This is a genomic window from Pseudomonas sp. IT-P294, assembly GCF_949767865.1.
GTDB lineage: Bacteria > Pseudomonadota > Gammaproteobacteria > Pseudomonadales > Pseudomonadaceae > Aquipseudomonas.
Window position 1 is genome coordinate 229,921 of record NZ_CATKQW010000059.1, and the last position, 49,145, is coordinate 279,065.

Annotated in this window: 41 protein-coding genes and 3 pseudogenes (1 of these 44 running past the window's edge); 18 read left to right on the top strand and 26 right to left on the bottom strand. The window is 59.2% G+C overall.

The features are described 5' to 3' along the window. From ACM6I0_RS31260 to ACM6I0_RS31270, 3 genes are all read right to left on the bottom strand, one after another. A protein-coding gene (locus ACM6I0_RS31260) for a tetratricopeptide repeat protein (RefSeq protein WP_414924075.1) crosses the window boundary here: on the bottom strand, positions 1-3,344 show its 5' portion. The gene continues 250 nt to the left of window position 1, outside the view; the window shows 3,344 of its 3,594 coding nt (coding positions 1-3,344); the start codon lies at positions 3,342-3,344; the stop codon falls past the left edge of the window. Next, the gene (locus ACM6I0_RS31265) at positions 3,322-6,135 is read right to left on the bottom strand and encodes an endo alpha-1,4 polygalactosaminidase (RefSeq protein ID WP_414924076.1); all 2,814 of its coding nucleotides are present in this window, start codon (positions 6,133-6,135) and stop codon (positions 3,322-3,324) included. The genes ACM6I0_RS31260 and ACM6I0_RS31265 overlap by 23 nt, the downstream gene beginning before the upstream one ends. 62 nt (positions 6,136-6,197) lie before the next feature. Further along, positions 6,198-7,130 carry an NAD-dependent epimerase/dehydratase family protein gene (locus ACM6I0_RS31270; RefSeq protein ID WP_090175770.1) on the bottom strand — a complete coding sequence of 311 codons (933 nt, stop codon included), beginning with the start codon at positions 7,128-7,130 and terminating at the stop codon, positions 6,198-6,200. Positions 7,131-7,377: 247 nt separating this feature from the next. Here ACM6I0_RS31270 and ACM6I0_RS31275 point away from each other — a divergent pair. The 6 genes and pseudogenes from ACM6I0_RS31275 to ACM6I0_RS31300 all read left to right on the top strand — a co-directional run bounded on the left by ACM6I0_RS31275 (position 7,378) and on the right by ACM6I0_RS31300 (position 10,322). After that, positions 7,378-7,845 (top strand): annotated as a pseudogene (locus ACM6I0_RS31275) (hydrolase). Positions 7,846-8,033: 188 nt separating this feature from the next. Then, positions 8,034-8,477 (top strand): Panacea domain-containing protein, encoded by a 444-nt coding sequence (locus ACM6I0_RS31280; protein ID WP_285430716.1) that lies wholly within the window; start codon positions 8,034-8,036, stop codon positions 8,475-8,477. A gap of 12 nt (positions 8,478-8,489) precedes the next feature. Continuing rightward, positions 8,490-8,900 carry a hypothetical protein gene (locus ACM6I0_RS31285; RefSeq protein ID WP_414924077.1) on the top strand — a complete coding sequence of 137 codons (411 nt, stop codon included), beginning with the start codon at positions 8,490-8,492 and terminating at the stop codon, positions 8,898-8,900. Positions 8,901-9,100: 200 nt separating this feature from the next. Further along, entirely contained in the window at positions 9,101-9,268 is a 168-nt protein-coding gene (locus ACM6I0_RS31290; protein ID WP_259155493.1) for a hypothetical protein, read from the top strand. Between the two features lie 392 nt (positions 9,269-9,660). Continuing rightward, complete coding sequence (locus tag ACM6I0_RS31295) at positions 9,661-10,032, top strand: DUF6124 family protein (RefSeq protein WP_414924078.1); 372 nt, start codon at positions 9,661-9,663, stop codon at positions 10,030-10,032. 35 nt (positions 10,033-10,067) lie between these two features. Then, entirely contained in the window at positions 10,068-10,322 is a 255-nt protein-coding gene (locus tag ACM6I0_RS31300) for a hypothetical protein (protein WP_090175784.1), read from the top strand. A gap of 50 nt (positions 10,323-10,372) precedes the next feature. On the opposite strand, the gene ACM6I0_RS31305 is transcribed toward ACM6I0_RS31300, so the two are convergent. Continuing rightward, positions 10,373-11,275 (bottom strand): nucleotidyl transferase AbiEii/AbiGii toxin family protein, encoded by a 903-nt coding sequence (locus tag ACM6I0_RS31305; protein ID WP_414924079.1) that lies wholly within the window; start codon positions 11,273-11,275, stop codon positions 10,373-10,375. Further along, positions 11,262-11,831 carry a type IV toxin-antitoxin system AbiEi family antitoxin gene (abiEi, locus tag ACM6I0_RS31310; protein ID WP_414924080.1) on the bottom strand — a complete coding sequence of 190 codons (570 nt, stop codon included), beginning with the start codon at positions 11,829-11,831 and terminating at the stop codon, positions 11,262-11,264. The genes ACM6I0_RS31305 and abiEi overlap by 14 nt, the downstream gene beginning before the upstream one ends. A 170-nt stretch (positions 11,832-12,001) precedes the next feature. Between abiEi and ACM6I0_RS31315 the strand changes: the two genes are divergently transcribed. The 4 genes from ACM6I0_RS31315 (at position 12,002) to ACM6I0_RS31330 (ending at position 16,579) form a co-directional block, all read left to right on the top strand. Continuing rightward, positions 12,002-13,408, top strand: coding sequence for a DUF2252 domain-containing protein (locus tag ACM6I0_RS31315; protein WP_285430706.1), 1,407 nt, complete (start codon positions 12,002-12,004; stop codon positions 13,406-13,408). A 247-nt stretch (positions 13,409-13,655) separates the two neighbouring features. After that, the gene (locus tag ACM6I0_RS31320; RefSeq protein WP_414924081.1) at positions 13,656-14,090 is read left to right on the top strand and encodes a hypothetical protein; all 435 of its coding nucleotides are present in this window, start codon (positions 13,656-13,658) and stop codon (positions 14,088-14,090) included. After that, positions 14,087-15,547 carry an RAD55 family ATPase gene (locus ACM6I0_RS31325; RefSeq protein WP_414924082.1) on the top strand — a complete coding sequence of 487 codons (1,461 nt, stop codon included), beginning with the start codon at positions 14,087-14,089 and terminating at the stop codon, positions 15,545-15,547. Before ACM6I0_RS31320 ends, ACM6I0_RS31325 begins: the two co-directional genes overlap by 4 nt. A gap of 9 nt (positions 15,548-15,556) precedes the next feature. Further along, positions 15,557-16,579 (top strand): sensor histidine kinase, encoded by a 1,023-nt coding sequence (locus ACM6I0_RS31330; RefSeq protein ID WP_414924083.1) that lies wholly within the window; start codon positions 15,557-15,559, stop codon positions 16,577-16,579. A gap of 108 nt (positions 16,580-16,687) precedes the next feature. On the opposite strand, the gene ACM6I0_RS31335 is transcribed toward ACM6I0_RS31330, so the two are convergent. Both ACM6I0_RS31335 and ACM6I0_RS31340 read right to left on the bottom strand, forming a co-directional pair. Continuing rightward, on the bottom strand, positions 16,688-17,521 hold the full coding sequence (locus ACM6I0_RS31335; RefSeq protein WP_414924084.1) for a phosphatase PAP2 family protein: 834 nt from the start codon (positions 17,519-17,521) through the stop codon (positions 16,688-16,690). A 27-nt stretch (positions 17,522-17,548) separates the two neighbouring features. Then, positions 17,549-18,220 (bottom strand): histidine phosphatase family protein, encoded by a 672-nt coding sequence (locus ACM6I0_RS31340; protein ID WP_285430702.1) that lies wholly within the window; start codon positions 18,218-18,220, stop codon positions 17,549-17,551. A gap of 289 nt (positions 18,221-18,509) precedes the next feature. Between ACM6I0_RS31340 and ACM6I0_RS31345 the strand changes: the two are divergent. Together ACM6I0_RS31345 and ACM6I0_RS31350 are read left to right on the top strand one after the other, a co-directional pair. Further along, a pseudogene (locus ACM6I0_RS31345) lies at positions 18,510-19,490 on the top strand (methyl-accepting chemotaxis protein); the annotation flags it as partial. A gap of 309 nt (positions 19,491-19,799) precedes the next feature. Continuing rightward, positions 19,800-20,396, top strand: a pseudogene (locus ACM6I0_RS31350) (methyl-accepting chemotaxis protein); the annotation flags it as partial. Between the two features lie 119 nt (positions 20,397-20,515). Here the strand turns inward: ACM6I0_RS31350 and ACM6I0_RS31355 are convergent. The 10 genes from ACM6I0_RS31355 to ACM6I0_RS31400 form a co-directional block, all read right to left on the bottom strand. Next, a complete protein-coding gene (locus tag ACM6I0_RS31355; protein WP_414924085.1) occupies positions 20,516-20,935 on the bottom strand; it encodes a type II toxin-antitoxin system VapC family toxin in 420 nt (139 codons plus the stop codon). Beyond that, the gene (locus tag ACM6I0_RS31360; protein ID WP_414924086.1) at positions 20,932-21,177 is read right to left on the bottom strand and encodes a FitA-like ribbon-helix-helix domain-containing protein; all 246 of its coding nucleotides are present in this window, start codon (positions 21,175-21,177) and stop codon (positions 20,932-20,934) included. Before ACM6I0_RS31360 ends, ACM6I0_RS31355 begins: the two co-directional genes overlap by 4 nt. Positions 21,178-21,258: 81 nt before the next feature. After that, a complete protein-coding gene (locus ACM6I0_RS31365) occupies positions 21,259-21,627 on the bottom strand; it encodes a glyoxalase superfamily protein (RefSeq protein WP_414924087.1) in 369 nt (122 codons plus the stop codon). 108 nt (positions 21,628-21,735) lie between these two features. Further along, complete coding sequence (locus ACM6I0_RS31370) at positions 21,736-23,193, bottom strand: N-acyl-D-amino-acid deacylase family protein (protein ID WP_414924088.1); 1,458 nt, start codon at positions 23,191-23,193, stop codon at positions 21,736-21,738. 1 nt (position 23,194) lies between these two features. After that, positions 23,195-24,055, bottom strand: coding sequence for a MurR/RpiR family transcriptional regulator (locus tag ACM6I0_RS31375; protein ID WP_414924089.1), 861 nt, complete (start codon positions 24,053-24,055; stop codon positions 23,195-23,197). Between the two features lie 15 nt (positions 24,056-24,070). Further along, positions 24,071-25,420: a gluconate:H+ symporter gene (locus tag ACM6I0_RS31380; protein WP_285429394.1), complete on the bottom strand. Its 1,350-nt coding sequence runs from the start codon at positions 25,418-25,420 to the stop codon at positions 24,071-24,073. A gap of 298 nt (positions 25,421-25,718) precedes the next feature. Then, the gene (locus ACM6I0_RS31385) at positions 25,719-27,164 is read right to left on the bottom strand and encodes a SulP family inorganic anion transporter (protein WP_414924090.1); all 1,446 of its coding nucleotides are present in this window, start codon (positions 27,162-27,164) and stop codon (positions 25,719-25,721) included. A 222-nt stretch (positions 27,165-27,386) separates the two neighbouring features. Beyond that, positions 27,387-28,280 (bottom strand): NAD-dependent epimerase/dehydratase family protein, encoded by an 894-nt coding sequence (locus ACM6I0_RS31390; protein WP_414924091.1) that lies wholly within the window; start codon positions 28,278-28,280, stop codon positions 27,387-27,389. A gap of 103 nt (positions 28,281-28,383) precedes the next feature. Next, on the bottom strand, positions 28,384-29,295 hold the full coding sequence (locus ACM6I0_RS31395) for a LysR family transcriptional regulator (RefSeq protein ID WP_222589669.1): 912 nt from the start codon (positions 29,293-29,295) through the stop codon (positions 28,384-28,386). 58 nt (positions 29,296-29,353) lie between these two features. Then, on the bottom strand, positions 29,354-29,944 hold the full coding sequence (locus tag ACM6I0_RS31400) for an NAD(P)H-dependent oxidoreductase (RefSeq protein ID WP_090175823.1): 591 nt from the start codon (positions 29,942-29,944) through the stop codon (positions 29,354-29,356). A gap of 163 nt (positions 29,945-30,107) precedes the next feature. Here ACM6I0_RS31400 and ACM6I0_RS31405 point away from each other — a divergent pair, with 163 nt between their 5' ends. After that, a complete protein-coding gene (locus ACM6I0_RS31405) occupies positions 30,108-30,422 on the top strand; it encodes a putative quinol monooxygenase (RefSeq protein ID WP_285430689.1) in 315 nt (104 codons plus the stop codon). Here the strand turns inward: ACM6I0_RS31405 and ACM6I0_RS31410 are convergent. Then, the gene (locus tag ACM6I0_RS31410; protein WP_414924092.1) at positions 30,412-31,176 is read right to left on the bottom strand and encodes a sulfite exporter TauE/SafE family protein; all 765 of its coding nucleotides are present in this window, start codon (positions 31,174-31,176) and stop codon (positions 30,412-30,414) included. The genes ACM6I0_RS31405 and ACM6I0_RS31410 overlap by 11 nt on opposite strands. Before the next feature lie 162 nt (positions 31,177-31,338). Here ACM6I0_RS31410 and ACM6I0_RS31415 point away from each other — a divergent pair, with 162 nt between their 5' ends. From ACM6I0_RS31415 to ACM6I0_RS31430, 4 genes are all read left to right on the top strand, one after another. Beyond that, positions 31,339-32,223: a LysR substrate-binding domain-containing protein gene (locus ACM6I0_RS31415; RefSeq protein WP_285430687.1), complete on the top strand. Its 885-nt coding sequence runs from the start codon at positions 31,339-31,341 to the stop codon at positions 32,221-32,223. Between the two features lie 45 nt (positions 32,224-32,268). Continuing rightward, on the top strand, positions 32,269-32,844 hold the full coding sequence (locus ACM6I0_RS31420; protein ID WP_285430686.1) for an NAD(P)H-dependent oxidoreductase: 576 nt from the start codon (positions 32,269-32,271) through the stop codon (positions 32,842-32,844). Between the two features lie 48 nt (positions 32,845-32,892). Beyond that, positions 32,893-33,264 (top strand): MerR family transcriptional regulator, encoded by a 372-nt coding sequence (locus tag ACM6I0_RS31425; protein WP_285430685.1) that lies wholly within the window; start codon positions 32,893-32,895, stop codon positions 33,262-33,264. A gap of 109 nt (positions 33,265-33,373) precedes the next feature. Next, a complete protein-coding gene (locus tag ACM6I0_RS31430) occupies positions 33,374-33,718 on the top strand; it encodes a cupin domain-containing protein (RefSeq protein WP_007946320.1) in 345 nt (114 codons plus the stop codon). A 95-nt stretch (positions 33,719-33,813) separates the two neighbouring features. Here the strand turns inward: ACM6I0_RS31430 and mmsB are convergent, their stop codons facing one another. Continuing rightward, the gene (gene mmsB / locus ACM6I0_RS31435; protein ID WP_285430682.1) at positions 33,814-34,701 is read right to left on the bottom strand and encodes a 3-hydroxyisobutyrate dehydrogenase; all 888 of its coding nucleotides are present in this window, start codon (positions 34,699-34,701) and stop codon (positions 33,814-33,816) included. Between the two features lie 10 nt (positions 34,702-34,711). Then, positions 34,712-36,238, bottom strand: a complete 1,527-nt coding sequence (locus tag ACM6I0_RS31440; RefSeq protein WP_285430680.1) for a CoA-acylating methylmalonate-semialdehyde dehydrogenase — start codon at positions 36,236-36,238, stop codon at positions 34,712-34,714. Positions 36,239-36,398: 160 nt separating this feature from the next. Here ACM6I0_RS31440 and ACM6I0_RS31445 point away from each other — a divergent pair, with 160 nt between their 5' ends. Continuing rightward, positions 36,399-37,346: a LysR family transcriptional regulator gene (locus ACM6I0_RS31445; protein ID WP_414924093.1), complete on the top strand. Its 948-nt coding sequence runs from the start codon at positions 36,399-36,401 to the stop codon at positions 37,344-37,346. Here ACM6I0_RS31445 and ACM6I0_RS31450 read toward each other — a convergent pair. The 6 genes from ACM6I0_RS31450 to recC form a co-directional block, all read right to left on the bottom strand. After that, the gene (locus ACM6I0_RS31450) at positions 37,343-37,795 is read right to left on the bottom strand and encodes an OmpA family protein (protein ID WP_285430974.1); all 453 of its coding nucleotides are present in this window, start codon (positions 37,793-37,795) and stop codon (positions 37,343-37,345) included. The genes ACM6I0_RS31445 and ACM6I0_RS31450 overlap by 4 nt on opposite strands. Before the next feature lie 56 nt (positions 37,796-37,851). Then, entirely contained in the window at positions 37,852-39,120 is a 1,269-nt protein-coding gene (locus ACM6I0_RS31455) for a diguanylate cyclase domain-containing protein (protein ID WP_285430676.1), read from the bottom strand. Beyond that, the gene (locus tag ACM6I0_RS31460; RefSeq protein ID WP_285430674.1) at positions 39,117-39,692 is read right to left on the bottom strand and encodes a YfiR family protein; all 576 of its coding nucleotides are present in this window, start codon (positions 39,690-39,692) and stop codon (positions 39,117-39,119) included. Before ACM6I0_RS31460 ends, ACM6I0_RS31455 begins: the two co-directional genes overlap by 4 nt. A 118-nt stretch (positions 39,693-39,810) precedes the next feature. Next, complete coding sequence (gene recD, locus ACM6I0_RS31465) at positions 39,811-41,919, bottom strand: exodeoxyribonuclease V subunit alpha (protein WP_414924094.1); 2,109 nt, start codon at positions 41,917-41,919, stop codon at positions 39,811-39,813. Then, on the bottom strand, positions 41,916-45,605 hold the full coding sequence (recB, locus tag ACM6I0_RS31470) for an exodeoxyribonuclease V subunit beta (protein WP_414924095.1): 3,690 nt from the start codon (positions 45,603-45,605) through the stop codon (positions 41,916-41,918). The genes recD and recB overlap by 4 nt, the downstream gene beginning before the upstream one ends. Next, positions 45,602-49,051 carry an exodeoxyribonuclease V subunit gamma gene (gene recC, locus ACM6I0_RS31475; RefSeq protein WP_414924096.1) on the bottom strand — a complete coding sequence of 1,150 codons (3,450 nt, stop codon included), beginning with the start codon at positions 49,049-49,051 and terminating at the stop codon, positions 45,602-45,604. The genes recB and recC overlap by 4 nt, the downstream gene beginning before the upstream one ends. Positions 49,052-49,145 lie beyond the last annotated feature (94 nt).

Consider the following 49,145-nt stretch of genomic DNA (forward strand, 5'->3'; position numbering starts at 1 on the left):
GAGCTGCCGACGTACAGTTGGCCATAACGGCTTTGCAGCAGATCGTCAGCCGTCACGACGGTAGGATCGTCCGAGTTATCAACACTTTTCACCGGGCCGCCGTTGGCGCTGGACAGGTAATCCAGGGTGCGGTCCTTGACGTTGTTGTGCTGATAATCGATACCGCTGCGCACGGTCCAGTTGGGCCCGGCGAATTCCAGCGTGTGGTTGTATTCCATCTTCAGTTCCTGGCCGTTGCCCAGGGAATCGCCCGCACGGGTGGAGAACGATTTCTGTGCCACTTCCCAACTGATCTGATCCCGCGCCGAGAGCCCGTGACGACCGCCGACCCACACGCTGTCGTGCTGGCCGAAAGCGCGCATCAGGCCGCTGTCTTCGCTTTTGCGATGCCAGTCCAGACCGGTTTCGAGCTGGTCACTGGCGCTCAACTGCCAGGTCCGGGACAGGCCCAGGCCATTGCGGTCGTCGTCCTTGCGCTGACTGGTATCGGCGAACAGTTTGTAGCTGCCATCCTCGACCGAACGTTGCAGGGTCAGCGCAGCGTTGTGCTCATCGCCCATGCGCGATTCGATCAACTGGTTGCTGTTGTAAGTGCCGTTCTCCAGCTCAAGATTGGCGTACCACTGAGCACCCAGGTTGTGCGCAATCTGCAGACCCGGTGCGCTGTATTCCAGGCCACCGAAATCCTGTTGATGCCAGGACAGTTGCGCACCTTGCGGCGTCAGTTCCTGAAGTTCAACAGCCTGACGGCGCAGTTGGTCACGCACGGCCGCCGGCTGATCGTCACCCAGCGCGGACTGGCTGAGGTCCAGAGCTTCGTCGAACCGACCGAGGCGACTCAATGCCTGAGCGCGTTGCGCCGGGTTCAGGTCGCTGCTGGCCAGCAGTGTTTCGACCTGCTCCTTGTTGCGGCTGCGTAGGGCTTGCTGAATCTCTTCGTAACGCTGGACTTTCAAGCCCTGGCTACGCGCCCAATCCAGCCATTGGTCTTTCTGCGATTCCTGGTTGGTCGCGTCGAGACGCGCCAGCAAACGCTCGAACCACAATTGCAGCATCGCCGGCGAGCCGTCTTTCCACTTCGCCACTTCCTGCTGCGCCTTGCCCGGCGAATAACTGCTGGCCATCAAGCGCAACCAGATCGCATAGCGTTGGGACGAAGGCTGAATGTTTTCGCCCTCGGGACTGCGCAGCAGCTTGAGGCGCAACCGTTGTGCGGCATCCTGATAGCCGGCGTTTTCCAGCGCATCGGCATAAGCCGCGCGGACCAGCCAATCCTGCGGGCTGGTTTTGAGGTACATGCGATACCAGGCCAAGGCTTCGGTATCGCGACCCAGCATTTGACTGGCACTGGCGAACGGCAGCCAGAGGATTCGATCCTGTCGTGCCTGCGGCTTCCATTCAGTCAGCAATGGCTTGAGCGCGGTGGTGTTGCCCTGATCGATGTACAGCCACATCAGGCGTTCGCGGAACAGGTTGTCATCCGGAAAACGTGACAAGCCCGAGAGGTACAAACGCTGCGCCTCATCGACGTTGCCCTGCTGCACCGCCAATGCACCGCGGACCGCCAGCACTTGCGCTTGCTCGTTGGCTTCCGGGTATTGCTCGGCGTCTTTGAGCAAGGCGACCACTTGCGGCCAGTCCTGCATTTCTTGCGCTTGCTGCAAGGCTTCGACCAGACGCAGCGGATCATGCGCACGGTTCCAGCTGCCGACCATCATGGTCAGGGCGCGTTTCGGATCGCTGGTGCGATACCGCGTGATCAGCTGACTCTCGTCGCCACTGTTGAGTGAACCCTTGACCGCGAGCAGTCTTTCCAGGGAGTCCTGCAGCTCATTGTCGAGTTCCAGGTCCCAGGCGAGGGCTGCGCGCAAGCGCCAGTAACTTTCATCGGTGATCTTGCTGTTATCGACCTGCAACACTTCCCACGCTGCCTGGTTATCAAACAGCTTCAGGTCGGTGTTGGCCCAATCGACACGCTCGGTCGTGGTCAGTGCAAAACGTTTCGAGTAGCTCTTGTAGACCTCGACCTTTGCGGCGAACTGCCCGGTGTTTTCGAGGTTTTGCAGCAACCGCGTCCAGGCCAGGCGATGGGCCGGGTACTTGCGCAGGTAAGCGTGCAACCAGGCTTCGGCCTGGGCCGGTGTGCCACGCGATTCGTGGCCGTAGATCAGCGCATCGAGCTCGACGTCAGTCAGTGCACGCTGCTCCATGATCTCGGCGAGCAATGGAATCGACCGGTCGAAATCGTACTGTTGGCTCGCCAGTCGCCAGGCGTGCTCGCGGGTTTGCGGGTCTTCGTGCAGTTTCAGCAACCGAATCCAGTAGGCCAGGGCAGCTTGGGTGTCACCGCGCCATTCGCCCAGGTGCGCCATTTGCTCAAGCAACGCCTGGTCATCCGGATGTTCAGCTACGAGCTGCTGACCACTTTCCCAGGCACCGGGCAAATCGCCGAGGGCCAGGCGCATGCTGAATTCCTTGCGCAGGATTTGCGGATTATCCGGTTGCAAAACGCGCCACTGATCGAGAAAGCGCTGGGCCAGATCGAAGCGCTTGCTGCCGACGGCAACGTCGACGCCCTGCTCCAGCCAAGCCGAATCAGTTTGCGGATCCTTGAGCTGGTCCAGCTCCTCAGCCAGCACGCGCGCGGCCTGGTCGCCACGACCCGCCGCCAACAGGCTGTTGAACGCCAGTTGCGCGTATTCACGACGTTCGGACGGCGCCTGGCTGTCTTGCTTGAGCAGCAGGTAAATGTCGGCGGCGCGACCCGGTTGCTCACCGGCCAGGTACCACTGCGCGGCAGACTTGAGCGAATCAATGCGCTGGGCCGGATCTCGATCGGCAATTTCTTCGTAGACGCTGGCAGCGAACGCCGGAGCCTGCAGTGTCAGGGCCAACTTGGCCAGACTCTGCAATTGCGGCAGTGCCAACATCCGATGATCAAAGCTTTGCAGGCGTTCGACCAAGGCTTTCTGTGCAACCGGATCATTGGCTTTCGCCGCTTCCAGCGCATCCAGTTCCAGCCGGTAATAGGCCTGCAACTCGGTCGCCGGTTTCGGCCAGCTCTCAAGGTGCTGACGCGCCTTGGCGTAGTCGCCAAGACGAATCAACAGATCGACCAGTTGCAAGCGCAGGTGATCGTCATCCGGGTGCGCCGCCAGCAGCAGTTCGGCGTAATTGGCCGAGACCGCATCCGGCTCGCGGCCGTCCGGCTGGAACACTTCCTCGCGCTGGAACGTCAGCCACAGCAAGCCGCCCACGGCCACCGCCACCACCGCCAATGCCCAAGGATTGAGCAGGCGGCTGCTTTTGGTTACTGAGGAGTTAGATGCAGAAGAGTTGACCATGACTCACCTGCTTCATTGGTAATTGAAAAGTCCACAGACCGGCGGATGCCTTGCCTGCAAAATGCTGCCCATCCACTTCAACCCGGCAGGTGCTCGACGAACGCACGGAGAAGGCCAGATCGACCTGCCCGGCGAACGAGAAGTTCACTTGCTTTGCATCCACATACGTCCAGTCCAGCAACGGCAAATTGGCGTCCTCCAGCGCCGGTCTGTCATCCCGGTCGGGACGCAACACCAGCAATGCGTGGTCGCTGCTCAACGCCACATAGCGGCCTTGCGGCAAGTCACGAACACCCGCGACGCCTTGCGAACGCAGCAGGTCCGGCCAGCCCATTTGCGGGTCGAGGCGCAAGGTGCGCAGCGCATCCATGCCGCGAACCTGCCAGTCGCCATCGGCGGTACGGGCCAGACTGGATTGATACAAACCGTGCAGACGATCGAGGTAGTCGCTCATCCACAGCGACATCGGTTGCTGGGTTTTCATGTAGCCGTAGATATCGCCCATGGCCTTGATCGAGGCCTGCTTGGTGCTCGAATAAAAGTGGTAATACAGGTGCAAGCCGCGCAAGCGCCGTGGGCTGTCAGTGAGTTCGAAGGTGTCGATCACATCGCGAAAGCCGTAGTACGGACCTTTCCACAAGTTGGTGTAGAGGTTCTCGTTGATGATCGGCGCGTAGTACTGCAAGCCACCTTCAGTGGGGCGCAGCAGCGGGTTCAAACCGGTCAGCGACGGGTTGGCCTTGGTCAACATGGTTTCGGCGCCGTTGACGTTTTTCAGTCCCGCGTCGTAAGCCAGCTTGATAGTGGCCGCCGACGGCAATGCATCACCCGGCCAGAACACCATCTTCACCGGTTTTTCCGGGGTGGTGAGCTGCTGGTTGATGTAGTCGCGCGAGCCAAAAATCTCGCGGCGAAAATCGATTTTGTCGTAGCCCGGAATCGCCATTTTCAAACCGTATTCCGGGTTGAAGTTTTCGCGTTTCTTGGCCTGTTCCGGCTGCATGAAAAATGGATGGCTGAAGGTGTGCGTCGCGACCTCGACTTTCGGGTCAGCGAACAGTTCGCGGGCAATTGGCTCGAGCTCGCGGGCGAGGAACGGGAACATCCCGCGCGGCGAAATCTCGCCTTCGATCACCGACACCGACGTCAGAAACGGATTGGGCCGGATGAAATCGTCCAGCACCTGTTTGCCGGCATAGGGCGTGCCGCGCACTTCGGCGCGCGACGGGAAGCCATCGCCATCGATGTGCACGGTAGCGATGCGACGACCGTTTTCGGTGGTGGTGTCCGGACGCGGCTGCACCGGCAAACGCAAGCTGGCCTGGAGGAAAGCGAACGGGTCGAGAATCCAGCGGCTGCGTTCGTTGTTGGTTTCCAGAATGTACGGCGCAAGGGCGACACCGCCCCAATCGGCGACCGCCACCGGGGCGAATGTCTGGCCGTCTGCCGCGGTCAGTAACAACGCGGCTTTCGGACCTTTGGGCAGCAGGGAGATCGCGGTCAGGTCACGGGATCTGGGCTGCACCGGTGCTTCGAAGGCGCCGATCAGCGCCTTGTCTTGATAAGTAATGCTCAACGCTTGGGTGCCAATCGGCGCCGCGCGATTCAGGCCAAGTCGCTTGAGCAGCAACGAGTCTTGAATCGGCAAGCCGGAAAAGAACACCACAGGCACCTGTTCGTCCAGACGTTTTCCGATCCAGCTGTTAAAGGCCGATGCGTCCTGCGGCGGGCCGCTGGTCATCCAGGTGATGACACCGGCGTACAAACCACTGAAGCGATACGCTGGCAGCGTGTTGTCCACCGGCAGGTAATCGACCCGGTAGCCGAGGTATTCGAGCAGACCGCCGAGCAACGTGTGCCCGGCGTTGCGGATCAGGTCGCCTTCGCGCGGATCGTAAAGCAGCGCGATCCGGCGCGGCTGCACTTCGATGCTGCTGATGCCCATCGAGTCCAGCTCAGGCGTGCCGATGTAGGGAATGAAGCCCTCTTCGCGCAGACGCTTGGCCAGCTTGCGTGCTTCGTCACGACGCTCTGGTGGCAAGTAGTCGATGGCGACCAGCGGAATGCCTTTGGCGCGCAACGGTTGGATCTGGGTTTCCAGCCATTGGCGATCGGCTTCAGGCACTGGGCGATAGCGCTTGGCGCCAGCGTCCCAACCGGCATGAATGGACTCGATTGCCACCGCAGACGCCACACCGTCCAGGTCCGGCAATACTTCAAATCCACGGTTGAAAAACAGCTTCAGGCTCGGCTGACGCTGGTGCAGTTCGCGCAGGAAACTGGCGAGTGCCACACGCTGTTTTTCTCGCGACGACTCGGGCATCAACTGGAAGCTGTCGAGGGTGTCGAGGAACAACCCGGCGTAGCCCTCAGCCTGCAAAGACTTGGCGCGAGCGAACAAATGCTCCCGCCAGGCCGCCGCTGACAAGTCCATGACCTGACTGTCCCACGCGCCGTTGCGCACAGGACCGACTGCGCCACCCAGGTGCGCTTTTTCGATGTCAGCCTTGCTGCCATTGAACTCGCCCACCGACAGATAGGCGAATGGCTGGCTGCCCAGTTTTCGCAGGGTTTTGACGTCGCCCACGGTCATATGACCAGGCTCAACCACGGACCAGTCGAACTGAGCCAGCTCGGAAATCGGCGGTTGATCGGCGTACCAAAAAGCCACGCTGGCGGGAGGCGGTAATGCGGCGGCCTGCACGGCGGGTCCGCTCACGAACAATGCTAATGCGGCTAGCAGCCGTTTAGCGGCCGCGCGGACACGCGTCCTGCGAAAAACGATTTCCATAACTCACTCTTGAATGGACTGAACCGATACTGCTTGGATGTCGGACAGCGAAACCGACCGGCTTACAGGCTGCGGATAAGCTGAACCAGCCCTTTGCCGATGGTGGTCGGTTCCGGGAGCTTGAAACGCTCGAGCAGGCGGCTGTTGTTGGCGCGCGAATGGCGAATGTCGCCTTGACGTGGCGCGTGATGAATCACCTTCAACGGGTTGCCGGTGGCGGCACCCAATTCAGTGATCAGGTCGTTGAGGCTGGTGGAACGGCTGAGGCCGACATTGACTGGGCCTGGGCTTGGTTCGCTGACTTCCAGCGATTGCACGAGAATGCTCACCAGGTCCTGGACATAGACGAAATCGCGGGTTTGGCCTCCGTCGCCGAAAATCGCTACCGACTGCTCTGCCAAGGCCAGCTTGGTAAAAATGCTGATGACCCCGGAGTACGGCGATGACGGATCCTGGCGTGGGCCGAAGATGTTGAAGAACCGAAAAATCATTGGTTCCAGGCCATGCTCGCGACGATAGAAATCCAGGTAGTACTCACTCGCCAGTTTGTCGCTGGCATACGGCGTGAGTGGGGATTTTGGCGTGTCTTCGTGAATCGCCGTGCCTTCGCCATTGTTGCCGTAGATGGCAGCGCTGGAAGCGAATACCACGCGCTTGATCCCGGCCTTCACCATGCTTTCGCACACGTTGAGGGTGCCGACGAAGTTGCTTTGATGGGTGCTGACTGGATCATCCACCGACGCTTGCACCGAGGCGACCGCCGCCAGGTGAACCACAGCGCCGCAATCGCGCATGGCTTGTGCCACTACAGCACCGTCGGCGACATCACCGATAACCAGGTTCAGATTGGCATTGTCCATCGGCAGATTGCTGACCTTGCCGGTCGACAAGTTATCCAGCACGCGAACCTTGTAACCCTTGCCCAGCAACGCTTCTACGAGGTGCGATCCAATAAATCCAGCACCGCCAGTCACCAGTATTCGCTCAACAAACATGAAATCTCTCCCTGAACATTAGAGCGGATACGAGTGCTTGAATTCCGCTGACTTTATGGCGCAAGGCCATCAAAACGCCGCCGATAATGGGAGATCAGAAACAGGGTGTCAATACTTTGTCTGACTTGTCGCCGAACGGTAAGTACTGTCAATTTTCAGTCATTTATTTGGCGGCATTTATTAGCTACATCGTGTCATACAATTGCCACGCGAGTTCAACAGACTTGTCTGGCACGGAGCCTACGCCGTGCATCTCTCCCTTTTTATTATCGATAGCCAGCTGCGCTTCGACCCACCGCAATGGCTCGTCGATGGCATTGAGAGAACTATCGGTTGCATGATGAACGTCGTCTCCGACGAACGGCACGACAAATCCATGACGCTTTTTGAAAAGCTGCTCGGATGCCCTGCCCTTCGGACGATCACGGCCTGATCCCGACAGATCGCGTCTTGATTGAACATGGATACGGGTCGACCTTTGAGATCCTCGACTATTTGAAAAGCCTGAACGTTGATCGCATGTTGGTGTGCGCCTTAAAGGCGGAGAAATGCGGTCTGCAGCCGGGTTTGCGCTGTTTTATGCGGAATTGCAGCCGACATTGATTACGGATCTGACGGAGGTTCATCGCTGGAAAGAGCCGGGGCGTTGGGTATGCGGGTGTGGAAGCATCATTCCAAGCACACGGAGAGGTTGAGTGAGGTGTTCCGCTTTTAGGTTTGGCGCTGCCTGCTTCTCCCTCGCACAGAAAGCAGAATACTGTATTTACATACAGTATTCGAAGGATTAAGGTTACCGTCATGTCCGGCCAATTGACTTCACCCAAGTCAAGCGGATAATCAGCGACCGCATAGTTTTCACTATGCTATACCCGTTCATTCACGGGACTTTGACCAGGAGGTCATATGGCCAGCTCTATCGACGCAGCGAAATTTTTTCTCGCCCAAGCGAATGAAGATGCAGGCGATCTTGTGTCGAACCTGAAGCTTCAAAAACTTGTGTATTACGCACAAGGGTTTCATCTTGCGGTCTTCGACAAACCTCTTTTTGACGAACAAATCGAGGCATGGACTCATGGCCCGGTAGTTCCATCTGTTTATCATCACTACAAACAGCATGGCAGTGGCAGCATCCCCTTCCCGACCGACTTCGATGCAAACGTTTTCTCTGCGCAACAAACGGACCTGCTAAACGAAGTCCAGCAAATTTATGGTCAGTATTCTGCATGGCGTCTGCGAGAGTTGACACATGAAGAAGCACCATGGAAGAACAACTTCAAGCCTGGCGCTGTGAGCCTTGAGATTCCGGTGGAAGAGATGCGCACATTCTTCAAGGGATTAGTCAAATAAGGAGGTGGGCTGATGGGGCATCTCAAGGATAGAGCGCTAAAGCAAAGTCAGGTTTTGAAAAGTCGCTCAGAGCCTGCCGACAATCCAGACTTGAAGCCACCGGTTTTCTCGTTTGAGTATTTGCAGCAAGGCTATTGCGTCAGTGACTGCTCTGCTGAAGAGCGCGGCGGCGTGCTTGGCAAAATTCGCGTCCTAAGCCAGCTCACTTGGCAGCAGCTCAGACAAGCGCCAAGACATGGTCTAGGCTACGAAATCATCGATCGATCATCCCTCAAGCCTGCCATTCCACTCGTCGTTACAGAGGATGTGCATCTGATAGCCTTCCGGGCAATTGGAATGGCGCCGATGGTGGGGTTTAGATTTGGTCGAATCTTCCATGTTCTTTGGGTAGATCGGGCATTTACGCTATACGATCACGGCTGATTAGCCTTTCACCGGCTCAAGTATTACGCGAAGGTCACTCGCTCCTATCTTTTGGGAGGACTCAATGAACGTCGGGATCGTAGCCGTCTTGATGGCCATATTTTTTACGCCTGCACGGCTGCCACCGAGGTCGCGCCTCGAGTCGTGCAAGTCCCGTTCGGCAAGGAAGCCGATACCGCCGGGTTGCCAGGAGCGCACTCATGATGTCGATCAAGCTAGGTTTTACTAAGGGCACCAAGAGCTCATTTGCTGACTTTATTCGTAATGCCAAATCAGAGCGGAAAAAGCGTATCTACAGCGAAGTGCTGGCGGAAGCTACCAAGCAGCAAAACCTCGTGATGATGGAAGTGGAAGCTAAACGAGGTTAATTGACGGTTCTGATAAGGAAGCCCGCCCAAGTGCCGGGCTTTTTTAATTCTCCCTCGAACAAAAGCCAAGGAAGCGTGTAGTCCGTCCTAGGACATTTCCTGCAACTCGTATCGACTTTCATGAACTGGCGGGCGCTACCCATCGACGATAGCCTTCAGGAGTCGCTGCAAATCAGCGAACGGCTTTGACAGGCTGACAACCAGAAACTTTCACTCTTCCCGATTAAACGGCATGCTTGCCCGCGTGCAGTTCTTTTCATGGCGGCTGTGCGTGGGGCATCTTCGGGTGCACCGGTTTCTGGTTTGCCGGTCTGTCAACCCGCGTACGGCTGCCACCCTTCCCTGTTTGACAGCAGGGCATGGCAGCTCCTTTATCAAACCGGAGATGCACCATGAAAAAACACAGCCCCAATCCACCGGACTCGGCAACAGAATCTCCCGATTTATCGGATCTCTCCAGAGACATCGAACGCACCATCAGCGCCCGCCTCCGCAACCCAAATCACCCCAGCCCCATCAGCCACATCTTCACCATCCTCCCCGACGTCGACACACCTACCCTGCTCGCCCACGCTTGCGAAACCCTCGCCTCGCTCAACGTCATGTCCACCGACCTGGCTTGTGATCTCGAAGGTTCACATCGCAACGTGGCATTGGCGATTCAGCAGTTGGCGGTGCTGGGCGAACTGTTGGTAAACCGAGCGCTGGACAACCTCGACCCGCCTGAAGGCGTGTCCGAAGCTCCGTCCGCCAGCCACCTCTAAGTGGTCGCACTCTTTTACCCAATGGAGGTTTTGTCATGGATCGATACATGCCCGTCACCGGCATCGACTGCACCATCGCGTCGCTGCTGATCGACACCGAAGCACCGCTGGACGTATTGCACGAAACCGCGGCGTACCGCATCCGCACCGCGACGCAATTGCTGGAAAGCTTCGCCGTCAGCGAGGGCGTTCACAGTGAACTGGCGCGGGTGCTGGTGACTTCACTGCGCGATGGCTGCGATTTGATGGATGTCGTCGGGCGACGATTGCAGGCGCAGGTTTCAGCATAGAAAAAAATGGGCGACCTCAGAGGCCGCCCATTTCTCATGCCTACTGGGCTTTACATCTTGAAGCCCACGCTCTGAACGCTCTCAGCTCCAGTTAATGCTTTCTCTGTTGTCACATACAACTCACGTATATGCCCGACTAGAAACGTCCAAAAAGCGGGTTCATTGACGGTTTGTGCGACTAACTCACCCGGCAGGAACCGACTCATTTCCTTGCGAAACTCGAGCACTATTTTCGGATCAGTATCGAGCAGTTCCGAGCGCGATTTGAACAGCGTCAAGAACTCATCCTGCTTACAGTGATGATCACTCAGTTTCTTCCCGATCAAATCCAGTTGCGGCGTTACACCTTGTTGACGCAGCCAAACCATATCCCAGAGATCCCGGTTCTTGATTCGGTTAGGACGCAGCGCAAAAGCCACAATTTTGTCGGCGTAAATTTCTTCACGCGTTTCTGCCTGTAAAATCAGGCCACTGGTCCCCATATCGACGCCATACGGGTTCAGCAACAACATGGGTTGTGGCTGATAACTCGGGATGGAACACACATCGATGTTGATGCGCTGTGCAGGCAGATCCTTGCGCCCTGGTCGGGTTTGAACTTTCAACTTCCACGTATCGACATTTCCTTCCTCGCGGACGGGCTCTGCGACTTCAACCTCAAGGCCATACTTGGCTTTTAGCGTTGATACAAGAACGCGAGCGAGTTCGGTCAGGCTCTCACGATTGAAGTCAGCGCCACCCGTGAAATCCAGATCTTCACTCAATCGGTTTGAGCCGTAGCAAGCACGCAAGCACGTACCGCCGATGAATGTCAGCTTGGTGAGCATGCCGGCAGAACTCAGCGCGAGCATGATGTCGTGGTGCAGCAATTCCTTTTCCACCACGACCCGCAACGGCGCCAGATCCTGTTTGTTTTTAAGTGCCTCATCTACCAGTTCATCAAACAAACTCATTGGCGACGCTCCAGTCGATCAAGTCCATGTTTCGTTTAGCGGCCTTCATGTCCCGCAAAGCCTGTTGCGGTGTTGCCCGCCATAGGCGGCAACGTGCGTCGTAGTGAACCTGGTCGACCAGGTCCTGAGGTTTCTGGCGGGTATGCACGAACTCTATGGTGCCCCAGCGTCCGCATGAAATAGTGCTGCTGCGACCTGAAGACATCAGACTGATCCAGTTGATGGGGATCTGAGAGATGACTCCGCAATCGCTCAATGCCGTTTCAAGGCTGATGTAGTTGAACTGCATGGCACGTAGTCGGGCGGCCGCGTGAAACAGTACCAATCCGCTGGATGGCTTGGCCGCTTCGAACAAGTAAAGCCCTCGGCACAAGCGCGTCAGATGGCCATCCGAGGCTGCGCGGCTCAATAGGGTTTTGTAGGCGCCTTCGGAAATATCAGGCACCAACGCCCTGAGATCATCAGGGGTGAACAAATAGCGCTCTTCGCTGGCCAAACGGGTCAGTTGTTGGAGAAGCCGGCCCATTGGCTGGGTGGATTTTGAGTGTGGATGCATACCCAAGACTCTACAGAAGATTTCACTTTATGTAACTTACTGTTGAGTCGCATGGATTGGCAAACCCTTTCTATCTGCATGATTCAAGCACACTGAAAACCATCGGTTGAATTCTCGTCCTCCTTCTACACTCAATCCCCACAAGCCCCATCCCCCAACAAAGAGCCCCCATGACCACCCTCAATGACCGCTTGAAGCAAGGTAAGGATGCTCGCAAGAAATGCCCCCGCAATGCTCAAGCCGAGCCAGGAAAAATCAATCGCGACCCACTCCCGCTGATCAAGGCGTCCAGCGTAGGACGAATCAGCTCCCTGGTCGAATTACGCTACGGCCGCATGCTGGTCTCGCCGTTCACGTTCTATCGCGGCAATGCGTTGCTGCAAGCCCACGATCTGGGCGGGACCTCGAACATGGGCCTCGTATCGCCGATCTGCGGCGATTGCCACCTGATGAACTTCGGCGGCTTTGCCACGCCCGAACGCAATCTGTTGTTCAGCGTCAATGATTTCGACGAGGTGCATCCGGGCCCGTGGGAATGGGACCTCAAACGTTTGGTGGCGAGTTTTGTCGTGGCCGCGCGGGACCTGCGTCATGGCGAATCCGTCGAAGAAAGCGTCTGCCGCGAAGTGGTCGTCTCCTACCAGAGAACCATGCTCGAATGCGCCGAACAAAGCGCGCTGGAAAACTGGTACGAGTCCATCAGCTACGACGATCTGCGCAAACAGGCGAATAAAGCCACGCTGGAACATGTGGAGCGCGCCATCGAAAAAGCGGAACGGCGGACGCATGCCGAACTGCTGCCGAAAATCAGTGAGCGTGATGCGCAGGGTCGTCTGGTCATTCGCGATGACTTACCGGAGATTTTCCACCTGCACAAAAACACCACGCTGCTGGATGCCGACGATGACTGGCTGCGCCTCTCGGACTGGCGGGCGCTCTATGACACGTTTATGCGCGACTATCCAGGCACGTTGCAGGCCGACCGTCGAGCATTGCTGTCACGTTTCCATGTCCATGACTTGGCGTTCAAAGTGGTCGGTGTTGGCAGCGTCGGCACGCGTTGCCTGGTGGCGCTGCTGACCGATGAACAGGAGTTCCCGCTGTTCCTGCAATTCAAGGAAGCGCGGCGCTCGGTGTTGGCCGATTACGTGAAAGCCCGTTCAAAGGTGCGGCATGACGGTCAGCGAGTGGTCGAAGGTCAACGGTTGATGCAATCGGCCAGCGATCTGTTCCTCGGCTGGACCACCGGACCCAACGGTCGGCATTTCTATGTGCGCCAGTTGCGCGACATGAAAATTTCGGCCGAACTGGAGACTTTCGACGCACCAACGTTTGTCGCCTACGCTCGCGTCTGTGGCCGCGCCCTCGCCCGCGCGCATGCCAAAGCGTCAGGGCTGGCCGCACAGATCAGCGGTTACATCGGCAAGAGCGATGCGTTGGCCGATGCGCTCTTCAAGTACGCCAAAAGCTACGCCAAGCAGAACGAAAAGGACTTTGAGCGATTCCAGCAGGCCTGCCGCAAGGGCCGGTTACAGGCTCGCTCGGAGGCCGATTTCGCCGCCGACCACCTGCCGTAGAGGTGCTGGCACGGGGGCGTTCATGTGCATAAATTTTTCTTCACCCCCGCGCGCCTCTTCAACCGGTACATTGCCCTCGCTCATTCAAGAAACTACGGTTTGCCCGCCCTCCCGCGGGCTTTTTTTTGCCTTTTGATTGATAAGCTGTTGTTTGTCATCCAATGCCGCTCATTAACCTGCCGCAAATCACTCGCGACCACGTCATCGGGTGTACCATCGATACCTGTCAATCAGATATCAGTTAGCCATGTCCACGCTAAGCGAAGAGAGCCGTCAGATCGTAGCTTCTCTGGCGCACCGTGTTGGTCCCAATGCTGACACTGCAAAGACCGCTCAGGCGATCGTTTCGACCTTGCAGGATATGGACGCAGCCCTCACGCCCATCATTGGCCAGCAAGGGGTTGTCGCGCTCTATCGCCGCAGCCTTCACCTGTGCGCATCTACTCATCCGCCTCTGGCCAGCACTTGCGACAAAGTGCCGTCCGGCATGGATCTGACTGCCCTCACGTCTGTACTCGTCGAGCAAAGCGAAGCCGATGCATTGTTTTTCGGTGAAGTGTTACTGACCACTTTCTACGAGTTGCTGACCACGCTGATCGGGCCCTCGCTCACCGCACGTTTACTTCGTGACGTGTGGGAACCTTCTTTGAGCGACACCCCTTCGCAGGAAAATTCGCCATGAGCACCAAAGTGACTATCAACCGCTTGGCCACCGGCGTGCCAGGACTGGACGAGGTGCTGGGCGGAGGATTGCCGGAGTTTTCGTTCAACATGATCGCCGGCCCCCCAGGCTGCGGCAAAACCACCCTGGCGCATCAAATGATGTTCGCCCTGGCGACGCCCGAGCGCCCGGCGTTGTTCTTTACCGTGTTGGGCGAGCCGCCGCTGAAGATGTTGCGGTATCAGCAGCAATTCGATTTTTTCGACAGCGAAGCGATCAACCAGTCGATCCGCTATATCAATCTGGCCGCCGACACCTTGGCGGGGAATCTGGACGAGGTGCTGCGGCGCATTGTCAGCGAGGTGGAGGCGCACTCACCGGCGCTGGTATTCGTCGACTCATTCCGCTCCGTGGTGCTGGCCAGTGAGACTCAGGACAACCCCAACAACAACCTGCCGCAGTTCGTTCAGCAGTTGGGCATGTTGATGACCACCTGGCAGGCGACGACCTTCCTGATTGGCGAATATTTCACTGAAACTGACACCAACCCGATTTTCACCGTGGCCGATGGCCTGATCTGGCTGCGCCAGAGCGTTCAGCGCAACTCCATGGTGCGCAAGATGGAAATCATGAAGATGCGCGGCCAGCCAACGCTGCCGGGGCTGCACACCTTCCGTATCGCTACGTCAGGGATCAAGGTCTTTGCGCCTGCCGCCATCAACCCGGTTGAAGCGCCGCTGGAGTTCCCGATCAAGCGCCTGAAAATGGGCGTGCCGCAGCTCGACGAGATGCTCGGCGGCGGCCTGCCTTGCGGCTACTCCTTGCTGGTGGCCGGCCCCTCGGGCTCGGGCAAAAGCATTCTGGCAGCCACTTTCCTGGCCGAAGGCGCACGCAATGGTGAAACCGGCGTGATCGCCGTCTTCGAGCAACGGCCCAATCATTCCCAGAACGCTACCCTTGCGCGCCTGATCCAGAGCGGTCAGGTCGGTCTGGTGGACAGTCGCGCACCGGATCTGTCCATCGACGAAGTCGTGCAGTTGCTGCTGAGCGAGATCGATCGCCTGAAGGCCACCCGCGTGGTCATCGATTCTCTATCGGGCTTCGAATTGGCGCTCGCCCCGACGTTTCGCGAAGACTTTCGTGAATCGCTGTCGCGCATGGTCACCGCCCTGACCAGCATCGGCGTCAGTGTCTTGCTGACCTCGGAGCTGGAGGACCGCTACACCGACCTGCGTTTCAGCCCTTACGGCACCGCGTTTCTCACTGATGCAATCATCGTCCAGCGTTACATCGAAGTGCAGAGCCGCTTGTTGCGCATCATGGCCGTGGTCAAGGTTCGGGCCAGCGCCCACTCCGATGAACTGCGCCTGTACCGCATCGACGATAACGGCCTGCAGATCGGCGAAATGTTGCCAGACCAGGAAGGCTTGCTCGGCGGTCGGCCTACCCGGCGGCTGTTGAACAAAGACAGGGAATGAGCCAAAACCATGACTGAGGCCAATGGCAAGAACGAGCAAGCGATGGCCACGGCCGCTCGCGAACTGTTTCTGCTCGGCCAGAAAACCGTCGAGGCACGCGCGGCACTGGCAGCCCTGAACAAGGAGCTGAACGAGGCAAACGTCCAGCGCGCCGATAGCCAGCAGATCGAACAACTGATCGAGGCCAATCAACAATTGGTCCTGGCAATTCTGCTGGCGCAGTCAGATGCGGAAAAACCCCAGCGCTCAGCCGACGAGCAGCAGCGCTACCTGGAGATGCGCGAGACCAACGAACAACTGGTGTTGGCCGTTCTTAGTGCGCAACATTTGCAGGCATCGGCCGAGCACAGCCTGGCACAGCAGCGAAACATCCTCACCCTGGTCGCCCATGAACTGCGTAACCCGCTGACGCCGATCAGCATGATCGCGAGCCGACTGGTCCGCGTGCCGAGTGAAGAGCTGCCGCGCATGCAGGCCTTGATCGAAGGTCAGGTGCAACACATGTCGCGCCTGGTGGACGACTTGCTTGATGTCTCCCGCGCCAGCACCGGCAAGCTGCGCCTGGATTGCCGCATCGTCGACATGGTGCAGATCATTCAGGACGCCATTGCCGTGTGTAGCCCGTTGATGATCGCGCAACAACTGCATTTCACCGCGCAGCTGCCCAAGGGTGCGCTGGCTGTGAACGGCGATCCGGTACGACTCACGCAGATTCTCGGCAATCTGCTGGGCAATGCCGCCAAGTACACACCCGCCGGCGGCACGGTCACGCTGTCGGTCACCACCGAGGCCGAGCTGCTGGAAATCAGCATTTGCGATACCGGCATCGGCATTTCCGCCAAGGCATTGCCGTTTATTTTCGAGCCGTTTGTTCAGGACGTGCATGCGGTCGGATTCAATGGCGCCGGCCTGGGCATTGGCCTGACGGTGGTGCGTGAGCTGGTTGAAGCCCACGGCGGCACGGTCATCGGCACGAGCGACGGCGACCTCAAGGGCAGTACGTTCATCGTGACGTTGCCGCTCGCGGTTTGAACGATCCCTCACGCTGAAGCTGGGGCGTCAGGTTGACTCATTCGTCGGGCAATAAAAAACCGCCATTCCTTCGCAGGATTGGCGGTTTTTTCACACGGGGGGAGCCGTTTACGTTGTGACGTGCGGCTGTGCACGCTGCGCGAGCCGCTCATGCTTTTGCAGCACCGGCATCTCCAGCCGCGCTCGCCCGTAGAACGCCAGCGCCGTCAGCAAGCACGCCAACCACACGAAGATCCCGGCCCAGAAGGTGTGGGACATGTAGTGCCAGCCTTGCAGGACCCGCGTTGTGCCGTAGACGAATCCGAGCAGCAACGCGCCATACATCAGCGCCTTGGAATAGTGCCAGCGGTAGCGGCGCGCGACGAAGTACAGCGCAAGCATGGTGAAGCCGCCTGAAGCATGGCCGCCCGGCCAGCAACGACCATCACCGGCTTCCCTGAACAGCTGGAAGTTGTTGTACCACTCCATGTGGGCAATTTTCCCACCGTAGATAGTCGTTTCAATCGGGCAGTACACACTGGTGTGCGACTTGAGGAAGTGAATCACACCGGTGCAGATGGCAAACGCGAAGACCACAAACAGGAAGTCGCGACGATGGTTGTAGGCAAACCGCAGCACAGGGGCCGCTTTGCAGCGCTCCAGGAAGCTGACGAAACGCGGATATTTCTGCGTGTTGATCAGTGGCCAGACAAATGACAGGATCGCGCCGATCAAGGCAATCTCGGCAGTCCAGTTCGGAATGATCCGCGCCCATTTATGGGTCAGCTTTTCGAAGAAGCGAACCTGGTCCAGCGGGAAGGTCTGGGTGACCGGATCAAACAGAAGGTTGCTGAAAGCGATGTCGATTTTGGTCATGTCGAACATCAGGAAAACTACGGCCGCGCAGAGCAACGGAATACCAAAGTTCGCCCAATAAAAGCGTTGGCGGGAAGAAGTCAGCATTGTGTGTCCTGGTTCAGAGAAAAAGACTCATTCGGTGCTTACCGAGCGCCAATCGGAGGCTTCAATGAAACCCAGCATGCGCGGTGCCTGCTGTGATTGGGCGGAGATAAACAAAGAAGCGCCATAGCCTAACGTAGAAGTTGGTAACTTGAGGTCTTTTTCGAGCTGATCCATGCATTCGCTATGGGTCACAAGAATCAGATTGCGGCCCGCCACCTTGTGCGAAAGGGCATCGCGCAACATTGTGCCTTTGCAACTGACCAACCAGTCTTCGCCCACACCAACCTTGTTGAACATGTAGGTGGCCGTCTGCGCGGTACGAGTCATGGGGCTGTTGTAAATATCAGCCTTGCTCAACCCCATCTGTTGGAACTGTGCACCGACACTCACCGCGACGCTGCGCGAGCGCTCGGTGATGCCGTCATTACCGCTCAGGCACGCGGCTGTCGAGTGATCGCAGCGCTCGACGTGGCGCACCAGCACGATCACGTCACCTTTGGCCCAATCGGCGGCCAACGCACGCGCGCCCGCGACATTACCGTGCGCCAGATCCGGCACAGCAGCAGGCTGCAACAGCCAAATCGTCAATGGAATCACCAGCAGCGCAGAGGCAAGCACCACGATGGCATTTCGATAACGGCTTAAACGACCCAGTTTTATTGAGCGTTTTATCCCAGCCAGACTCAGTCTCAATTCCACATCAGGCCGCCTCGCCGGCATGCATTACTGTCATTCAAAGCGACAAGGCTAAATAAACGAGCGTCGGCGAACAGTGAAAGCTATGTGAAAAAAAGCTTAAGACTCAAAAAGCTTGTCACCGAATCCGCCCACAAAAACCTTTCAGCTCTCGCGATTGCTGCCGATACAGTCCTGCTACCCCCCCTTGCTGGCACCTAAAAACAACAATCTTCCAGCCAACCGACGATCAAAAGCGCAACGTTCCTGGAGGAATTTGATGAATAGCTGGTTCGGCAACATCAGCGTGAACATGAAACTGGGCCTGGGATTTGGCCTGGTTTTGGCATTGACCTGCGTGCTGGCCCTGACCGGCTGGACGAGCCTGGGCGGGCTAATTGACCGCAGCAACTGGATGAGCGACATCACCCAGCTCAACGCAGGCCTGACCAAGCTTCGAGTGGTTCGCCTGCAATACATGCTGACCAACGGCGATGAAACCGCCGCTCAGACCGTTCAGACCACCCTTGACGCCTTTTCCGCTCAGCAACAATCGCTGCTGTCGTCCTTCAAGAGCCCGGAAAACCTCAAGCTGCTCAAAGAGCAAGGCACCTACATCGACGCTTACAAGACGTCGCTTAATAAAATGCGCAGCGCCTACCGCACCGGCAACAGCGCCCGCGACGCCATGGGCGCCAACGCTGCAACCGCCGGCACGCTGATCGAAGCCATCAACACGGCTGTGCAGCAGATGCCCCTGAGTGATCAGCGCTTCGAACAATTCCAGGCCATCACCGCCGCCAAGGAAGCGTTCATCCTGGCCCGCTACGAGGTTCGCGGCTACACCGCCAGCTCCAACGCCGAGACCGAACAAAAAGCCATCAACCAGCTGGACGCGGCCATTGCCAGTCTCAAACCGCTCAACGTGCATTTTGCCGACAGCCAGCAAGACGCGTTGCGCCAGCTGGAAACCGCACTGAGCAACTACCGCAGCGCGTTGCAAGCTTATAAAGCGGCCAATTCCGACGCCGTGCAGGCACGCAAGGAAATGACTGATCAGGGCGCCGCTATCGTGACCCTGAGCGATCAGCTGTATCAGATCCAACTCGACCGCCGCGACGCCGAAAGCGCCCAGGCGCGCACGTTGCAACTGATCAGCACGTTGCTGGCGCTGTTGGTGGGCATCATTGCGGCGGTAATCATTACCCGTCAGATCACCGGCCCGCTGCGCGACACCCTGGCGGTGGTCGAACGCATCGCCAGTGGCGATCTGTCCCACGACGTCAAAGTGACTCGCCGCGACGAACTCGGCGTATTGCAGCAAGGTATCGCGCGCATGGGCGTGACCCTGCGTGACTTGATCAGCGGCATCCGCGACGGCGTCACCCAGATCGCCAGCGCCGCCGAAGAATTGTCCGCTGTGACCGAGCAAACCAGCGCCGGGGTCAACAGCCAGAAGATCGAGACCGATCAAGTGGCCACGGCCATGCACGAGATGACCGCCACCGTGCAGGAAGTCGCACGCAACGCCGAACAAGCGTCCCAGGCCGCAGCCGCCGCTGATGGCGAAGCTCGCGAAGGCGACAAGGTGGTCAACGAAGCCATCGCCCAGATCGAACGTCTGGCCACCGAAGTAGCGCGATCGACCGAAGCCATGAGCGTGCTGCAACAGGAAAGCGACAAGATCGGCAGCGTCATGGACGTCATCAAAGCCGTGGCCGAACAGACCAATCTGCTGGCACTCAACGCCGCGATCGAAGCGGCGCGTGCCGGTGAAGCCGGTCGTGGTTTTGCGGTGGTGGCCGACGAAGTCAGGGGCCTGGCGCAGCGCACCCAAAAATCCACAGAGGAAATCGAAGGTCTGGTGGCCGGCCTGCAGAACGGCACTCAACAAGTGTCGACGGTGATGAACAACAGCCGCGCCCTCACCGACAGCAGCGTCGCCCTGACCCGCAAGGCCGGTGTGTCACTGGAAAACATCACCCGCACGGTGTCCAACATCCAGTCGATGAACCAGCAGATCGCCGCCGCTGCCGAACAGCAAAGTGCCGTGGCCGAAGAAATCAGCCGCAGCATCATCAACGTGCGCGACGTGTCGGAACAGACCGCCGCCGCCAGCGACGAAACCGCTGCGTCCAGTGTTGAACTGGCGCGGCTGGGTAGCCAGTTGCAGCAGATGGTGAGTCACTTCCGGGTTTGATGTTCAGTCAGCGGTGAACGACAGATCCCATCGCGGGCAAGCCCGCTCCCACAGGTTCAATTAGCAACTTGTGGGAGCGGGCTTGCCCGCGATTGTTATCTATCCGTCACCAAAAGTGCTCAGGCCTGCCACGGATTGATCACCTCTATGCCGGGGAATTCAAAGTCCCGGACATTACGGGTGGCAATAGGAGCTCCGTGGCTTCGGCAGATGGCGGCAATCTGCGCATCAGCCATCGACGCCGTTCGACCGCTAGCTTCACAGCCGGCTACCAACGTCGCGTACTCCACGGCGGCGTGGGCGTCAAAAGGCAAAATTCTTCCGGCAAAGTCCTCTTCAAACATCGCCATGGCATGAGCTTCAAGCTTCTGTTTGCGCTTGCCAAACGGGAGCCGGGCGATGCCATGGAGAATTTCTGCCACGGTGACAGCACTGATAGCCAATTCCATCGCTGGCTGTGCATCAACCCAGGCAAGCACTTGTGTATTGGGCTCAACCCGCATGAACTCTGAAAGAATATTGGTATCGAGCACTATCATTCCGAGAAATCCACCGCGGTCGCTTTCTCCTGGCGAGAAGGAAGATCAAGCTCAACCCCTCCACTGTCGCTGAACCTGTTACGGATTCGACTGCCGAGCCCCCCCGCACGGCCTACCGTTGCCAAGGCTCTACCAAGAATCAGTCGAGCCTCTTCTTCCATGGAATGCCCATTGTGGGCAGCGGCTATACGCAACTGCTCCTTAATCTGATCATCCAGGTTTCTAATCGTAATGCTGGCCATGATGCCTCCTGCAATCAATGAAATCATTGATTGAGGCTAACACAACTCGCACCACTAAAAATGTTGAGCTGCTGGAAGGCCTTACGCACTAATCGCATTGGTAAACACCAACCGATTGCCGAACGGGTCGACAATGGTCATGTCCTGGCTGCCCCACGGCATGGCCTGAATCTGCGGGTGCGAGAACGTGTATTCCTTGGCCAGCAGTTGCTGCTGGAACGCCTCAAGTTCATCCGTCTCAATGCGCAGCGCTGAGCCTGGCGTGCTGTCGCCGTGATGTTCGGACAGGTGCAGAACGCATTCGCCACGTGACACTTGCAGGTACAACGGCAAATCCGGTTCGAAACGGTGCTGCCAGTCAACCGAGAAACCCAGGAAGTCGACGTAGAACTCCAATGCCTTGGTTTCATCGAAGATCCGCAGGATCGGGGTGGTTTTGCCGAAGCTCATGAAATTGCTCCCAGACTGGAAAGGCCCAGAGTGTAGCTGGGCAAGTATCAGCGCTTCGGCTTGGCGATGGCTTTCTTTAATTGCAATGTGCCATCACTGTGATGCCTTTCAAAGAAACCCATCGCGCAAATCCCCTTCCCGAGCCAGAAACCGCCCTTCCCTTCTACCGTTTGCCTGCCCCCCGCTGTAACTCAACACGCCGTTGATCCACACACCGTCAATCCCTTCCGCCGCCCGTTGCGGATCATTGAAGTCCGCCACATCGCGAATGGTCACCGGGTCAAACAACACCAGATCGGCCCAATGCCCTTCACGGATTTCACCTCGCCCCTTCAAGCCAAATCGCGCCGCCGACAATCCGGTCATTTTGTGCACAGCGGTGTGCAGCGGAAACAGCCCGACATCGCGACTGAAATGTCCCAGGACGCGTGGGAATGCACCCCATAAGCGTGGATGCGGAAACGGGTCTTCCGGTAATCCGTCAGACCCGACCATCGACAGTGGATGCGCGAGGATTCTTCGTACATCGGCCTCGTCCATCCCGTAATACACCGCACCGGCCGGTTGCAGTCGGCGAGCGGCTTCGAGCAACGGCACGCCCCATTCGGCGGCGATGTCCATCAAGTCGCGGCCGCCCAGTTCCGGGTGTGGCGTGGACCAGGTGATGGTGATGCGGTGGGCATCGGTGACTTGCTTGAGGTCCAAAGTCGAAGAGCTCGCCGCATAGGGGTAGCAATCGCAGCCCACCGGATGGGTTTTCGCGGCGTGTTCAAGGGACGCCAACAATTGCGGGCTGCGTCCCCAGTTACCGGCGCCGGCGCATTTGAGATGGGAAATGATCACCGGGGATTTGGCATGACGGCCAATCTGGAACGCTTCGTCCATGGCTTCCAGCACCGGTTCGAATTCGCTGCGCAAATGGGTGGTGTAGACCGCGCCGAACGCGCTCAGCTCTTCGGTCAGTTGCATCACTTCATCCGTGGACGCCGAAAAGGCGTTGGCATAGGCCAGGCCGGTGGACAAGCCCAGCGCGCCGGCCTCGAGGCTTTCGCGCAGTTGCTCGCGCATCGCAGTAATTTCATCCGGCGTGGCAGTGCGCATCAGGTCATCAAGATGATTGCTGCGCAGTGCCGTATGCCCAACCAATGCGGCGACGTTCAGCGTGGTGTTCGCCGCCTCGACTGCCGCGCGGTAGTCGCTGAACCTCGGATAAACAAAGGCTGCCGAAGTGCCCAGCAGGTTCATCGGGTCCGGCGGATCACCGCGCAAACTCACGGGCGAAGCACTGATCCCGCAATTGCCGACAATCACCGTCGTCACGCCTTGGCTGAGCTTGGGCAGCATCTGTGGCTGGCGGATCACCACGGTGTCGTCGTGGGTGTGCACATCAATGAAACCCGGCGCCAGCACCCGTCCGGCGCCATCGATTTCTTCGGTGGCGGTGGCATTGTGCAAGTCGCCGATGCGCTCGATGCGACCGTTCAGAATCGCCACGTCGGCGGGATATCCGGGGGCGTTGCTGCCGTCGATGATCAGGGCGTTGCGAATCAGCGTGTCGTACATCATGTCAGTCTCCCAGCGGCAAGTGATCGTCGCCGCCGCGGTAATCGTCCAGGGCGAGTTTGATCCGCCGCAGACGTTCTTGATTGTCTTCAGGATTGGCCAGCGCCAGCTCGGTGGCGAGCACGTCTATGGCCAGCAGCATGCCGTAGCGCGCCGCCGTGGGTTTGTAGATAAACGAGGTTTCAACGCCTTGCAGCGGCAGCAGCACATCGGCCAATTGCGCCAGGGGCGAATCGGCGCGGGTGATGGCGACAATGCGGGCACCGTAGTTGCGGGCCAGCTCGACGGCCTCGATCAGCTCGGGGGTGATGCCGGTCAGCGAGCAGGCAATCACCGCGCGTTCGGCATCGAGGCTGGCGGCGGTGACGCGCATCATCACCGGGTCGTGGCACGCCGCAATCGGGTAGCCGAATCGCACCAGCCGCACTTGCAGTTCGTCGCTGCACAAGGTCGAGCAACCGCCCATGCCGAATGCATGAATCATCCGCGCCTTGCCCAACAGTTTCACCGCATCGGCGAAACGCGACTCGTCGAATGCCGACAAATGCTGACGCAACGTCGATTCGATATCGCCGACGATCTGCCCATAAAACGCCGACTGCTCGGGCTTGCCCGCCGGGTCGAGAAAACGACTGCCAACGCCGCTGGCCTGAGCCAGTTGCAGGCGCAAGTCACGCAAGTCGCGGCAGCCCACGGTGCGGGCAAAACGCGACAGCGTGGCGGTGCTGACTTCCGCCCTCAGCGCCAGCTCGTCGAGACTGGCGGCGGAGGCAAATCCCACGTCGTCGAGCATCAGCCGAGCGATGCGTCCTTCGCCGGCACTGAAGGAATCTTGACGGGCGCGGATCTGGTAGAGGATGTCCATGGCGAGCGGCTCCGACTAAATCAGGTAGGAAAGACCCACGGTCAGCGCGAACGCCACCACTGAAATGATGGTTTCGAGCACGGTCCAGGTCTTGAAGGTCTGGGCAACGGTCATGTTGAAGTATTCCTTGATCAACCAGAAACCGCCGTCGTTGACGTGGGAAAAGATAACCGACCCCGCGCCCGTCGCCAGCACCAACAGCTCCGGGTGCGGATAACCCAGACCAATGGCCACCGGCGCGACAATCCCCGAGGCCGTGGTCATCGCCACCGTGGCCGAACCGGTGGCGATGCGCATCAGCGCGGCGAACAGCCAACCCATGATCAGCGGCGACAGGTGAAATTCATGGGCCAGGCTGACGATCTGGTCGGTGACCCCGGCGTCCACCAGAATCCGGTTCAAGCCGCCGCCGGCGCCGACCAGCAAGGTGATGCTGGCGGTGGGCGCCAGGCATTCGTTGGTGAACTTGAGGATCGATTCGCGGTTGAAGCCCTGGGCGATGCCCAGGGTCCAGAAGCTCAGCAAGGTCGCCAGCAGCAGCGCGATCACCGAGTTGCCGATAAACAGCAGGAACTGGTTGAAACCGCTGCCCGGCGTGGAGATCAGGTTGGCCCAGCCGCCGATCAGCATCAGCACCACCGGCAACAAAATGGTCGCCATGGTGATGCCGAAGCCCGGCAGGCTGTCGCGTGGCTCGCGGTCGAGAAACTGGCGCTCCAGCGGGTTTTCCGCTGGCAGTTGAATGCGCGGCACGATGAATTTGGCGTACAGCGGACCGGCGATGATCGCCGTGGGAATGCCGATCAGAATCGCGTACATCAACGTCTGCCCCACCGACGCCCCATAGACCTGCACCGCCAGCATCGCCGCCGGGTGCGGCGGCACCAGCGCATGCACCACCGAGAGCCCGGCAACCATCGGCAAACCGACCATCAGGATCGACACGCCGACGCGCCGCGCCACGGTGAACGCAATCGGCACCAGCAGCACAAAACCGACCTCGAAGAACAACGGCAGGCCGACCAGGAAGGCGATGCAGACCATCGCCCAGTGCGCGTTCTTCTCGCCGAAACGGTCGATCAAGGTGCGCGCCACCTGCTCGGCGCCGCCGGACTCGGCCATCATCTTGCCGAGCATGGTGCCCAGCGCCACGACCAGCGCGATGTGCCCCAGGGTCTTGCCGACGCCCGCCTCGTAGGCGCCAACCACGCCGGACGCGGGCATCCCGGCCAGCAAGGCCAGGCCGATGGACACCAGGGTAATGACAATGAACGGATTGAGTCGGTAACGGGCGATCAGAACGATCAGCGCAATGATGGCGATGGCGGCATACACCAGCAGCCAATAGCCGAAGGACAGGGTCATGCGGTACTCCTCGAAAGGGTCACGTCGAATGGGTTGTGAAACTCATAAAACATTTCGAGAGGTGATTTTCAAACGAGGCGAAACTAATTTTCGTGCAAGGGTAAGGGTTGTCGCTTAGAGATATGTGCGGTCGGTCGATATGAAAATCCGATAGGAGAATTTACATGCCGATCGTTGCAGATCGTTCCCACGCTCTGCGTGGGAATGCATCCTGTGACGCTCTGCGTCACGACTTGCGAAGGGACGCGGAGCGTCCCGGGCGGCATTCCCACGCAGAGCGTGGGAACGATCATCAAATTCAGTCGTGATTCACCCGGGCACGCTTGAGCAGTTTCTTGCAGCGCTCGGACAAGTGCAGCACGCGCAGGTGTTTGCCGGCCTTGTCGTAGCGTTCACGCAGCGTCTTTAGCGCGGCGATGGCCGAGTAGTCGACAAAGCTCAGGTGCCGGCAATCGATCGTCACGACGGGTGGATCGTTGGCGGGATCGAATTGATTGAGAAAAGGCGTGGTCGAGGCGAAGAACAGCGTGCCATGCAGGTGATAAAGCTTGCTGCCGTCGGCTTCAAGATGACTGTCGGCATAGAGCTCGCGGGCCTGCTGCCAGGCGAAGTTGAGCGCGGCAATGATGATCCCGCAGAGCACGGCGGTGGCCAGGTCGGTGAACACGGTAATGACCGTGACAGCGATGATGACCAATACGTCGTTCAGCGGCACCTTGTTCAGCACCCGCAGCGACGCCCAGGCGAAGGTTTGTTGCGACACCACAAACATCACGCCGACCAGCGCCGCCAAGGGAATGCGCTCGATCAGCGGCGAAAGAAACAGAATGAACAACAGAATCAGCACCCCGGCCACCACCCCCGACAATCGTCCGCGACCGCCGGAACTGAGGTTGATCACCGTCTGGCCGATCATCGCGCAACCGCCCATGCCGCCCAACACACCGGAGACCATATTGGCCGCGCCCAGCGCCACGCATTCGCGATCCGGAAAGCCACGGCTCTCGGTGATCTCGTCGGTGAGGTTCAGGGTCAGCAGGGTTTCGAGCAGGCCAACCAGCGCCATCAAAATCGCGTAGGGCGCGATGATCCGCAGGGTGTCCAGATTCCACGGAATGTCTGGCAGCGCAAATGTCGGCAAGCCGCCAGCGATGTGCGCCATGTCGCCGAGCGTGCGCGTCGGCAAGCCAAGCACAAACACCGCCAGCCCAACGCCCAGAATCGCCACCAGTGCCGGTGGCACCGCACGCGTCAGGCGCGGCAGCAGGTAAACGATCGCCATGGTCAACGCCACCAGCCCGGTCATCAGGTAGAGCGGCGCGCCACTGAGCCAGACGTCACCACTCTTGAAGTGCTCAAGCTGAGCCAGCGCAATGATGATTGCCAGGCCGTTGACGAAGCCGAGCATCACCGGGTGCGGCACCATCCGCACCAGTTTGCCGAGCTTGAGCAGCCCGAACGCCAGCATGATCAAACCGCCGAGCAATACCGTGGCCAGCAAATACTGCACGCCGTGCTGCACCACCAAGGCAACGATCACCACCGCCATCGATCCGGCCGCACCGGAGACCATGCCCGGACGTCCGCCGAAAAGCGCGGTCAGGGTGCAAATGATGAAAGCGCCGTAAAGCCCCACCAACGGGTTGAGGTGGGCTACCAGCGCGAAGGCGATGCATTCGGGAAGCAGGGCGAAAGAGGTGGTGAGTCCGGCCAGGACATCGGCGCGCAGACTTTTTGATTTCATGGCTTACCCAACAATACGGGCCGCAAGACGTGGCCGAAAAAGAGGGAGCGGATGTTACGGAATCGAAGACGAACCGGCCAGTTGTCCGGACGCCTGAAATGCAATCGCGAGCAGGCTCGCTCCCACATTTGTCCTGCGTCGTTCCCATTTTTTTGGATCGACACAAGTCCCCTGTGGGAGCGAGCCTGCTCGCGATGAACGATGACGCGGTTTAAGGCGAACTCACACCATCTCGTCACGAATCCAGTCGACCACCGACGTCCGCTTCGGCACCCAACCCAGCAATTCACGGGCTTTTTTGCCACGCACCCGGCTGTTGGAGCCCAAACCATAGTTGGCCATTTCATAACCCCACTCGGCTTCGGCGTCCTTGAGCGGCCAATCTTGTGGCGCGTCCAGTTTCAAGGCCTGCGCCATGGCGGTGGTCATGTCGATGAACGACGCCTCACCGCTTTCGACGAAGTAGAACGTGCCCGGTACGTTCTTGGTCAGCGCCAGCAGGTACAGAGCCACTACATCTTCAATGTGGACGTTGGACCAGATGTTCTGGCCAGTGCCGACATGCCGTACCACGCCACTTTTGCGCGCTTGTTTCAACAGGCGTGGCAATTGCACGCTGTCGCGATTGACCCCAAGGCTATGGCCGTAGATCAGGGTGTTGCAGATTACCGCCGAGTTCACGCCGTCTTTCGCGGCAGCGAGAATCAGGTTGTCGATGGCCACACGAGCGGCCTTGTCGACGGTCGGTTCCGGCAGGTTGTCCTCAACGTAGATGACGTCGCTGGATTTGCCGCCCGACGCATCGCCGACGATGCTCGAGCCGCTGGTGTGCAGGAACACTTTGTTGGAACCGCGCAAGGCATTGAGCAAGGCCTCCACTGCGCCGCGATGGTCGCTGCTGGCGGCATTGATGACAGCGTCGGCGGCCCGGGCCTGTTCGGCCAACAGCGCGCTGTCGTCAAGCGTACCGATCACCGGCGTGATGCCCAATGCGCTCAGTTCATTGGCTTGTGCTTCGCTGCGGACCAGGCCGGTGACCTTGTGGCCAGCCCGGACCAGACCGGTGGCGATGGAGCCACCGATGAAACCAGCAGCGCCGGTAACGAATACGTTCATGGAGAAACTCCCTGCGTTAATAAGTGATGCGACGAGTATCAGGGACTGACCGCAGGCGAAAAATCCCTGTTGACCCAATTCACTCTTGCGCAGGAATCACGAATCAGCCCTTGAAGTCCGAATTCGCGTACACCGCCAACTTGCCCTGGATGAAGTCCAGGAAACACTGAATCCGCAAGGCCAGTTGCGAGTTTCGGTAGTACACCGCGTTGATCGGTTGGCGATAGCCGCTGTTGAACTCGGCCAGCAGCACTTTCAAGCGCCCGGCACGAATGTCCTCGATGGTCATGAAATGCGAGAGGCTGGCAATGCCTTGGCCTTCCAGCGCCAGTTGCCGGATCGTCTCACCGCTGGACGCGCCAATCGCCGCCTGAATCGGCCAGCGATCACCGTGCACATAGCGCAACGGCCACTGGTTGAGCCCTTCGTTGTGGGTAAAGCCCAGCAATGAGTGCCCGCTCAATTCCTCGACAGTCTTGGGCGTGCCGTGTTGCTCAAGGTAAGCCGGGCTGGCAACGATGTGCAGCGGACTGCAACCCAGGGAGCGTGCGTGCAAGGTCGAGTCGGCCAGCGTGCCGATGCGGATGGCGATGTCGGTGCTTTGTTCGAGCAAGTCGATGATCAAGTCGTTGCTGTTGAGTTCAAGCTGGATGTCGGGGTAAAGCCGGCGAAACTCATCGATGTACGGCACGATGGCATGCAGCATGAACGGTGATGCCGCGTTGATCCGCAGGCGCCCGGACGGGGTTTGCTGACGGGAATTGAGGCGCTCTTCGAGTTCATCCATCTGATCGAGAATCAGCTTGGCGTGCTCGAAGAAATACTTGCCCTCCTCGGTCAGGTCCATGCGCCGCGTGGTGCGGTTGATCAGCGTGGTATCCAGCTTGGCCTCCAGCCGCGACAGCGTGCGGCTGACCGCCGAAGGCGTTTGCCCGACCTGTTCGGCCGCAGCGGAAATCGACCCGCACTCAATCACGCAGACGAAAATCTGCAATTCATCGGATCTGGCTTTCACGGATGCCCCTCATTCAAAAACTGGCTTGATAGTAGCTGGATGCGGGGCAAAAGGAACCTTACGCCGGCAGGCCGAACACCTCGGTCAAATGCTGTTCGTAGCGTGCGACATCGGCTTCGATGTTCGGGCGTTTCATGACATCGACACACAGGAACGTCGGCAAACCGGTCATGCCGAGAAACTCGTTGGCCTTGTGGAACGGGAAGTACACCGCGTCCACGCCCTTGGCTTCGAAGAAGTCGGTCGGGTCGTCGAAGGCTTGTTGTGGCGCGTTCCAGGTCAGCGACAACATGTATTGCTTGCCGTGCACCAGACCACCGCTGCCGTATTTTTGCGAGGCGTCGGAACGGGTGCGGCCGTCACTGGCATAGAGGCTGCCGTGACCTTCGGTGAAGACTTCGTCGATGTACTTCTTGACGGTCCACGGCGCGCCCATCCACCAACCGGGCATCTGATAAATGATCACGTCGGCCCAGAGGAATTTGGCGACTTCTTCGGCGACGTCGTAACCCTCGTCGATGAACGTGGTTTTCACGTCCAGACCACCGCGATCCAGCACGCTCAGCGCGGTGTCGTGCAGGGTGGTGTTATAGCGGCCATCGGAGTGGGCGAATTTTTTGCCGCCATTGAGCAACAGGACTTTTTTCATGAAAGGTCTCATAAAGGTCAGAAATTGGATGGCGGCAGGTTAGTGGTCAGCCTCGCGCGGAGTAAGCACCAACCGGGCAAAATTCATTTGACCCACACGCACGAATCGACCTTGAATTGTTGCCGTAGACTTGCGGCCGATTCTGACTTCTTGAGATTTTTTGATGAGTGATTTGCAAGGCTTCATCCTGCACGCCAAGACCCGCCCGGAAAAATCCGACGCCTTCGAAGTGTTTTTCAGCGGTTATGTAGAGGCAAGTCGTGCCGAGCCCGGCTGCATCGAGTACCACATGCTGCGCGACAAACAGGACCCGACGCTGTTTATCTTCTACGAGATCTGGCAGTCCCAGGCCCACCTCGACGTGCACTCGAACCTGCCGCACATGCAGCAGTTCCGCGACATGCGCATGGAGTACCTGGAACGGGATTTCGATATCCGCGCCATCGAGATGCTCAGCCCGTCGTCCGCTACCCGTTGATCAGCAAGTGGCCGCCGAGCACGCCGAGGCCTACGAAAAACACACGCTTGAACACCACGGCACTGATCCGCTGACGCAGCCACTGGCCCAGTAACATGCCGAGGACTGCGGGGATCAGCGCCAGCAATGACGCGCTCAATTCGCCGCCCCCCAAAGACCCGCGCCAAAACAAACCGGCGGCCAGTGCGAGTGTCGAGATGGTGAACGACAGGCCCAGCGCCTGCACCAGTTCATCCCTGTTTAAGTCGAGAGCTTGCAAATAAGGCACCGCCGGAATCACGAAGACCCCGGTGGCCGAGGTGATCATGCCGGTCAACAGGCCGCACAGCGGGCCAAGCCAGCACTCGCCTGGGCCATCGATGCGCAAGGTCGGCAGGAACAACCCGCTCAACGCGTAGAGCAACAACGCAGCGCCCAAACCCCGCACCACCCAATGACCACCCGCCATGCCAATCCACAGCGTACCGACGCCGGTGCCGATGAAGATCGTCAGCAGCATCGGCCACAGCCGTTGGACCAGCCCACTCAAGTGCCCGCCGAATGCCAGCTGCCAGACATTGGTGAGAGTCGCCGGGATGATCAACAGTGCAGCAGCCTGTGACGGCGCCATAGCCAGACCAAGTAACCCCATGGCGATGGTGGGTAAGCCGAGCCCGATGATGCCCTTGATCATGCCGGCCAACAGGAAGGTGGCGATGACCAATAACGAAAGGGCCAGGCCGAGGTTTTGGTAGAACGCAGCGAGAGTATTCATGGGGCTATGGTGAGCCTCGACTGGCCGCTTGAAAATCTGCCATATACTGAGGCTGCCTCTTGTATTGCAAGAGGCTGATACCTACGTCGCGTTGACGAGCGCTATCGCGAGCCTGCTCGCGATAGCGAACTCTCAGACAACACCTATTCAGAGCCTGCTGCGATGCACTTCGACCTGACCGACCTGCGCCTCTACCTGAACATTCTCGACAGCGGCAACATCACCGCTGGCGCCGCCTGCAGTCATTTGTCGCTGGCTGCAGCCAGTGCGCGAATCCGCGCCATGGAGTCTTCGCTCGGTATCGAGTTTCTGCAACGCGGTCGTCGCGGCGTCGCGCCCACACCTGCTGGCAAGGCGTTGGCCAAACACGCCCGAACCTTGCTGCAACAGGCCGAACGCATGCAACAGGATTTGGCCGAATACGCCAAGGGCGTCAAAGGGCAGGTGCGCCTTCTGTGCAACACCACGGCGATCACCGAATACCTGCCGGAGTTGCTCGCCGACTTTCTGCGCGAGCATCCCAATCTCGACATCGACCTTCAAGAGCTGCCCAGCGCCCGCATCACCCACGCGTTGCGTCAGGGTGCGGCCGACTTGGGTATCGTGTCCGACGCCGTCGACACCGCTGACCTGCAGACCCGCGCCTTTCGCGATGACCCACTGGTCCTGATTGTGCCGCCCGAGCACCCTCTGGCCGATAGCGAATCCTTGAGTTTCAGCGACACCCTGCACCACGATTTCGTAGGCCTGAACGCCAACAGCGCCTTGGCCGTGTACCTCGAAGAACAGGCATTACACATCGGTTCGCGCTTGAAGATCCGCGTGCGCGCCGATGGTTTCGACGGGGTGATGCGCATGGTCGCTCGCGGTGCCGGGCTGGCGATCGTGCCGCTCGCGGCCGTCGAACGCTGGCCTGGGGATCCGCCCTTCAAGAGCATCGCGCTGCAAGAATCATGGGCTCAGCGCAAACTCCTGATCGGCGCCCGGGACTTCGCGGCGCTGCCCGGCTATGCAAAGGCGCTGCTGGAGGCCTTGACCCTCCCCTGAAGGGCAGACTTTACCCTTGAGTTTTCATCTTCAAGGGCAGAGACGATGGGCAAACGAATTCTGGTGATTCTCGGCCATCCCTCGAGCAACAGCTTCTGCGCCGCACTGGCGCAGCGCTACGTACAGTCGGCGTTGCGCGCCGGGCACGAGGTGCGCCAGCTGTTTCTGGGTCGAATGAATTTCGATCCGGTGCTGCGTGAAGGTTATCGACAGGTCCAGCCACTGGAACGTGACTTGCGCCACGCCCAGGCTGATATTCTGTGGGCCGAGCAACTGACGCTGGTCTATCCGATCTGGTGGGGCGGGGTTCCGGCCTTGCTCAAGGGCTTTTTCGATCGGGTGTTCCTGCCCGGCTTCGCCTTCAAGTACCGCGAAGGCAAAGCCTTTCCCGACAAACTCCTGCGCGGTCGCAGCGCGCATTTACTGGTGACCATGGACACGCCACCCTGGTATTACCGCTGGATCTATCGCATGCCCGGGCTGCACCAGATCCGCAAGACCACCCTCGCCTTCTGCGGTATCGAACCGCGGCGCACGTTGACGTTCGGCCCGATTCTTGGTGCAAGCGACGGTCAGCGTGAAACCTGGCTGCGACAAGCCGAGGCTATCGCCCGCCGCTGAGTGTTCCGATAATGCGTCGGGCGTCACCACCGAGAAAAAGGACTTTTCATGTACATCGGCCAAGCCGCGCAACGTTCCGGAGCGACGATCAAGAGCATCCGCCATTACGAGTCGATCGGCCTGCTGCCTCCCGCTCAGCGGCAAGGCAAATACCGCGTCTATGACCAGTCAAGCATCGACCTGCTGATCTTGATCAAATGCGCTCAACAACTGGGTTTCCGGCTCAAGGAGATGCAGGCGATTTTTGCCGGGCATCAAGGACAGGCGATGCCATGGGTATTGGTGCGGCAAGCCATCGATGCCAAGAAGCACGAAATCAGCGAGCGGATCGCTGCGCTTAGCCTTCAACACGAGCAACTGGTCGAGTTTGAAGTCAACCTTGAACAGGCCCGGGCAGATTGCCCATTGGAAAATCTTTGAGGGCAATGCGCGTTTCTGGACAGCTCAATGTCGAGCACAGACAACTGACCAGTGCATGGGCGCTATAGGGTGCAACTTCAGTTCTCTAGTCCACTGTCCCGGAGTCCACATGACCGCACCGATTACCGTCCTTCGCGATACCCACCCACTGCCGGTGCTCGACGCCTGCAAATGGGAAAAACTCGAAGGCGACCCGCACACCGTCAACCTCAATGCCTACACCAGTGAAGACGGCAGCAAGATCATGGGCACCTGGATCTGCACGCCGGGCAAGTGGTACGTGGAATACGTGAAGTGGGAATACTGCGATTTCCGCGAAGGCTATTGCATCATCACCCCGGAAGGGAAAGAGCCGATCCACTTGCGTGCCGGTGATATTTTTGTCATCGAGCCAGGCATGAAAGGCACCTGGGAAGTGGTTGAAACCGTACGTAAGTATTTCGTGTTTGCCTGATTCAAAAAACCGGGGGACCACCCGACGTGGTCTCCCGGCAAATAGTGTTGCACGATCTTGTGGCGAGCCCCCTCGCCACAATCCCGGAAGTCCCCTTATTGGGGTTTGCGATAGCTGTTGATAATCGCCGAGAAGTCTTTACCACCCTCCCCACGCTGGCTCATCGCCTGATACAACTGCTGTGCCACCGCGCCGAGCATCACCGGTTGGTGCGCCTGACGTGCCGCTTCCGTGGCCAGCCCCAGATCCTTGAGCATCAGTTCAGCACCGAAACCGCCGGTATATCCGCGCGACGCGGGCGCTGTTTCGACGATGCCCGGCCATGGGTTGTACATCTCCGAACTCCAGCAACGCCCGGTGGAACTGTTGATGATCCCGGCCAGCACCTTGGTGTCGATCCCGAGGGCATCGCCCAGCGCCATGGCTTCGCTGACGCCGACCATGGAAATCCCCAGCAACAGGTTGTTGCAGATCTTGGCGATTTGCCCAGTGCCGACTTCGCCGCAATGAACAATGTTTCGGCCCATTTGCGCCAGCACCGGTTGAAGGGTGGCGAACAGTTCAGGCGTGGCGCCGACCATGAAGGTCAGTGTGCCGGCCGCCGCTCCGCCCGTCCCGCCAGACACCGGCGCATCCGCCATCGCCACGCCTTGCTTGGCGGCAGCTGCGGCGACATCGCGCGCGGTCTGCGGATCGATGGTGCTGCAATCCACCGCAGGCACACCTTTGCCGATACCGGCGAGCACGCCGTCTTCACCCAGCCACACGCTGCGCACATGCACAGCGGCAGGCAGCATGGTGATCACCATTTCTGCGTCTTGAGCCGCTTCACGCGCCGAAGCGCTGATGTTGCCGCCAAGTTGCTCAAGCTCAGCCAGAACGGTCTTGTTCAGATCGACCAGCCGCAGCGAGTGGCCAGCCTTGATCAGGTTGCGCGCCATCGGCGCGCCCATGTTGCCGAGACCGATAAAAGCGATTTTCATGTCCGGCTCCTTAACGCAAGTTGATGGTGGTGTTCACACCGTCGTTGACGCTGTTGTCATCGAACCAGCGACTGGTGACGGTCTTGGTCTGAGTGTAGAACTGCACCACTTGCTTGCCATACGGACCGAGGTCGCCAAGCTTGGAGCCGCGCGAACCGGTAAAGCTGAAGAACGGGACTGGCACCGGAATCGGAATGTTGATGCCGACCTGACCGACGTCGATTTCGCTCTGGAACTTGCGCGCTGCCGCACCGCTTTGGGTGAACAGGCCCGTGCCGTTGCCGAACGGGTTGGCGTTGACCAGGGCGATGGCCTCATCGAGGGTCGCGACTTCCAGCACGACAAGCACCGGGCCGAAGATTTCCTGGGTGTAGATCTGCATGTCGGGGGTTACGCCAGAGAACAGGGTCGGGCCGACAAAGTTGCCCTGCTCGAAGCCTGGAACCGTGATGTCGCGACCGTCCAGCTCAAGCTTGGCGCCTTCCTTGATGCCGCTCTCGATCAGCTCGAGAATTCGTGCCTTGGCCCGCTTGGAAATCACCGGCCCCACATCAGTGCCCGGCTCGCTGCCTGCGTTCACTTTGAGTTTCTGTGCCAACGCCTTCAGGTCTGGCAGCCATTGCTTGGCCGCACCCACCAGCACCACTACCGAGGTGGCCATGCAACGTTGACCGGCCGCACCGAAACCGGCGCCGACCAAAGCATTCAGCGCTTGTTCGCGATTGGCGTCCGGCAGCACAACGGCGTGGTTCTTCGCGCCCATCATCGATTGCACGCGCTTGCCGTGTTTGCCGGCTAGGTCATAGACGTGAGTGCCGACCGCGGTCGAACCGACGAAGGACACAGCCTTGATGTCCTTGTGAGTGCAGAGCGCATCCACCACGTCTTTACCGCCATGAACAACGTTGAGCACGCCGGCCGGAACGCCGGCCTCGATCGCCAGTTCAACCAGCAGCATGGTCGACATCGGGTCCTGTTCGGACGGCTTGAGGACAAAGGTGTTGCCGCAAGCGATGGCCATCGGGAACATCCACAGCGGAATCATCGCCGGGAAGTTGAACGGGGTAATGCCGGCGCACACGCCGATTGGCTGACGCAGGGTGTAGGTATCGACGCCGCCCGCGACGTTCTCGGCGAATTCGCCCATTTGCAGGCTGCCGATGGAGCACGCGTGCTCGACCACTTCCAGGCCACGGAAGATGTCGCCTTCCGCGTCGGCGATGGTTTTGCCTTGCTCGTTGCTGAGCACCACGGCGATGCGTTTGGAGTGTTCACGAATCAACGCCTGGAGCTTGAGCATGATGCGCATCCGCGCGCCGATCGGCGTCAGCTTCCAGGTCTGGAAGGCGCGATGGGCGGCGCTGATCGCGGCGTCGACTTCTTGCGCGGTGGCAAACGGAACCTTGGCCAGCACTTGCTGGGTCGCCGGGTTGACGATGTCGTGCCACTCGGTGGTCTGCGACTCGACCCACTCGCCGTCGATCAACAACTTGACCTTCTGCACAGTGGTTTCGTTTGGCGTGAGCGTTGCGTTCATATTGGGTCTCCGGGAAATTGTTCTTATGTAGAGAGCTATCTGGGGAGAAGGCGAAGAGTCGCCTTGCAATGAAGCGGTTGCCGCGAATTGATTATCCGGCTGTTCCTGGAGTATAGATGTGCAAACTTCTGATAAGAACGCACATAAAAGCCGGTCCATCATGCAAAAAAACATCACGTCTTTAGGCTCGTTGAACTGGGATGACCTCAAGTTTTTCCTCGAGGTCTCCCGTACCCGCAAGGCTAGCACCGCAGCCAAGCGCCTGGCGGTGGACTACACCACGGTCTCGCGGCGCATCAGTTCACTGGAAGCCGCGCTGGGTACCTTGCTGTTCGAGAAATCCCGGACCAGCGGTTTTGTCCTGACCGCCGAAGGTCAACGTCTGCTCGGTTATGCCGAATCGATTGAAAGCACCCTGCACATGGCCTGCGAACAGGTTTCAGGTTCCGGCGTGGCGTTGTCTGGACATGTGCGCATGGGCTGCACCGAAGGTTTCGGCAGCTTTTTCATCACCCCGCAGCTGAGCCATTTCGTCGATGGCTACCCGGCGATCTCGGTCGACATCCTGCCGCTACCGCACTTCATCAGCCTGTCCAAGCGTGAGGCGGATATCGTCATCGCCCTGGAGCGTCCGGAGCACGGTCCTTACGTCTGCTGCAAGCTCTGCGACTACAAACTGCAGCTCTACGCGACTCAGGACTATCTGGACAAGCACCCACCGATTCGCCGGCCCGCAGACTTGAGCAAACATCAATTCATCAGTTATGTGGACGACCTGGCCTTCAGCTCGGAGCTGCTGTACCTGGCGAACGTTTTGCCTGGCGCCAGCGCCAATCTGCGCAGCACCAGCGTGATCGCCCAATTCGTCGCAGCACAACAAGGGCGCTCACTGGCAATTCTGCCGTGCTTCCTGGCGGCTCAAGACCCGCGCTTGCTGCCGGTGTTACCGGAGGAGATCCACATTACCCGGCAGTTCTGGATGTACTGCCGGGAGGATCTGAGGAAGCTCAAGCGGATCACGTTGTTGTGGGATTACATCCGCGAGGTGACTGAGCAGAATCAGAGCCTGTTGATGGGCGAAAGCCGGGAGATGCTGTTCGCCGATTAACCGGCGCTCACCACGATCGACACTCGACGGTTTTCGGTGCGGCCTGCGGCGGTGTTGTTGGAGGCCACCGGTTCATTGCTGCCCAGACCACGCAACTGGATATTTTCTTCTTTCATGCCGACCGTTGTCAGGACTTTGCCGACACTTTTCGCGCGGCGCAGGGACAGCGTCTGGTTATAGGATTCTTTGCCCGATGCATCGGTATGACCATCGACCCGCACGCGCTCGATGCCGACCGCGAGCAAGGCCTTGCCGATGCGTTCGACGATCTCGGTGCTGGCGGCGTTCAGGCCATCGTCGTCGCTGCCAAACAGCACTTTGCCGGACAAGCCAAACGCCCAGCCCTCATCGGTCAGTTCGAAGCCCTGTTGTTTGAGCACGGAAATTTGGCCCGGGGTCAGGCCCTTTTGGGGTGCCGTCTGGCAACCGGCCAATGCCAGCAAGGCCATGAACAGGCTGATCGTGAAAAAACGCAGGGAATGTCGAGTGATCGAAAACAAAGCTGTCAGCTCCTGGATTGAACATGGGCGACAGGGTGCTCCGACCCTGCCGTGTGTTGCGCGCCTCGGGAAACACGCTTGGCTTGGTACATGGCCGCGTCGGCGGCATTGAGCAGAGCGCCCGGTGTGGAACCATGATCTGGATACACGGCGATGCCGATACTCAGAGAGGTCAACACATGGGTGCTGCCCGGCAGCAGGATCGGCATTTCCATGCTGGCCAGGATCTTGTCGGCAATCCGTTCCGCGTCTTCGATTTTGTGCAGCGGTGTCAGTAACACGGCAAACTCATCGCCGCCCAGACGCGCGACCAGGTCCTCTTCGCGCAACTGCGCACGAACCCTGTTGGCGACGGCAATCAACACGGCGTCACCGGCGGCATGACCGAAGCCATCATTGATTTCCTTGAAACGATCGCTGTCGAGAAACAGCACGGCCACCCGCTCGTTGAGCTTGTTGGCATTACGCAACGCACGGATCAGACGACCTTCGAAAAACGCCCGATTCGGCAATCCGGTGAGGCTGTCGTGGCTGGCCTGGTGCGCCAGGGTTTCGTTTTCGCTTTGCAGGTGGGTCTGCCAGGATTCGAGTTCACCGAGCAACGCATTGAAGTCATTGCCCAGGTTATCGAGTTCAGCGATCTCGGCGGGTGGCACACGCCGGTCGAAGGCTCGGTCGCTGCGGGCAGCGTGCGCGACGGTAGCGAGACGGCGCAGCGGACCGGTAATTGAGCGAAGTTGTCGGCGGGCCAGATAGAGTGCGACCCAGGCACTGATGGCCGTGCACAGCACGATACCCACCAGACCGCTGAGCAAGAAACGCAGCAGGCTGCCGCCGTGACCGGTGAGCTGGATGCTACCGACTTCCCGACCTTGATGAACGATCGGCATGACGATGGGTTTTTCCAGAAACGTTTTCGCAATCTGCAATTCCAGGTCGGAGAACAAGCCGCTGTCCGGTCGCTGCCAGCGCGCCAGTAGCCGACCCTTTTCATCCAGCACCTGAGCGTCGGCGACTTCTTCCGTGGAGGCGATCAACGCCAGCGCCTCAGTGGCCGCCGCTTTGTCGTTGAACACCACTGCAGCCTCCACCGTGTAATTGATCGAACGCGCGATCAGGTGCAGGTTGTGGTCGGCATACACCCGCAAGGCCAGCACACCCAACAATGTCAGGGAAATGCTCGCCATGGCCACGCCGACCAGCGCGACGATCAAGTGCCCGCGGCCGATGACCGAGCGCAAGGTGGGGCGATCACCCGGCGTGAATAGAATCATGGCGCCGCCGGCTTGCGGCGGGACAATTGCAGCACACTGGGGTGAATGCGTACGCCGCTGCGGGCGACGGAGTCGAGGTTGACCTCGAAAGACACCTGATCATCACTGACCCGCAGGCAAAACAGGCTGCCGACAGTGCACTGATCGTCGCTTTCGCTGATGCTCAGCACTGGGCGTTCTGTCAACGAGGCAAAGAGTCGACTGCGCTCATCACTGGTGAGCTTGCCGATGTACACCGCATCGCACGCATCGACAATCGATGGGTTGTCGGCCAAATACCGTTGTACGGTGACGGGTCGGCCAGTGGCCTGGGTCGTGCCTTTGACCAGGTCGTCGGTGTACTCGGTGGGGCCGACCACGCACAGGCGTAATTGGGCGGGCTCAACTGGCCAGCGCGCATAACTGAGAATCCCGAGGACGACCTGAGTAACCGATTTGGCGCGTTGATCGGCCATGCTCCCCAGGGTTTGCGCCTGAGCGAAAACCACGCCGGTCAGCAAGCAGAGAACACCTGCAAGCAGCATTTGCTTGCAGCCAACGACGCGTCCTGTCGTCCGGACAGCCACCTTCATGCAGGATTCTCTTCGATACAGAAACGAAATGATGCCGCAACGATAGCATAGGGTCGGGACACCAGCGAGGACGCGTGCGGCACCGATTTAGCCTGTTCCGTCGTCCTGCGCTGCCCCTTCAATGACTCGGCTCGACGCCCTCTTCCCATTCCAGCATCAACCCGCTCAAGCGCTTGACCTTGCGTCGCACGGCTTCTTCAAACACCCCGGCTCGCGGCTCGATCAGAGTAAACCAGTGCTTGGCCCGGGTGATCCCGGTGTAGATCAGTTCCTTGGTAAGCACAGGGTTTAGCGCATCCGGCAGAATCAACGCCGTGTGGGCAAACTCCGAACCCTGGGATTTGTGCACGGTCATCGCGTACACGGTTTCAACGTCATTGAGTCGGCTCGGCAGGACGAAGCGCACACCGCCCTGACCATCGTTGCGCGGGAACGCTACACGCAGCACATGTTTCCCTGGCTCCAGTCCATCGCGCTCCGGCAGTTTGAGGGCAATGCCGATGTCACCGTTCATCAATCCCAGGCCATAGTCATTGCGAGTCATGAGCACCGGCCGACCTTCGTACCATTGCTGATCGCTGTCGATCAGTCGAGCCTTAAGCAGCGCGGCAGTAACTCGCTGATTCAAACCCTCCACGCCCCATGGCCCCTTGCGTACGGCGCACAACAACTGGAAGGCGTCGAAAGCCTGCAACACCTGACGCGCCCAATCGGTCCAGCGTGGATCATCGAGCGAGCTGTCGAGCGGCGGGCGCTGGCTGCGCAGCAGGTGCAGGTAATGACGATAGCCTTGCGGCCCTTCGCCATGGCCTTCAAGCAGCAAGCGCTCGAGCGCCCGATCATGCTCGCCTTTGAGGGACAGAGAAAACACATCTTCGTGGCTTCGGGCCTCCAGCAGTTTGCGGGCTTCTTCCGGTTGCTGCTGGTTGACCCAACGCGCCAACTGACCAATCCCGCTGCCCTCTCCGAATCGGCGCGAGTGACGGAGCATCACAACTTGCTGGGCAAGGGGATGAGCACCGTCGGTGTCCTCCCGCAAACCGCTGGCGCTCAGGCTTTCGCCACTGATGGACTCAAGCCACTGCCGAGTTTGCGGGCTGTACCAGCCAGCCTCGGCGTCGCGACACAGATCGCCCAGCACCGCGCCCGCCTCCACCGAGGCGAGTTGATCCTTGTCACCGAGCAACACCAGCCGGGCATGGGCCGGCATCGCGTCGAGTAGATTGGCCATCATTTCCAGGTCGATCATCGAGGCTTCGTCCACCACCAGGACATCCAGCGGCAAGCGATTACCTGCGTGGTGACGGAAGTGTCGGGTGCCGGGGCGACTGCCAAGCAAGCGGTGCACGGTGGTGACGTCAGACGGGATTTTGTCTCTTACGGAGTCTGCAACTTCCAGTGTCCGGACTTGCTGGCTGATGGATTCCGTCAGCCGCGCCGCCGCTTTGCCGGTAGGCGCCGCCAGACGAATGCGTAGCGGCTTGCCCGCCGCCACTGCTGGCGCCTGGAGCAACGCCAGCAACCGCACGACCGTGGTTGTCTTGCCGGTGCCCGGGCCGCCGGTGACGATGCTGAACGCGCTGCGGGTGGCCAAGGCGCAGGCAAGTTTCTGCCAGTCGATCACTTCACCGGGCTTAGCCGGACCGAACAGACCCGTGAGGCGTTCGAACAGGTCATTCGGCGTAGTTTCATGCTCAGTCAGGCGCAAGCGCAGGGCATTGTCGATGCGCCTTTCGTACGCCCAGTAGCGGCGCAGGTACAAGCGCTTGCCTGACAGCACCAAGGGCCGTGATTGCGCCTCCTCGCGACCATCGACGGCCAGCGCTACCAGGCGACTGGACGCCAGGACCTTGCACCAATGCGCGCCGTCCAGCGCTTCAAGCAGTTGCGATGGCAACAACATCGCACCACTTTGCACATCGCCTTCCGGCGGTAGCGACAACGCGAAGTCCGGCTCTTTCAGCGTTTCGAACAGATCCAGGCAGACATGGCCGTGCCCCAGTTGGTGACTGGTCAACGCAGCGGCGAGCAGCACCAACGGATCATCGTCGGGCGCGAGCTCGTGGAGGAAGGCGACAAAGGCCTTGTCCAGCGCCCGCAGCCAGCCACGTTCCACCCAGCGCGTCAGCAACAGCAGCAAATCATCTGCCCGAGTCAGGGGCGCCAGGTCCGCCAGGCTTTCGGCTGCCAATGGCGTGGGCAGCAAATCGGCGAAGGTGCGACTCATAACAGTTCTCCCTGTTCCCAGGCGGGCTCGGCCTTGGGTTCCGGCTTGCCTTGGAACAGCCGGTCAAGGCGCTCGATCAGCTCTCTGGGTGGGCGGGCGAAAAACGCCCCTTGGGTGGGTGCCCGCGTGCCACGCAGGAACAGGTACAGCGCACCACCGACATGCCGGTCGTAATCGTAATCCGGCAACCGCGCCTTCAGCTGGCGGTGCAGGGCCAACAGGTACAGCACGTATTGCAGGTCGTAACGATTGTCGAGAATCGACTGCTCCATGGCCTGCTCGGTGTAGGACGCGTCATCGGGCCCCAGCCAATTGGATTTGTAGTCGGCAACGTAGTATCGGCCGTCGTGTTCGAATGTCAGGTCGATGAAGCCCTTGAACATGCCATTGAGCAATACCGGTTCGGCGGCCACCCGGGCGACGCCGTTGTGGGTGTGCTGGCGCACCAGCTCGTCGAGCTTGAGCACATCGACTTTATGACTGGCGAACCAGAACTCCATCTCGACGCGGTATTGAGTGAGCTGCTCGAAAACGACCGGCGGCTGCCCACAGCCAATGGGCAATGCAGACTTGAGCAAGTGTTGCAGCCAATCGCTCAGCGTGGTGATCCAGCCTTCCCAGCCTCGGCGATTGCAGCGACGGGCAACGGCGTCTTCCACAACTTGCGGAGCCGCGCAGAACCCTTCATCGCCGGCCCACTCCAGCAAACCATGGAGAAAGGTCCCGGGGTTCGGGCCACGGGGGAAGCGATGAATATCAGCGCCACCGGCAACAACTTCTCGCGGCGCTTGCGGATCGAGGCGCTCGTCGTCAAAGAGCTTTTGCGCTTGCGGATTCTCCGGGGCTTCGTCACTGCCCACGCTCAGAATGTCGCCGATACGCAAGGCGCTGTAGGAGGCGATCCACCAGTTTTCGCTCGCTTTGCGCTTGGGTATCAGCGGCGCAAGCAACCTCGCTTCATTGCGTGGCGGATGATAATGGTCGGCTGTCGTCTCCGGCATTTCTCCACAGTTCAGTGCCGGGCAGCCTTGCTGAAGGTCTTCCAGCCAGCGTTTCAAGCCTGCGGATTCGGTCAGTGGAGCACCGCCACCCAGCAAATAACCCAATGCAGAAAGGTGCAGCACCGAGCTGTTGTTATTGCCGCGCTTGAGATCGGTCACGCCGAGCCAGCAGGCATGTTGTGCACGGGTCAGGGCGACATAGAGCAACCGCAGGTCTTCGGCCAGACGCTCATCGTCGGCGAGAGCAATCAACTCGGCAGTCGGCTTCAAGGTCACTTGAGCCTTGCCGTTTGCGTCGTGGAAATGCAGCGGTAAACGGCTGCCATCTACCGGTTTTGCCGAGCAGATGAACGGCAGGAACACCAACGGATATTCCAGCCCCTTGGACTTGTGAATGGTCACGACCTTGACCAGTTGCTCATCGCTTTCCAGGCGCAGGATCTGTTCTTCACCGGCCTGACCGGACAATGCCAAATGCTCGGACAGATGACGAATCAGCGCTTGCTCCCCATCGAGTTCGGCAGAGGCCTGCTGCAACAACTCCGACAAGTGCAACAAATTGGTCAAGACGCGTTCGCCGTCATTGCGCGCGATCAACGCCTCGGGTAACTGGAAGTCATGCAACAGGCGCCGCAACATGGGCAACACACCTTGCTTGCGCCACAGTTCGCGATATCCGCGAAACTGCATGACCCGCGCCTCCCAGGCCAGCTCGTCTTGATTCAGACGCTCCAGTTCAGCCAGGGAAAGGTTCAGCGTGATGCAAGCCAGCGCGGCTCGAAGTGGCCGCTCGACATCCGGCTCGGCGCAAGCCTTGAGCCAGGTCAGCAGGTCGTGGGCTTCCTGAGCGGCGAATACCGAGTCCTTGTCCGAGAGGTAAACGCTGCGCACGCCACGAGCAGAGAGTTCGCCACGCACGGCCTGGGCCTCTTTACCGTCACGGACCAGGATCGCGATGTCGGCAGGCAAAAGGCGTCTGAAATCCTTGCCGTCCTCAATGAAACCCGCCCGACCTGCTTCGCCCCCATTGAGCAACGCGGTGATTTCACTGGCACAGGTGGCGGCGAGTTGTTGTCGATACACCACACCTGACAATGGCTGCTCGGCGGACAGGCGCCAGATGTTCAGGGCGGGGACGACTTGGCCATCAACCTGCAGAACTTCTTTGCGACCTTGGGATTCGACGGGCTGGAACGGCACTGGATTCTCGCCGTTCTTTTCACGAAACAGGAACGCGCCGCGTCCCAGCTCACGAGACTCGGCACGCTCGAATACGTGGTTGACCGCACTGACCATGCCGTGGCTGGAACGGAAGTTGGTTCCCAGGGTATGCAAGCGGCCGGCAGTGGCCTGACGGGCGCGCAGGTAGGTATAAATGTCGGCACCGCGGAATGCGTAGATCGCTTGTTTGGGGTCGCCGATCAGAAACAGGCCGCATTCGGGATTGTTGTCTTCGATACGATAAATGCTTTCGAAAATCCGGTACTGCACCGGGTCGGTGTCCTGGAATTCATCGATCAGTGCCACCGGAAACTGCTCACGAATCAGGGTCGCGAGGCGCTCACCTCCATCGGACTGCAATGCCGCATCGAGGCGCAGCAGCATGTCATCGAACCCCATCTCCGCGCGGCGACGCTTTTCTTCCTCAAATCGTGCGCCCACCCAATGAGCGGCGTGCTGCAGGACCGCCGCGTCAGGGGTAGGCAACCCATCGAGGCAAGCCTTGAGACCGGGCATGGCGTCCAGCCCTGGGTGACGGGGTGCGTCTCCCTTCCAGGCTTCAGCCATGCCATGCGGGGTCAGACGAGTGAAGCCGGTGCCGATATCCAGCTGCTCCAGGGACTCATCTTCGGCCCAGGCCTTTATTTTTTCGAACCAGGGTTCGAAATAACGTGCCTGCATCTTTCGACCGTCGACGCTCTTGCTCGCAACGCCTTGGTGACAGAGAGCAAGCAGCTCGTCCGCCCATTGGCGCCAAGGCATCTTGAGCTCGAGCAAAGCAGTTCGTCGTTCCTGCAGGCACTCGGCGATGAGTTCGGCAGGCTCTTTACCTTCGACACTGTCCCGTTCGCTGGCGAATAAACCACGCACACGAGGCAATAACGCCGCCGGGCCTCCCCAATTATTTCGCACCCAGTTCAGGGCATCGCCTTGCATCGGATAACAGAACAGCCGCCAGTAATCGCGCAGCACTTCGCCCAGCAAATCGCTGTGATCGGTTTCAAGGGTTTGGGTAAACAGGCTGCCACTGTCGAATGCGTGCTCGCGCAACATGCGCTGGCACCAACTGTGGATGGTCGATACGGCGGCTTCATCCATCCACTGTGCGGCGATGTCCAGGCGGTTTGCGCAGCCTGACCACTGTTCCGGCAGATATTCATCACGCAGTTCAGCGATGAGGCTGTCGGGGGCCTTGATCTCCTCACGGAAGTACCGCGCGGCTTCAGCCAGACGTGTGCGAATACGTTCGCGCAACTCTTTGGTCGCGGCATCGGTGAATGTCACAACGAGGATTTGTGGCGGCAACAATTCACGCCCAAATCCACCCGATTCGCCACCGTGCCCGAGGACCAGACGCAGGTACAACGCGGAAATGGTGAAGGTCTTGCCAGTACCGGCGCTGGCTTCGATCAGTTGGCTGCCACTCAGGGGGAATGCCAGGGCCAGCGGAGTCTTCGTGGTCATGCGCGCGCCTCCTCGCTGTTCAACGAACGCCAGGGGGCTTCGAGCATCGGCTTATACAAAGTGTTGCACCAGTGGTGGAAAGTGTTCGCGGCAATCAGAGCATCGTAATCGGCGAATTGCCGAGCGAGTGCCGGGCTTTCACGGCGCTCGCCATCAGTGGTTTGACCGTCGCCTTCATAGGCTTTTCGAGCGGCGTCGTCGGCTTTGACCGGGTCTGTCTGGGAGAGCCAGGCAAAAGCTGTTTTCACCGCGATCGGCAGCGGTTGGCACATGCCTTTTTTCCATGCTTGTAACAGTTGGCCCAAGGTGCGCAATGCTACGTCCTTCTCCAACGGAGCCAGCAGCAAACTATCGTCACTGGCGACCAACGCCGTGGTCATCGACATGCCGCTGGCACAGGCAACCAAGTGATTGACCCACGGTCGCGTCAGGCGATGCCACTTGCGGGTCTTGATCGATCCAATGCTGTTGGGAATCGTGGTAACCGATAGCAAGCCGCCGTCTTCACGCTGATACAAGCCGCTGAGCCAGCCCTCCAGGCGCAGACCTTCCGGTTCCAGGCTCACTGGTAACGCACTGGTGAGCGCAGTTGGCCATAACGTCAGTAGTTGTTGGTAGCGTTGCAACAGATCCGGCAATGGTTCGATCAACTCTCGTTGTAGCGATTCGCCGAACCCGGCCATCGGCAGGAGACCACTGTTTTGCAGACGCTTTGCCTGCGTCTCAAGCGCCGAATCGACATGCGCCAATTGCCCCAGCGCCGCGCCAAGCAAACTGTCACTGAGGCTATAGCGCTGGAGTGCGTCGAGCACGAAGGGCTCTTCATCGGCCAAGGGCGCTTCAGCCGCTTCGAAAAACACCTTCAACCGCTGACTGAAAAAATGTCGCACTGGGTTGCGCAGGAAATCCTGCAATTGGCCGAGGCTCAGCGGTTCCTCTTGAATGTAGTCATCGAGAGTCTGAACATCCGTCGCCAGTTCACCGTTTTGATGCAGCACCTGCCACTCACTGGCGTAGCTGAACAGGTCGTCTCCTTCATGAAAATAGCGCGCGCTGAAGGGTTGCAGTGGGTGTTCTTGAGTCATGGCTTCAAGCAGGTCACTGCCGTTTGCTAATCGCCAGCCACTGGCGAGGTGGTCGCGAAGTTGGCCAATCAATACCGAAGCCGGGCGCTCACTGTTGTCCCGGATGCTGCGACCGACCCAGCTGATATACAGCTGGTTGCGAGCCGACAACAGCGCCTCCAGCAACAGATAGCGGTCATCCTCGCGTCGGGAACGATCACCCGGGCGGTAGTCGCTGCCCATCAGATCGAAGTCCAGCGGTGGTTGCGCTCGGGGGTAGTCGCCATCATTCATGCCGAGCAGGCAGACGAGTTTGAACGGGATCGCCCGCATCGGCATCAACGTGCAGAAATTGACTGCCCCAGCCAAAAAGCGCTGAGACAGGCGCCCTTGGTCGAGTCCTGCCAGCCACGCTTCACGGACCACGGTCAACGGCAGGTCATCATGCAAACCTACTGATTCGCAGGTCTCGAGCCAGGTTTCACGCAACTCTTCCAGTTGGGCCAGCAGGTAATCGTCATGCTCATTGCTGGCCTTGAAAAACAACTGCACCAACGCCTGCATCCTGGCGCCCCATTGCTTGGGTGGCGCCGATTGCGTGAGTTCCTGATGGGCAACCTCCAGCGCGTCAAGCAATGCAACCAAAGGACCGATGAGTGCGGCGTCGAGACCGCCAATCTCATCGTAAGGCTCAATTCCTTCGCAGGCACTGGCGCTGCCAACGGCGTAGCCGAGCAGCATCCGACGCAGGCCGAAACGCCAACTGTTTTGCTCCAGCGCTTCAGGCAATCCCAAACCCGCACGCTGCTCGGCATTCATGCCCCAGCGAATGCCGGCGCCTTCGATCCAGCGGTGCAGGGTCGGCAGATCACGCTCTTCTACACCGAAGCGAGCACGCAGCGCGGGAACATCCAGCAGGTCGAGAATCTCGCTGACAGGGAAGCGGCTGTCGGGGAGCTTCAGTAGATGTTCGACTGCAATGAGCAGCGGATCACGACCGCGCTGGCCTTGGTCCGCGAGCGTGAACGGTATGAAGCGCGGATCGAAGCGGTCGAGCTGACCGAACACTGCGCGGATATGCGGTGCGTAGCTGTCGATATCCGGAACCATCACAATCACGTCGCGCGGCTTCAACTCGGGATCAGCACTGAAGCGTGCAAGTAACTGGTCGTGGAGGATCTCCACTTCGCGCTGCGCGCTATGGGCGACGTGGAAGCGGATCGACTCGTCATGACTCAGATCGACGGCTGGCCACTGCTCGCGAGTCTCGTTCAGGGGACGTAACTCAAGGATGTCGTCTTGCAGTTGGTTGAGCATATTTCGTGGCTGGCTATCGCTGAACAAGTCGATGCGCCCATCACGAAATGCCGAACGATAGCTATTGGGGTCGTCGTAGCTATCGAGCAGATTAATGTAGTCCCGCCCCTGCTTGCCCCAGGCCGCCAATAGCGGATGGGCATACTGGTGAAGGGTTTGTGGATCGAGCACAACAGGCATGCCGCTCTTTCGGGCCTGGCGCTTGTATTGATGCCGTAACAGGTCTTTATCGGCGACGATGTCGGCCCAATGGTGACGACATGGGTTGTGTACGCAAAGCAAGACCTGGCTGAATCTGGCAAGTCCGGCCAGGGCTTCCAGGGCTTGAGCGGGGAGAGAGGAGATCCCAAAAACGATCACACGGGAAGGCAATCCTTTGGGCGCCACGTCGAGGCTGTTGATACGCTCAATAAATCTCTGATGCACTCCGGCACGACTTTGAGCCATGCCTTGCTCACCGACATCCAGCAACAACGCACGCCATAGTTCTGCCTGCCAACAATTGGCCGGGGTGAGCGGCTTGGCTTCGCCTCTGACATTTCGCAGCTGGTGACGACCTTCCGCCCAGTCCTCTAGCCAGTCGGCCCGGTACACCTGATATTGGTCGAACAGATCTGCCAGTCGCTCTGACAACTGGTAGCGCTTGCGTAGATCGGTGTCGTTGGTGAGGAAGCGTTGCAGCGGTTCGAAGTGCGGTTGATTGATCAGCTGCGGGAGCAGTCGCATCAGACGCCAAGTCAGTGGCGCTTTATCGAGCAGGGATTTGACCGGAATTTCATCACACCCCAGAACCATGCGATAAAGCTGCCACATGAAGCTGCCCGGTAATTGAACATCGATGGCCGCTGCAATTCCGCAGCCGCCCATATCGTCATCTTCCGGGTCTTCGGCCAACGCCAGTTTCAACCACTGGGCGATGCCATTACTCTGAACCAGAGCGATTTCATTTTCCAAGGGAGCTAGCGGGTAGTTCCGCATTACGCTGATCACCAGGCTACGCAGTTCATCCAGACTGTTGCTTTGAACCACCATAAAACCGGCATTGAGGGACGCAGCGTCCGGCATAAAAGCTTCCTTGGGAAATTACAAAATCTAGGGCCGAACCTTAGCACTGTCGGGAGACTGTGACAGCCGGAAGCCGTCTGAAGATGCTGTACGA

Excerpts from the sequence above, each read along its gene's own strand:
- ACM6I0_RS31280 (WP_285430716.1), top strand. The coding sequence starts at position 8,034 with ATGGCCAGCTCTATCGACGCAGCGAAATTTTTTCTCGCCCAAGCGAAT.
- ACM6I0_RS31270 (WP_090175770.1), bottom strand. The coding sequence starts at position 7,130 with ATGTTTGTTGAGCGAATACTGGTGACTGGCGGTGCTGGATTTATTGGA.
- ACM6I0_RS31335 (WP_414924084.1), bottom strand. The coding sequence starts at position 17,521 with ATGCTGACTTCTTCCCGCCAACGCTTTTATTGGGCGAACTTTGGTATT.
- ACM6I0_RS31405 (WP_285430689.1), top strand. The coding sequence starts at position 30,108 with ATGAGTGATTTGCAAGGCTTCATCCTGCACGCCAAGACCCGCCCGGAA.
- ACM6I0_RS31355 (WP_414924085.1), bottom strand. The coding sequence starts at position 20,935 with ATGATAGTGCTCGATACCAATATTCTTTCAGAGTTCATGCGGGTTGAG.
- mmsB (WP_285430682.1), bottom strand. The coding sequence starts at position 34,701 with ATGAAAATCGCTTTTATCGGTCTCGGCAACATGGGCGCGCCGATGGCG.
- ACM6I0_RS31300 (WP_090175784.1), top strand. The coding sequence starts at position 10,068 with ATGGATCGATACATGCCCGTCACCGGCATCGACTGCACCATCGCGTCG.
- ACM6I0_RS31305 (WP_414924079.1), bottom strand. The coding sequence starts at position 11,275 with ATGAGTTTGTTTGATGAACTGGTAGATGAGGCACTTAAAAACAAACAG.
- abiEi (WP_414924080.1), bottom strand. The coding sequence starts at position 11,831 with ATGCATCCACACTCAAAATCCACCCAGCCAATGGGCCGGCTTCTCCAA.
- ACM6I0_RS31330 (WP_414924083.1), top strand. The coding sequence starts at position 15,557 with ATGACTGAGGCCAATGGCAAGAACGAGCAAGCGATGGCCACGGCCGCT.
- recC (WP_414924096.1), bottom strand. The coding sequence starts at position 49,051 with ATGCCGGACGCTGCGTCCCTCAATGCCGGTTTTATGGTGGTTCAAAGC.
- ACM6I0_RS31325 (WP_414924082.1), top strand. The coding sequence starts at position 14,087 with ATGAGCACCAAAGTGACTATCAACCGCTTGGCCACCGGCGTGCCAGGA.
- ACM6I0_RS31285 (WP_414924077.1), top strand. The coding sequence starts at position 8,490 with ATGGGGCATCTCAAGGATAGAGCGCTAAAGCAAAGTCAGGTTTTGAAA.
- ACM6I0_RS31400 (WP_090175823.1), bottom strand. The coding sequence starts at position 29,944 with ATGAAAAAAGTCCTGTTGCTCAATGGCGGCAAAAAATTCGCCCACTCC.
- ACM6I0_RS31320 (WP_414924081.1), top strand. The coding sequence starts at position 13,656 with ATGTCCACGCTAAGCGAAGAGAGCCGTCAGATCGTAGCTTCTCTGGCG.
- ACM6I0_RS31385 (WP_414924090.1), bottom strand. The coding sequence starts at position 27,164 with ATGAAATCAAAAAGTCTGCGCGCCGATGTCCTGGCCGGACTCACCACC.
- ACM6I0_RS31380 (WP_285429394.1), bottom strand. The coding sequence starts at position 25,420 with ATGACCCTGTCCTTCGGCTATTGGCTGCTGGTGTATGCCGCCATCGCC.
- ACM6I0_RS31290 (WP_259155493.1), top strand. The coding sequence starts at position 9,101 with ATGATGTCGATCAAGCTAGGTTTTACTAAGGGCACCAAGAGCTCATTT.
- ACM6I0_RS31410 (WP_414924092.1), bottom strand. The coding sequence starts at position 31,176 with ATGAATACTCTCGCTGCGTTCTACCAAAACCTCGGCCTGGCCCTTTCG.
- ACM6I0_RS31425 (WP_285430685.1), top strand. The coding sequence starts at position 32,893 with ATGTACATCGGCCAAGCCGCGCAACGTTCCGGAGCGACGATCAAGAGC.
- ACM6I0_RS31420 (WP_285430686.1), top strand. The coding sequence starts at position 32,269 with ATGGGCAAACGAATTCTGGTGATTCTCGGCCATCCCTCGAGCAACAGC.
- ACM6I0_RS31375 (WP_414924089.1), bottom strand. The coding sequence starts at position 24,055 with ATGGACATCCTCTACCAGATCCGCGCCCGTCAAGATTCCTTCAGTGCC.
- recB (WP_414924095.1), bottom strand. The coding sequence starts at position 45,605 with ATGACCACGAAGACTCCGCTGGCCCTGGCATTCCCCCTGAGTGGCAGC.
- ACM6I0_RS31365 (WP_414924087.1), bottom strand. The coding sequence starts at position 21,627 with ATGAGCTTCGGCAAAACCACCCCGATCCTGCGGATCTTCGATGAAACC.
- ACM6I0_RS31360 (WP_414924086.1), bottom strand. The coding sequence starts at position 21,177 with ATGGCCAGCATTACGATTAGAAACCTGGATGATCAGATTAAGGAGCAG.
- ACM6I0_RS31455 (WP_285430676.1), bottom strand. The coding sequence starts at position 39,120 with ATGATTCTATTCACGCCGGGTGATCGCCCCACCTTGCGCTCGGTCATC.
- ACM6I0_RS31315 (WP_285430706.1), top strand. The coding sequence starts at position 12,002 with ATGACCACCCTCAATGACCGCTTGAAGCAAGGTAAGGATGCTCGCAAG.
- ACM6I0_RS31430 (WP_007946320.1), top strand. The coding sequence starts at position 33,374 with ATGACCGCACCGATTACCGTCCTTCGCGATACCCACCCACTGCCGGTG.
- ACM6I0_RS31440 (WP_285430680.1), bottom strand. The coding sequence starts at position 36,238 with ATGAACGCAACGCTCACGCCAAACGAAACCACTGTGCAGAAGGTCAAG.
- ACM6I0_RS31415 (WP_285430687.1), top strand. The coding sequence starts at position 31,339 with ATGCACTTCGACCTGACCGACCTGCGCCTCTACCTGAACATTCTCGAC.
- ACM6I0_RS31390 (WP_414924091.1), bottom strand. The coding sequence starts at position 28,280 with ATGAACGTATTCGTTACCGGCGCTGCTGGTTTCATCGGTGGCTCCATC.
- ACM6I0_RS31450 (WP_285430974.1), bottom strand. The coding sequence starts at position 37,795 with ATGGCCTTGCTGGCATTGGCCGGTTGCCAGACGGCACCCCAAAAGGGC.
- ACM6I0_RS31265 (WP_414924076.1), bottom strand. The coding sequence starts at position 6,135 with ATGGAAATCGTTTTTCGCAGGACGCGTGTCCGCGCGGCCGCTAAACGG.
- recD (WP_414924094.1), bottom strand. The coding sequence starts at position 41,919 with ATGAGTCGCACCTTCGCCGATTTGCTGCCCACGCCATTGGCAGCCGAA.
- ACM6I0_RS31295 (WP_414924078.1), top strand. The coding sequence starts at position 9,661 with ATGAAAAAACACAGCCCCAATCCACCGGACTCGGCAACAGAATCTCCC.
- ACM6I0_RS31370 (WP_414924088.1), bottom strand. The coding sequence starts at position 23,193 with ATGATGTACGACACGCTGATTCGCAACGCCCTGATCATCGACGGCAGC.
- ACM6I0_RS31445 (WP_414924093.1), top strand. The coding sequence starts at position 36,399 with ATGCAAAAAAACATCACGTCTTTAGGCTCGTTGAACTGGGATGACCTC.
- ACM6I0_RS31460 (WP_285430674.1), bottom strand. The coding sequence starts at position 39,692 with ATGAAGGTGGCTGTCCGGACGACAGGACGCGTCGTTGGCTGCAAGCAA.